This window comes from Actinokineospora baliensis (assembly GCF_016907695.1).
In the GTDB taxonomy this organism is placed as follows: Bacteria; Actinomycetota; Actinomycetes; order Mycobacteriales; family Pseudonocardiaceae; genus Actinokineospora; species Actinokineospora baliensis.
Window position 1 is genome coordinate 6,557,233 of the sequence record NZ_JAFBCK010000001.1, and the last position, 57,317, is coordinate 6,614,549.

Annotated in this window: 52 protein-coding genes and 2 riboswitches (2 of these 54 only partly in view); of the genes, 17 read left to right on the forward strand and 35 right to left on the reverse strand. The window is 71.3% G+C overall.

What is annotated here, in order from left to right:
• The 13 genes from JOD54_RS28980 to JOD54_RS29040 all read right to left on the reverse strand — a co-directional run.
• Positions 1–956 carry the 5' portion of a prenyltransferase/squalene oxidase repeat-containing protein gene (locus JOD54_RS28980; protein ID WP_204455127.1) on the reverse strand. It extends 58 nt beyond the left edge of the window, so the window shows 956 of its 1,014 coding nt (coding positions 1–956); its start codon is at positions 954–956; its stop codon lies beyond the left edge, outside the window.
• Complete coding sequence (locus tag JOD54_RS28985) at positions 953–1,741, reverse strand: ECF transporter S component (protein WP_204455128.1); 789 nt, start codon at positions 1,739–1,741, stop codon at positions 953–955. Before JOD54_RS28985 ends, JOD54_RS28980 begins: the two co-directional genes overlap by 4 nt.
• Positions 1,738–3,339, reverse strand: a complete 1,602-nt coding sequence (locus tag JOD54_RS28990) for an ABC transporter ATP-binding protein (RefSeq protein WP_204455129.1) — start codon at positions 3,337–3,339, stop codon at positions 1,738–1,740. The genes JOD54_RS28985 and JOD54_RS28990 overlap by 4 nt, the downstream gene beginning before the upstream one ends.
• Positions 3,336–4,397, reverse strand: a complete 1,062-nt coding sequence (locus tag JOD54_RS28995; protein ID WP_204455130.1) for a CbiQ family ECF transporter T component — start codon at positions 4,395–4,397, stop codon at positions 3,336–3,338. The genes JOD54_RS28990 and JOD54_RS28995 overlap by 4 nt, the downstream gene beginning before the upstream one ends.
• Positions 4,397–5,191 (reverse strand): SCO2322-related protein, encoded by a 795-nt coding sequence (locus JOD54_RS29000; RefSeq protein ID WP_204455131.1) that lies wholly within the window; start codon positions 5,189–5,191, stop codon positions 4,397–4,399. The genes JOD54_RS28995 and JOD54_RS29000 overlap by 1 nt, the downstream gene beginning before the upstream one ends.
• The gene (locus JOD54_RS29005) at positions 5,188–5,634 is read right to left on the reverse strand and encodes an SCO2322-related protein (RefSeq protein ID WP_204455132.1); all 447 of its coding nucleotides are present in this window, start codon (positions 5,632–5,634) and stop codon (positions 5,188–5,190) included. Before JOD54_RS29005 ends, JOD54_RS29000 begins: the two co-directional genes overlap by 4 nt.
• A 10-nt stretch (positions 5,635–5,644) precedes the next feature.
• Complete coding sequence (locus tag JOD54_RS29010) at positions 5,645–6,841, reverse strand: prenyltransferase/squalene oxidase repeat-containing protein (RefSeq protein ID WP_204455133.1); 1,197 nt, start codon at positions 6,839–6,841, stop codon at positions 5,645–5,647.
• A 488-nt stretch (positions 6,842–7,329) separates the two neighbouring features.
• Positions 7,330–8,877, reverse strand: a complete 1,548-nt coding sequence (locus JOD54_RS35835; RefSeq protein ID WP_204455134.1) for a fused response regulator/phosphatase — start codon at positions 8,875–8,877, stop codon at positions 7,330–7,332.
• Positions 8,874–10,583, reverse strand: a complete 1,710-nt coding sequence (locus tag JOD54_RS29020; RefSeq protein WP_204455135.1) for an ATP-binding protein — start codon at positions 10,581–10,583, stop codon at positions 8,874–8,876. Before JOD54_RS29020 ends, JOD54_RS35835 begins: the two co-directional genes overlap by 4 nt.
• Positions 10,580–11,620, reverse strand: coding sequence for an ATP-binding SpoIIE family protein phosphatase (locus tag JOD54_RS29025; RefSeq protein WP_204455136.1), 1,041 nt, complete (start codon positions 11,618–11,620; stop codon positions 10,580–10,582). Before JOD54_RS29025 ends, JOD54_RS29020 begins: the two co-directional genes overlap by 4 nt.
• Entirely contained in the window at positions 11,608–12,012 is a 405-nt protein-coding gene (locus JOD54_RS29030; RefSeq protein ID WP_204455137.1) for an anti-sigma regulatory factor, read from the reverse strand. The genes JOD54_RS29025 and JOD54_RS29030 overlap by 13 nt, the downstream gene beginning before the upstream one ends.
• Entirely contained in the window at positions 12,009–12,386 is a 378-nt protein-coding gene (locus tag JOD54_RS29035; protein WP_204455138.1) for an STAS domain-containing protein, read from the reverse strand. Before JOD54_RS29035 ends, JOD54_RS29030 begins: the two co-directional genes overlap by 4 nt.
• Positions 12,383–13,237, reverse strand: a complete 855-nt coding sequence (locus tag JOD54_RS29040; protein WP_204455139.1) for an STAS domain-containing protein — start codon at positions 13,235–13,237, stop codon at positions 12,383–12,385. The genes JOD54_RS29035 and JOD54_RS29040 overlap by 4 nt, the downstream gene beginning before the upstream one ends.
• Positions 13,238–13,444: 207 nt before the next feature.
• Between JOD54_RS29040 and JOD54_RS29045 the strand changes: the two genes are divergently transcribed.
• The 3 genes from JOD54_RS29045 (at position 13,445) to JOD54_RS29055 (ending at position 16,375) form a co-directional block, all read left to right on the forward strand.
• Positions 13,445–13,765, forward strand: coding sequence for a DUF6221 family protein (locus JOD54_RS29045; RefSeq protein ID WP_204455140.1), 321 nt, complete (start codon positions 13,445–13,447; stop codon positions 13,763–13,765).
• Between the two features lie 9 nt (positions 13,766–13,774).
• Positions 13,775–15,352, forward strand: a complete 1,578-nt coding sequence (locus JOD54_RS29050; RefSeq protein ID WP_204455141.1) for a phytoene desaturase family protein — start codon at positions 13,775–13,777, stop codon at positions 15,350–15,352.
• A 111-nt stretch (positions 15,353–15,463) separates the two neighbouring features.
• Positions 15,464–16,375 (forward strand): mechanosensitive ion channel family protein, encoded by a 912-nt coding sequence (locus JOD54_RS29055; RefSeq protein WP_204455142.1) that lies wholly within the window; start codon positions 15,464–15,466, stop codon positions 16,373–16,375.
• Between the two features lie 61 nt (positions 16,376–16,436).
• Here the strand turns inward: JOD54_RS29055 and JOD54_RS29060 are convergent, their stop codons facing one another.
• Together JOD54_RS29060 and recQ are read right to left on the reverse strand one after the other, a co-directional pair.
• Entirely contained in the window at positions 16,437–18,035 is a 1,599-nt protein-coding gene (locus tag JOD54_RS29060; protein ID WP_204455143.1) for a methyl-accepting chemotaxis protein, read from the reverse strand.
• 116 nt (positions 18,036–18,151) lie between these two features.
• Positions 18,152–19,957, reverse strand: a complete 1,806-nt coding sequence (gene recQ / locus JOD54_RS29065; RefSeq protein ID WP_372440418.1) for a DNA helicase RecQ — start codon at positions 19,955–19,957, stop codon at positions 18,152–18,154.
• 158 nt (positions 19,958–20,115) lie between these two features.
• Between recQ and JOD54_RS29070 the strand changes: the two genes are divergently transcribed.
• Positions 20,116–21,084: a pirin family protein gene (locus JOD54_RS29070; RefSeq protein WP_204455145.1), complete on the forward strand. Its 969-nt coding sequence runs from the start codon at positions 20,116–20,118 to the stop codon at positions 21,082–21,084.
• 3 nt (positions 21,085–21,087) lie between these two features.
• Here the strand turns inward: JOD54_RS29070 and JOD54_RS29075 are convergent, their stop codons facing one another.
• The 3 genes from JOD54_RS29075 to JOD54_RS29085 all read right to left on the reverse strand — a co-directional run bounded on the left by JOD54_RS29075 (position 21,088) and on the right by JOD54_RS29085 (position 23,292).
• Positions 21,088–21,819 (reverse strand): ANTAR domain-containing protein, encoded by a 732-nt coding sequence (locus tag JOD54_RS29075; protein WP_204455146.1) that lies wholly within the window; start codon positions 21,817–21,819, stop codon positions 21,088–21,090.
• Entirely contained in the window at positions 21,816–22,283 is a 468-nt protein-coding gene (locus JOD54_RS29080) for a hypothetical protein (protein WP_204455147.1), read from the reverse strand. The genes JOD54_RS29075 and JOD54_RS29080 overlap by 4 nt, the downstream gene beginning before the upstream one ends.
• A gap of 64 nt (positions 22,284–22,347) precedes the next feature.
• Positions 22,348–23,292 carry an anti-sigma factor RsbA family regulatory protein gene (locus JOD54_RS29085; RefSeq protein WP_307860372.1) on the reverse strand — a complete coding sequence of 315 codons (945 nt, stop codon included), beginning with the start codon at positions 23,290–23,292 and terminating at the stop codon, positions 22,348–22,350.
• 199 nt (positions 23,293–23,491) lie between these two features.
• On the opposite strand from JOD54_RS29085, the gene JOD54_RS29090 reads away from it, so the two are divergent.
• On the forward strand, positions 23,492–27,070 hold the full coding sequence (locus tag JOD54_RS29090; protein WP_204455149.1) for a SpoIIE family protein phosphatase: 3,579 nt from the start codon (positions 23,492–23,494) through the stop codon (positions 27,068–27,070).
• On the opposite strand, the gene JOD54_RS29095 is transcribed toward JOD54_RS29090, so the two are convergent.
• Complete coding sequence (locus JOD54_RS29095) at positions 27,071–27,427, reverse strand: STAS domain-containing protein (RefSeq protein ID WP_204455150.1); 357 nt, start codon at positions 27,425–27,427, stop codon at positions 27,071–27,073.
• Positions 27,428–27,594: 167 nt separating this feature from the next.
• Between JOD54_RS29095 and JOD54_RS29100 the strand changes: the two genes are divergently transcribed.
• The 5 genes from JOD54_RS29100 (at position 27,595) to JOD54_RS29120 (ending at position 33,114) form a co-directional block, all read left to right on the forward strand.
• Positions 27,595–27,993: an ATP-binding protein gene (locus tag JOD54_RS29100; protein WP_204455151.1), complete on the forward strand. Its 399-nt coding sequence runs from the start codon at positions 27,595–27,597 to the stop codon at positions 27,991–27,993.
• Between the two features lie 47 nt (positions 27,994–28,040).
• A complete protein-coding gene (locus tag JOD54_RS29105; RefSeq protein ID WP_204456778.1) occupies positions 28,041–28,889 on the forward strand; it encodes a metallophosphoesterase family protein in 849 nt (282 codons plus the stop codon).
• A gap of 226 nt (positions 28,890–29,115) precedes the next feature.
• Entirely contained in the window at positions 29,116–29,592 is a 477-nt protein-coding gene (locus tag JOD54_RS29110; RefSeq protein ID WP_204455152.1) for a hypothetical protein, read from the forward strand.
• Between the two features lie 187 nt (positions 29,593–29,779).
• Positions 29,780–32,278 carry a DEAD/DEAH box helicase gene (locus tag JOD54_RS29115; protein WP_204455153.1) on the forward strand — a complete coding sequence of 833 codons (2,499 nt, stop codon included), beginning with the start codon at positions 29,780–29,782 and terminating at the stop codon, positions 32,276–32,278.
• An 11-nt stretch (positions 32,279–32,289) separates the two neighbouring features.
• On the forward strand, positions 32,290–33,114 hold the full coding sequence (locus JOD54_RS29120) for an NUDIX domain-containing protein (protein ID WP_204455154.1): 825 nt from the start codon (positions 32,290–32,292) through the stop codon (positions 33,112–33,114).
• Between the two features lie 28 nt (positions 33,115–33,142).
• Here JOD54_RS29120 and ku read toward each other — a convergent pair whose 3' ends face one another.
• The 3 genes from ku to JOD54_RS29135 form a co-directional block, all read right to left on the reverse strand.
• Entirely contained in the window at positions 33,143–34,075 is a 933-nt protein-coding gene (gene ku, locus JOD54_RS29125; protein ID WP_204455155.1) for a non-homologous end joining protein Ku, read from the reverse strand.
• Positions 34,076–34,136: 61 nt separating this feature from the next.
• Positions 34,137–34,928, reverse strand: a complete 792-nt coding sequence (locus tag JOD54_RS29130; RefSeq protein ID WP_204455156.1) for a SigB/SigF/SigG family RNA polymerase sigma factor — start codon at positions 34,926–34,928, stop codon at positions 34,137–34,139.
• A gap of 322 nt (positions 34,929–35,250) precedes the next feature.
• Positions 35,251–35,724 carry an ANTAR domain-containing protein gene (locus JOD54_RS29135; protein WP_204455157.1) on the reverse strand — a complete coding sequence of 158 codons (474 nt, stop codon included), beginning with the start codon at positions 35,722–35,724 and terminating at the stop codon, positions 35,251–35,253.
• A 417-nt stretch (positions 35,725–36,141) separates the two neighbouring features.
• On the opposite strand from JOD54_RS29135, the gene JOD54_RS29140 reads away from it, so the two are divergent.
• The 4 genes from JOD54_RS29140 (at position 36,142) to JOD54_RS29155 (ending at position 39,250) form a co-directional block, all read left to right on the forward strand.
• Entirely contained in the window at positions 36,142–36,453 is a 312-nt protein-coding gene (locus tag JOD54_RS29140; protein ID WP_204455158.1) for an iron-sulfur cluster biosynthesis protein, read from the forward strand.
• Between the two features lie 87 nt (positions 36,454–36,540).
• Positions 36,541–37,146, forward strand: coding sequence for a hypothetical protein (locus JOD54_RS29145; protein WP_204455159.1), 606 nt, complete (start codon positions 36,541–36,543; stop codon positions 37,144–37,146).
• Positions 37,147–37,193: 47 nt separating this feature from the next.
• Entirely contained in the window at positions 37,194–38,594 is a 1,401-nt protein-coding gene (gene lpdA / locus JOD54_RS29150) for a dihydrolipoyl dehydrogenase (RefSeq protein ID WP_204455160.1), read from the forward strand.
• A gap of 185 nt (positions 38,595–38,779) precedes the next feature.
• Positions 38,780–39,250 carry a DUF7933 domain-containing protein gene (locus tag JOD54_RS29155; protein WP_204455161.1) on the forward strand — a complete coding sequence of 157 codons (471 nt, stop codon included), beginning with the start codon at positions 38,780–38,782 and terminating at the stop codon, positions 39,248–39,250.
• A gap of 4 nt (positions 39,251–39,254) precedes the next feature.
• On the opposite strand, the gene JOD54_RS29160 is transcribed toward JOD54_RS29155, so the two are convergent.
• Complete coding sequence (locus tag JOD54_RS29160) at positions 39,255–39,422, reverse strand: hypothetical protein (protein WP_204455162.1); 168 nt, start codon at positions 39,420–39,422, stop codon at positions 39,255–39,257.
• Between the two features lie 238 nt (positions 39,423–39,660).
• Here JOD54_RS29160 and JOD54_RS35360 point away from each other — a divergent pair, with 238 nt between their 5' ends.
• Positions 39,661–40,353, forward strand: a complete 693-nt coding sequence (locus tag JOD54_RS35360) for a choice-of-anchor P family protein (RefSeq protein WP_204455163.1) — start codon at positions 39,661–39,663, stop codon at positions 40,351–40,353.
• 88 nt (positions 40,354–40,441) lie between these two features.
• Here JOD54_RS35360 and JOD54_RS29170 read toward each other — a convergent pair whose 3' ends face one another.
• Complete coding sequence (locus JOD54_RS29170) at positions 40,442–41,893, reverse strand: glutamate synthase subunit beta (protein WP_204455164.1); 1,452 nt, start codon at positions 41,891–41,893, stop codon at positions 40,442–40,444.
• Positions 41,886–46,403, reverse strand: a complete 4,518-nt coding sequence (gene gltB, locus JOD54_RS29175) for a glutamate synthase large subunit (RefSeq protein ID WP_204455165.1) — start codon at positions 46,401–46,403, stop codon at positions 41,886–41,888. The genes JOD54_RS29170 and gltB overlap by 8 nt, the downstream gene beginning before the upstream one ends.
• Before the next feature lie 553 nt (positions 46,404–46,956).
• On the opposite strand from gltB, the gene JOD54_RS29180 reads away from it, so the two are divergent.
• Both JOD54_RS29180 and JOD54_RS29185 read left to right on the forward strand, forming a co-directional pair.
• On the forward strand, positions 46,957–47,385 hold the full coding sequence (locus JOD54_RS29180; RefSeq protein WP_307860374.1) for an FxsA family protein: 429 nt from the start codon (positions 46,957–46,959) through the stop codon (positions 47,383–47,385).
• Positions 47,386–47,490: 105 nt separating this feature from the next.
• The gene (locus JOD54_RS29185) at positions 47,491–48,030 is read left to right on the forward strand and encodes a superoxide dismutase (protein WP_204455166.1); all 540 of its coding nucleotides are present in this window, start codon (positions 47,491–47,493) and stop codon (positions 48,028–48,030) included.
• Positions 48,031–48,670: 640 nt separating this feature from the next.
• On the opposite strand, the gene JOD54_RS29190 is transcribed toward JOD54_RS29185, so the two are convergent.
• The 10 genes from JOD54_RS29190 to JOD54_RS29235 all read right to left on the reverse strand — a co-directional run.
• A complete protein-coding gene (locus JOD54_RS29190) occupies positions 48,671–50,044 on the reverse strand; it encodes an L-serine ammonia-lyase (protein ID WP_204455167.1) in 1,374 nt (457 codons plus the stop codon).
• A gap of 66 nt (positions 50,045–50,110) precedes the next feature.
• A complete protein-coding gene (gene glyA / locus JOD54_RS29195) occupies positions 50,111–51,391 on the reverse strand; it encodes a serine hydroxymethyltransferase (RefSeq protein ID WP_204455168.1) in 1,281 nt (426 codons plus the stop codon).
• Entirely contained in the window at positions 51,391–51,768 is a 378-nt protein-coding gene (gcvH, locus tag JOD54_RS29200) for a glycine cleavage system protein GcvH (protein ID WP_204455169.1), read from the reverse strand. Before gcvH ends, glyA begins: the two co-directional genes overlap by 1 nt.
• A gap of 20 nt (positions 51,769–51,788) precedes the next feature.
• On the reverse strand, positions 51,789–52,889 hold the full coding sequence (gene gcvT / locus JOD54_RS29205) for a glycine cleavage system aminomethyltransferase GcvT (RefSeq protein WP_204455170.1): 1,101 nt from the start codon (positions 52,887–52,889) through the stop codon (positions 51,789–51,791).
• Positions 52,890–53,094: 205 nt separating this feature from the next.
• Positions 53,095–53,189, reverse strand: a riboswitch (glycine riboswitch).
• Positions 53,190–53,282, reverse strand: a riboswitch (glycine riboswitch). It abuts the riboswitch before it with no gap.
• Between the two features lie 31 nt (positions 53,283–53,313).
• Entirely contained in the window at positions 53,314–54,102 is a 789-nt protein-coding gene (locus JOD54_RS29210) for an energy-coupling factor ABC transporter ATP-binding protein (RefSeq protein WP_239573548.1), read from the reverse strand.
• Positions 54,042–54,719 carry a cobalt ECF transporter T component CbiQ gene (gene cbiQ, locus JOD54_RS29215; protein ID WP_372440419.1) on the reverse strand — a complete coding sequence of 226 codons (678 nt, stop codon included), beginning with the start codon at positions 54,717–54,719 and terminating at the stop codon, positions 54,042–54,044. Before cbiQ ends, JOD54_RS29210 begins: the two co-directional genes overlap by 61 nt.
• A gap of 71 nt (positions 54,720–54,790) precedes the next feature.
• Positions 54,791–55,138, reverse strand: a complete 348-nt coding sequence (locus JOD54_RS29220) for a PDGLE domain-containing protein (RefSeq protein ID WP_204455173.1) — start codon at positions 55,136–55,138, stop codon at positions 54,791–54,793.
• On the reverse strand, positions 55,135–55,833 hold the full coding sequence (locus JOD54_RS29225) for an energy-coupling factor ABC transporter permease (RefSeq protein WP_204455174.1): 699 nt from the start codon (positions 55,831–55,833) through the stop codon (positions 55,135–55,137). The genes JOD54_RS29220 and JOD54_RS29225 overlap by 4 nt, the downstream gene beginning before the upstream one ends.
• 96 nt (positions 55,834–55,929) lie before the next feature.
• A complete protein-coding gene (locus JOD54_RS35840; RefSeq protein WP_204455175.1) occupies positions 55,930–56,949 on the reverse strand; it encodes a pentapeptide repeat-containing protein in 1,020 nt (339 codons plus the stop codon).
• 13 nt (positions 56,950–56,962) lie between these two features.
• A protein-coding gene (locus JOD54_RS29235) for an alcohol dehydrogenase catalytic domain-containing protein (protein WP_204455176.1) crosses the window boundary here: on the reverse strand, positions 56,963–57,317 show its final stretch. The gene runs 725 nt beyond the window's last position; the window shows 355 of its 1,080 coding nt (coding positions 726–1,080); its start codon lies beyond the right edge, outside the window; the stop codon is at positions 56,963–56,965.

Sequence of the window (57,317 nt, forward strand, 5' to 3'; positions counted from 1 at the left end):
GGACGACCGCGCAACGCGACGACGGCCTCCGGGGTGGCCCGGGCCGCGGTGGCGGTGACGAAGCCGCTCGCGTCGTAGGCGATGGCGCCGCGGTCGGTGACCGGGCCCGCGCAGGTGACGCGCAGGTTCAGCAGAAAGCCGCGGGCGCGCAGCCCCGGCAACGGCCGACCACCCACCTGGAACGCCTGCAGGGCGAGCGCGGTGCTGTTGGCGTTCGGGGTTCCGGTGCCCGGGCCCGCGGCGACGCCGCCGCCGGGCTGCTGGCGCCCGACGAGCCAGTTCACCGCGGTGTGGACGGGGCGGCGGGCCGCGACGAGGGCTTGGACCGCGAACCCAGTGGCGTCGGTGTCGCTGACGCAGGTCGGTTGACCCAGGGCGACCGGGTAGCCACCGTCGGCGCACTGCGCGGCGACGAGGTAGTCGACGGCCTGGGTCGGCGCGCCCGCGGCGGTGCGGCTGAGAGTGACGACGGCCAGTGACTGCGTGATGGTGTTGCTGTAGTCGCCCCAGGCGGAGACGTCGGAGAACCGGCCGCTCGGCGCCTGCAGGGAACGCAGCTGAGCGATGAGGTCCACTCCGCCGAACGCGGCGGGGTTGCCGCCGCGGACCTGGACGGCCAGGGCGGTCTTGGCGGTGGCACCCGCGTAGGCGTCACCGTCAGTGCCGATGTAGCTACCGAGGTTCTCGGGACGGGCGAGCCAGTTGAGCGCGGCGGCACCGTGGCCGTTGCCCGTGCCGCTGGCCGCCAGGGCGAGCACGACGTCGATGGTGAGGCCGTGGTCGGGGTACGAGACACCGTCGAACTCGGTGACCATGTGGTCGCCGTCGACCAGTTGACGAGCGAGCCAGCCCGCGGCTGCCTGGGCCGGGACGACTGTGGGCGCGGCCGCGGCGTTGGGCACCGCGATGACCGAGACGGCGCAAGCGATCGCCAGCGCCAGGGTCCTACGTCTCATGCGAGTTCCTCTCTTGTGGGGTGGAAGCGGGCACGGCGGGCAGCTCGCCGGAACACGCGCAGCAGCACGGGTCCGGTGGCGAGCACGAGGACAACGGTGGTGATGGCACGACCGATGTCCCAGCCGAGTGAGGTGGCCAGGGAGAACAGGAAGAGCCGGGTGAGGTTGTCGGCGATCGGGTCACCGGGCACGAAGGACAGCGTCGTCCCGGACCCCAGCGCGAACGGCCAGAACGACAGGTTCAGCAGCAAGCCGTAGAGCAGTCCGGCGATGGCGCCGTAGCAGGCGAGCATGACCAGTTCGAGGCGCCCGTTCACCTTGGGCAGCAGTCCCGCGCCCAACGCGACCCAGGCGGAGCCGAGCATCTGGTAGGGCAGCCACGGCCCGACGCCACCGGTGAGCAGCGCGGAGGCGAACAGCGTCGTGTTGCCGAGGACGAACCCGAACCCCGGCCCGAAGACCCGGCCTGCCAACACCATCAGGAAGAAGATCGTCTCGATGCCCGCGGTGCCCGCGCCCAGCGGTCGTAGTGCGGCACCTAGCGCGCTTAAGACACCGAGCATCGCGACGGCTTTGGCGTCCATTCCGCCGTCCGCGAGTTCCGCGAGGACTACGGCGAGCGCGACGGGTAGGAGCAGTGCGAACACAAGAGGTGCGTCACGCCCGTGCGCGATGCCCACCCCGGGGTCGACGACTAGTGGCCAACAGAATGCGACCACGCCCATCACCGCGGAGAGCGCTAGCGCCACCGCCGACCGCGGCCCGATTCTTACCGGCGTGTTCATAGAGCCGCCAAAGCGGTCTTAACCGCAGCGACCGTGAGCCATGGCTGTGGGGCGAGAACTTTGGCAACCTGCGGCGCGAAGACCGGCGACGCGGTGACGACCTGTTCCACTGGGCCGTCCGCGACCACCTCACCATCGGCGAGGACAACAACCCGCTCCGCTGCTTCGGCGACGAACTCGACATCGTGGGTGGCAAGGACAATGGCGTGCCCTGCACGGGCGAGCGTGCGTAAGGCGTCTGCCAACCGGCTCTTAGCGGGGTAGTCCAGACCTCGGGTCGGCTCGTCTAGCAGCAAGACAGTAGGGCGTGGGGTCAACGCGATGGCGAGCACCAAGGCAAGGCGCTGTCCCTCGGAGAGATCACGCGGGTGGATGTCGTCGGGGATGCCGGGGGCCAAGTCGTCGAGCAGCACACGGCACGTGCCGTCAGGGCTCCCGGACTCGCTGTCGGCTTGCGCGCACTCCGCGGCGACGGTGTGCAGGTAGAGCAGGTCTGACGGCTGCTGGGGCACTAGGCCGATCTTCGTGCGCCGGGCCGGGGGATTGAGCGCGGCGGGGTCCTGTCCCTCGATGTCGACGGTGCCCGAGGCTCGTTTGCCGCTGCCTTGCAGAGCCCACAACAGGCTCGACTTGCCGGAGCCGTTGCGTCCCATCACCGCCACTCGCTCCCCCGCCGACACGGTCAACGTCACGTCCCGTACGGCGGGCGTCTTGCCGTACCGGACGGAGACGGCCTTCGCCGCCAAGAGCTCCCGGTCGAGCACGGCCTCGGTCACCGGCGGAATCACGTCGCGCAAACGTTCGCGCAAGGGTCCAGCGAGTCGACGAGCGTCTCGAATGGACACTGGCGGCGGGGTCCAGCCCGCGAGTTGACCCAGCCGCACCACGGGTGGCGCGACGGGAGCGTCCGCGAGAACGGGGCCGGGATCGCCGATCACCGGAGCCGCCCCACCGCCGGGTAGCCACACGACGCGGTCGGCGTACTGGGCGACGCGTTCCAGCCGGTGCTCGGCGATGACCACGGTCATGGCCAGGTCGTGCACGAGGCGGTGGACAGCGGCCAGGACGTCTTCGGCGGCTCCGGGGTCCAGGGCCGAGGTGGGTTCGTCGAGCACGAGGATCCGGGGGTGCGCGGTCAGGGCCGCGCCGATCGCCACCCGTTGCTGCTGCCCGCCGGACAGCGACGCCAGCGGCCGGTCCCGGAGGTCGGCCAGCCCCAGCAGGTCGACCGTCTCCTCCACGCGCTTGCGCATGGTGGCGGCGGGGATCGCGAGTGACTCCATCGAGTAGGCGAGTTCCTCTTCAACGGTGTCGGTGACGAAACCCGCGACGGGATCTTGGCCGACCATCCCGACCACGTCCGCCAACTCCCGCGGCGGGTTGGTGGCGGTGTCGCGCCCGTCAACGAGGACGCGGCCGGTGAGCGCGCCACCGGTGAAGTGCGGAACGAGTCCGTTGACGGCACGCAGAAGGGTGGACTTGCCCGCGCCGGTACCGCCGACGATCAGGCACAGCTCCCCTTCTGGGATCTCCAGGTCGACATCGACCAGCACGGGCACATCCGCGTAGGCGATCGTCACGTGCTCGAATCGGATCACGAGCGCGCCTCCTGGCGTGTGAGAAGCACCGGCAGCAGGGCGGCCAAGACACCGATCACGGGCACCAGCGGTACCTCCGGCGCGGACAGTGGAACGGTGGACGGGATCAGCGAGAGATCCCCGAACGCCTCCGCGAGCACTGCTGTCGCACCAGCGATCGCGCCGGAGGCAGCGATGAGAACTGACGGCACCGTCCACCGGTCGGGCCTATAGCGGGTGCGGCTCAGGCGCCGGGAACCCAGCACCAATCCGGCACCAGCGAGCACGACTCCCACTAGGAGAACCGGTACACCTACGAACGCGGGAGCCTGCGCATCTAAGAGGCCGTAAGCGCCTACGCAGAGACCTATAAGGCCGCCGAGTACGAGCACGGCTGTTGTCACGCGAGTCCGTTTCGGTAGGCCCGCGGTGCGGCCGTATCCGCGGGAGTCCATCGCAGCAGCGAGGTGCAGTGACCGGTCCAGCGCGTCTTCCAACACCGGCACGAGCAGAGTCCGCACCGCGTTGCGCCCACGGACAGCGTCACCGCGCAACGCTCTAGCCCGCCGCACCGCCCTAGCCGATACCGCGAGCTGCGGCGCCACGGTCAAAGCGACCACCACTGCCGCACTGACCTCATAGAGAGCGGCCGGGACCGACTTGAGCAGGCGGCGCGGATCAGCAAGCGCGTTGGCAGCGCCCACGCAGCAGAGAAGGGTGGCCAGCTGAAGTCCTTGGTAGAGGGCATAGAGGAGCCCCTCAGCGGTGACGGCGCCGCCCAGCCGGATCCCCTTGGCCCAATCCGGCAAGGGCACCTCGGGCAGCGTGAACAGCACTGTGGGTCCTGTGATGCCTCCGACGAGGATGGAGAACACGAGGCGGATGGCGATGACGAGGAGCCCGAACTTCAGGAACATGCCGTACGCCGAAGACCAAGGCGCGTTCGACCGGCAGTGCACGGCGACAAACCCGGCGACCGCGAGGATCACCGCCAACAGGACCGGATTGGTGGTGCGGCTGGCCGCAACCGCCAATCCGAGCGCCCACAACCACCAGGCGCCGGAGTGGGGTGGGCGCACTACTCGTCCTTGGCCCTGCGACGAGCGGTGACAGCGGCGATACCGGCGAGCAGAACAACAACAGCGCCTACGACGATCAGGGTCATAGAACCACCACCTGCCTCCTTCTGAGCCGCGGCAGGCTCAGGTTGCGGCGGCGATGGCGTCGTAGTGGACTCATGTGCCGAACTCGTCGGCGCAACACCCGCTGTCGTAGTAGTTGGCTGCGCGGTCGTCGTTGGGACAAGCGAAGCCGCCGTAGTGGCTGTGGTCGGCGCAAGCGTTGTCGTGCGAGGCGGTGCCGCTGGTGGAGCGACAGTCGGCACAGGTGCGGGCTGCGGCGGAACTACCGGCGTGTTCGGCGCGGGTTTGGCAGGCGGCGCGACACCCGGCGCCTTGCCCGCACCGTAGGACCACCCTTCGACCGTGCCTGAGGCTGGATCGCGGTTGGCCGCACCGAAAGAACTGTAGTTCCACGAGCCACCACGGTCGGCGTGCCAGTAAGACCAGTAGGCGGTCGCCGGAGGCGTGTTGACACAGGCATCGATGTCCGGCCCCGGCCGGTTGTCGATACGGCAGACGAACCCGGGCTGTCGCGTCGGGAAGGTGTAGCCGAAACCCGCTTGGGCCAACGCGGTGAGCCCGCTGTTGGGGTCGCCGGGCGCGCAGCGGGTCTGAACGCCGCCACCCAGGGAACCGAAGTCGACGACCACGGTCACCCCGGTGCTCTCACACGCCGCCGCGTTCGCGGTCGGGGCACCGACCACGAGCGCGGCGGCCGCTAAGAGGCCCGTGAGGAGGAGCCGAACGATCACGGTGCCTGCGTGGGTGCAGTGCCCGCGCCGAATGCCCATCCCTCCACGGTTCCGGGCGCGGGGTTGTAGCTACCCGCGCCGCTGCTGCTGTAAGACCACGTCCCACCCGGAGTCCCGTGCCAGTAAGACCAGTACGCCGAGACCGGCGCGCCGTTGCACGGGTTGGGCAGGGTGTTGATACGGCAGATGAAGCCCGGCTGCCGGGGGACGAACGCGTAGCTGAAGCCCGCGCCGGTGAGCGCGGTGAGCCCCGACGTCGGGTCCCCGAGCGCGCAGGCGGTCTGGACGGAGCCGCCGAGCGCGGTGAAGTCGACCACGACGGTGACGCCCGAGGTACCGGAGCAGGCGGCGGCCTGGGCCGGGGAAGCTCCCCCGGCCAGGATGGCGGCAGCGGCGAGCCCGACAGCAGAGGCGGCGGCGGTACGACGAATAGCGGTCTTCATGTTCTCCCCTTTAGCGCACGGACGGACGGCGGCGAGCGAGCACGACGAGCGCGCTACCGCTCAACAGCAACAGAACGCCGAGCCACGTAACAGAAGGACGGTAGGTGCCGGTCGCGGCGAGCGCGGGCGAGTTGCCACCCTGCGGAACCGGGTTGGTGCCGTTCCCGCCGGGGTTGACCACCGGGTCGATCGTGCTCGACGTCGTCGTGGTGGTGGTCGGGGTGGTGCAGTCCACAGTGGGCAGGGCGTTGCTCGCGCCGACCGCGCTCACCTTGGCGTAGCTGATCCCCAGGATGCCGGGGATGGCCTGGCTGGTGGCGCGAACCGCGTTCTCGCCCTGGCCCGCCGCGTAGAAGATGGCGCCCCGCACGGCTTCCGCGGCGGCGCAGCCCTGCTGGAGCCCGGTCAGGAACGTGACGGCCTTGTCGGCCTCCGCGGTCTTGGCGCCCACGCGCAGGGCCTGCGCGGCCAACCCGGTGGAGTTGGCGTTGTCCACCGAGCCGGGCAGGTTCGCCTTGAACCCGCCCGCGGCGGACTGCTTGCCCACCAGCCAGGTCACGCCCGCGTTCGCCGCGTCGGTGCTGCCCGCCGCGGCCAGCGCCTGCACCGCCATCGCCGTGGCATCCACATCGGACACGCAGGCCTCGTCGAAGTCGATCGGGAACCCGCCGTCCTGGCAGGCCGTGCCCGCGAGGAACTCGACCGCCTTGGCCGGCGCGCCGCCCGCGCGGTGCGTCGCGAGGATGCCGAGCGCCTGGCTGAAGGCGTTCGACTGGTCCGGCTGGGCGGAAGCGTCGGTGAACCGGCCCGACGGCGCCTGCAGCTCGCCGAGCTCGGTGATCAGGTCGACCTCGCCGAAGGACTTCGGGTCGAGCCCGCGGGACTCGGCGACCAGCGCCAACTTCGCCAACGGGCCCGCGTACGACTCGGCGGCACCGTCCCCCGCGTACTCCAGGACGTTGTCCGGTGTGGCCAGGAAGGCCGTCGCCTTGGCCGAGGCGTCGGTGGCGACACCGGCCGCGTCGAGGGCGAACACGACATCGGCGGTGAGACCGAAGTCGGGGAAGGTCGGGACGCTCTCGACGTGTTCACCGTTGATGAGCTGGCGGGCTAACCACCCGGCGGCGGTGTCATCGGCCGTGGCGCCCGCCTGCGCGGCGGCGCCAACCGGGCTCGTGGCGAGCGCGACGGTGATGACACTGGCCAAGACTGCTGCTCTGGGGCCAAGGCCCATGTCCAACGCCTCTCGCACGAGAGGGCGCGGCGGATCCCGGGTACCGCGCGCGGCGGAGCACCCGGGCCCCGACCCGCGGTCCTCGACGGTTCGGAGCACGCCGCGCCCCACAGGCGTTCGGGCTCGCCGCCACAAGGGCGGCCTACCGTTGCGGGCCAGCGCCGGCGTTCGACCGGACTTCCCCTGCGTGGGCGCGGCTGCTGTATCGCATCGGATCATGCCCAACGGCAACCAAACACCGCAAGATCAGCGCCGGGTAGCCGACATCACCCACCCGGACGGCCCAACGGCCGGATTTCCGGGCCCGGCCAACAAAAGCACCACAACCGGTGCCGGGGGCACGCCTGGCGGTCGACGACCGTTGGACAAATCGTGATCACACCGAGCCCGGCGCCTGCCCCGAACAGCCCAACCGGATCGGGGCCACTCGCAGCAGCCCGACCCGCCGCGCCCGCCCCGGTTCAGTCGCGGCGCAGGACCAGCAGGGCGATGTCGTCGTCCTTGTTCCGCCCGTAGGTGCCCAGCAGCCGCTCGCAGGTGGACTCCGGGTCCTCGTCCGCCCGCATCGAGGCGCGCAGGTGCTCCATGTCGGCGTCCAGGGCGGCGGTGCGGCGCTCGATCAGACCGTCGGTCATCAGCACGATCGTCGTCCCGGCTGGGAAATCGATCTCGGTCGCGGGCGGCCGCGGCGTCCGGACGCCGAGCAGTGCCCCCGGCAGACGGAGGTAGCGGGCACCGTCGGCGTCGATGACCAGCGGCGGGATGTGACCCGCGTTCGCGATAGAGGCTTTACCCGCCAGAGGATCCAGCAGCATCACGCACAACGTGGTCAGCCCCTCCGGGTGGAACCGGCGGAGCATGGCGTTGAGCCGATCAACGATAAGAGCAGGCGGGTGGCCCTCTATGGCGTACGCGCGCAGGGCGTGCCGCACCTCGCCCATGATGGTGGCGGCTTCGATCGAATGACCGGTCACATCGCCAATGGCCACCAGAATCTGGTCGCCCAACTCCGTCACTTCATAGAAGTCGCCACCGACTTGAGCGACCGTAGAGGCGGGGACGTAGCGCGCGGCCATGCGTATCCCACTGCGATGGGGTAGCCGGCTCGGCAACAGGCTTCGCTGCAGGGCCAGAGCGATGTCGTGTTCGTCCGTGAACGCCCGCAGCCCTTCAGCGGCGACCGCGGTCGTGAGTCCGATCTGGACCAGGAGATCGCGGTCCTCCTGCGCGACAACGGCCGACGCGGGCAACGCCACGCAGGTGACGGGGTGGTCAGAGCGGATGCGCGCCAAGACGACACAGGTACGGCCATCGGGCAGCGTGCGCAGCGCGGACGTCGTGTCCTCCGGGAGGGCCTCATCGGCCAAGTCCCGCAGCGGGTGCGTGGTCGACAGCACCACCGGCTCGGCCGTGCCCTCGGTGCTGCCCCACATCTCCCCGCCGTCGCGCAGTCGCACCAGGACTGTCGCCGCGCAGTCGAGGACGGCGGCGGCTCCCTGTGCGGCGGCGGTGACGAGAGCGGGGAAGGTGCGCGCGGCGTTGATCCCCAGGTTCACCGCGGTGAGCCTGCTCAGCCGGGCGGCCAACCGCTCCGCCGCGGCCCTGGCCCGGTAGTAGCGCAGCGCCGCCTTCACCGTGGCCAGCAACTCCCCCGGGTCGACCGGCTCGCTCAGGTACGCATCCGCGCCCCTGGTCAGGCCCGCGGCCCGGTCGCTCGCCTCGATCATGCTCGCCGAGACGTGCACCACCGGCAGCGCCGCGGTCGCCGGGTCGCTCTTGATCGCCTCGCACACCTCGAACCCGCTCATGTCCGGCAGGTTCACGTCCAGGATCACCAGGTCGACCGGGGTGGACCGGACCGAGGCCAACGCGCCAGCCCCGGTGTCGGCCTCGATGACCTCGTGGCCGTTGCGGCGCAGCCAGCCACCGGTGATGTAGCGGCTGGCCTCGGTGTCGTCGACGACGAGGATGCGGGCCGGTGCGTCCTGGTCGTAGCCCGCCCCGGTCACCGCTCGTGGTCCGCGGCCATGGCCCTACGGATGCCGTCGCGCACCGACTCGGTGCTCAGCTGGGACGTGCGCAGCACCACGAGGCCGCTCTGGTCCCGGTACTCGGCCGACTCCAGGGCCAGCACGGGGGTGGCGGCCAGCTTCGGTTCCCGGCGCAGCCCGGCGAGGCAGTCCTCGGCGTGCGGGGCGGCCAGGTCGAGCACCAGCAGGTCCGGCGGCTCGGCGGTCGCCATCAGGACCGCGCCCGCCCCGTCGGCGGTCTGCCGCACGGAACCGACCAGCGGGTCCATCGCGGTGCTCAGCCGGGCGCGCAGCGTGTCGTCGGCGGTGACCAGGAGCACCGACCGGGGTCGGGCGGGGGCCTCGACCGCGTCCACAGGGAGTCGCACGGTGACAAGCGTGCCCTGACCAGGCGTGCTCCGCAGATCGAGTGACCCGCCGAGCACCTCGGCCACGCCGCGCGCGTACGGCAGGCCGAGCCCGGTGCCGACCGCGCGGGCCTGCAGCGGGTTGGGCACCTGGTGGAACTCTTCGAAGACCTTGTCCAGGTGGTCGGCGGGGATGCCGATGCCGGTGTCGGCGACGGTGAAGGTCCACGTGTCGTCGTCGACGGCGGTGGTGACCCTGACCTCCCCGCGCTCGGTGAACTTGAGCCCGTTGGAGACGAGGTTGCGCAGGACGTGCATGAGCAGCATGTCGTCGGTGCGCAGTGGCGGCGCGGCGGGCGGCTCGTCGACCACCAACGCCACCTCCCCCGCCCGGGTGGCCGCGAGGAACCCGTCGCGGAGTTGGGCGAACAGCAGCCTGAGGTCGACGTCGCCGATGCGCGGCTCCAACCGGCCCGACTCGGCTTTCGCCACGTCCAGCAGGTCGTTGACCAGGGTGACCAAGCCGCCGCCAGAGGTGCTGATCAGCTCCAACTGCCTGCGCTGGTCGTCGGTGAGGGGATCGGCGCCAGGACCGAGGAGTAGCCGGGCCAGTCCGACGATCGAGTTGACCGGGGTGCGCACTTCATGGCTGACGTTGGACCAGAACCGGTTCTTGGCTTCGCTGGCCCTCTTGAGCTCGATGCTCTTCTGGTCCAGTTCCGCATAGAGGGCCACAACACCGCGGTTGGTCTCGTCCAACTCCTCGGTCAACTCGCCATAGAGGGCCAGCACGCCGCGGTTGGTCTCCTCGAGCTCAGCGTTCAAGCGCAGCAGTTCTTCTTGCTTGCGTTCCAAGCTGTCGAGCGTAAGGAGCAGTTCCTCGTTCTGGGCTCGGAGTTCATCGGCAGCGTTGCCCGGTTGGAGGCTGCCCAGTTCTTCCCGCAGCCGAGCAGCGGACGCCTTGTCCGGGAACGCAGTGCTGGCCGACAACGCCTTACGCACAAGAACAGCGACGCCGCCCCGATGTTCCTCGACCCGCACCTCGTCGAGCAACCGCTGCGCGGTCGACCACCCGGGCTCGGAAACCGGCGCGGTGGACAGTGCGGTTCGCAGCCGCACCGCGAGCGAGAGCGGCGGTCCTTCGTCGAGTTCGAACGTGACGGTGAGCGGGGCACGCCCGATGAGCAGCAACCGCCCGAGGTCACTCAGGGCCGTGGCCACGCGGATCTGGTCTTGCGCTTCCATGCCTATAGCGCGTGCGACCTCGCGTCCGCGCTGCCGCAGCAAGAACACGCCTTGCTCACCGGAAAGCGTTAGGGCCAGCAGTTCGGCGTTCACCGGCCACCCGCCCTGGCCACCACCACACTCGCGTCATCGCGACGCACCCCCGCCTCGCGCAAGAGGTCCAGGGCCATCACCAACGGCGACGCGCGCCAACGGTCGAGCGGGTCCGCCGTCCAGCGCTCGTTGAGCCCGTCCGAGTGCAGCACGACGACAGCGTCCTCGGGCAGCTCGTAGTCGAACCGGCGGATGGAACGGGCCTGGTATCCCGCGATGCCGGGCAGGGACACCATCCCGCGCTTGCGTTCGGCCACAACGGTGCCCACGATGTTGCCCACCCCCGCGAACCGCACGAGAGCCGCCGCCGGGTCCAGCTCGGCGACGGCGACCGCGCCACCCCTGGTGCCGTTCATCCCGACGTGCAACCGGCGAACCATGTCCTCCGGGGTCGTCAGGTCACCGTCGAGGAACGTTCGCACGGCCGCCTGCGACGCCGAGGCCGCCAGCGGGCCGTGGCCGGAACCGTCGCACAGCATCAGGTGCAGCTTGTCGCCGTGCTCGCGGATGGCGTAGGCGTCGCCGCAGATCTCCTCACCGTCGATCGGCCGGGTCACCCCGGTCGCGATCTCCTCGACCGGGGCGGGGCGGTCACGCCGTGGTCGCGGGTCGAAGCGGGCGGTGAGGATGGTTCCCCGACCGACCGACGAGCGGACCGCGCAGTGGTCCGACAGGCGGGTGACCGCGCCGAGCCCGATCCCCAGCGTGCCCGTGGTGGAGTGCCCGTCGCGGAAGGCCAGCTCGGGGTCGACCATGCCCGGCCCCCGGTCGACCGCGGCGACCTCGACCTGGGCGGTGTCGCCGGTGCGCAGCGCCCTCAGCAGCAGCACACCCTGGTCGGCGTGCTTGGCCAGGTTGGTCGCCAGCTCGGTCACCACCAGCGCCACCTCGGCGGCCCTGTCCGGCGGGAACGCGAGCCGCTCGGCCAGGCCGGTCACCGCGCGCCGCGCCGACCCGACCGCGCTGGTGTCCTCGACCGGCAGCCAGGCGACGTCCTCGGCGGTGGGCAGCGGATCCGCCCCGGTCACCGCGACCACTTGACCACGGTCACCGTCGTGCCGCGACCCACCTCGCTGTCGAGCTCGAACTCGTCGACGAGCCTGCGCGCCCCGCTCAGCCCGAGCCCCATGCCCCGGCCGCTGGTCCAGCCGTCGGTCAGCGCGAGGGTCAGGTCGGGGATGCCGGGGCCCTCGTCCTGGAAGCTGGCCCGCACGCCCTGGCGCCTGCCCTCGCCGAGCAGCTCCACCACCGCCGACCCGCCACCGCCGTAGGTCAGCGTGTTGCGGGCCAGCTCGCTGGTCGCGGTGACCAGCTTGGTCTGGTCCACCAGCGACAACCTGGCCCGCTGCGCGAAGGACCGCACGACCTGGCGCACCCGGACCACGTCCTCGTCGGCGGCGATCGGGATGTCCTCGCGCGCCGCGGTCACCTCGGCGCCCGCTCGCCCAGTTCGGCGAGGATCGCCAGGCCCTTCTCCAGGTCGAGGGCGGTGCGCACCTCACCGAGGGTGAGGCCCAGCTCCACCAGGGTGATGGCCACCGCGGGCCGCATGCCCACGACCACGGTGTGCGCGTCGAACAGCCGCGAGGTCGAGGCGATGGTGGCGAACATCCGGCCGATGAACGAGTCGACGATGTCCACGGCGGAGATGTCGAGGATGACGCCGTGCGCACCGGTCGCGGTGATCTTCTCGGCCAGGTCCTCCTGCAGCGCGAGCACGTCGCGGTCCTGCAGGTCGACCTGGATGGAGGCGAGCAGGACGTCGCCGATCTTGAGGATGGGGATGCGCTCCACCGCGCTCACCGGCTCCGCTGCGCGGCGACCACGTCCACGCCGGAGCGGCGCAGCGCGTGCCGCAGCGCGTCGGCCAGCGAGGCCTTGGTGGTGATGTCGCCGAACTCGATGCCCAGGCCGACGATGGTCTGCGCGATGTGCGGGCGGATGCCGGAGATGGTGCACTCCGCGCCCATCAGCCGCGCGGCCATCACGGTCTTGAGCAGGTGCTGGGCGACCTGGGTGTCGACGGCGAGGACACCGGTGATGTCGATGATGGCGTGCGCGGCGCCGGTGCTGACCAGCGACTCGAGCAGCTTCTCCATCACGACCTGGGTGCGCGCGGAGTCCAGGGTGCCCACCAGCGGCACCGCGAGCACCCCGTCCCACAGCTTGACGACCGGGGTGGTCAGCTCGAGCAGCTGCTCGGCCTGCTCGTCGATGACCTCTTCGCGGGCCTTGGCGTAGGTCTCGAAGGTCCACAGCCCCAGGTCGTCGAGCAGCAGCGAGAACGCGACGACGTCGCGCAGTCCGCCGTCGATCTCCTGGCGGTCGATCAACTCGAACAGGGCCTGCTTGAGCGCGAAGACGCCGATGGCGGTCTCGCTGGGGGTGAACCCGGCCCTGGCGCGGCGGCGGGACATGTCCGACAGCAGTGCCCTGGTCTCGGCGTAAGGGGCGGCCTGCGCGTCGCGGCTGCCGCTCTCCACTCCGGCGAGCACGGCGGTGAACAACTCGCTCAGTTCCCGCTCGAGTTCCGCGGTGCTCAACCGGCCCCGCAGCGGCGCGGCCACCAGCTCGACCCACCGGGCCGACAGCGCGGGTGCACCAGCTCGCAACAGCTCGGCGAGGTTGTCCGGACGGCCCGTCTCGATCGTCATCCTGCCTCCTAGTCGACCCGACCGGCGGAGCTTAGCGCCGGTCGGTAGAGCTTCTTCACGTTCGGGCCGCGCCGGTCTCGGAGGAGCTGCGTGCTTGTCCGGACCCGCCGGGGCCACGAGCGGGCTGTGTGCTCAACCCCGACTCGGATACGGGGAGCAGCCTAACCCGAACGTGTGACGGATCCCGGTACCGGGTAGTCACCCCGCATGGACCTCGACGGGCTGCGCGCCTTCTTGCTCGAACGCCTCACCGAAGACGAGCACCGGGCGGCTTCGGGGCGGGTCACCCAGCTCGACGAGGCCGAGCGGCTGGGCAGGCTGCGCGTGCTGCGCACCGACGACGGCCGCGGCCTGCTGCTGGCCGCTGGGCCCGTGGACACAGGTGAGCTGGTGCCATTCGCCGAGAAGGCGCCTCTTCTACGCGCGGAGATCGTTGTGGCCGATTCGGACACACTGCGCCTCTTGGCCAGCGCCTATGACGCTCACCACGGGTGGCAGGAAGAGTGGCGGGCGAGCCCACCGGCGTAGGTTGGGACGATGACCGACGCTGTCGTGATCGGTAGTGGTCCGAACGGTTTGGTCGCGGCGAACATCCTGGCCGACGCGGGTTGGTCGGTGGTGGTTCTGGAGGCCGCCGCGCAACCGGGTGGGGCCGTGCGGACAGCCGAGCTGGTGGTTCCTGGGTTCAAACACGACCTCTACAGCGCTTTCCACCCCCTAGCGGCTGCCTCTCCCGTGCTGGCGAAGTTGAACCTGGGTTCTTTTGGGTTGCGCTGGCGACATGCACCCGGAGTGCTTGCTCATGTACTGCCGGATGACCGTGCCGTATTGCTGTCGCGTGACGTTGACCGCACTGCGGAGTCAGTGGGTTCCTTCGCCGCTGGCGATGCTGCTGCGTGGCGGGCCGAGTACTCCCGGTATCAAGATGTGCGAGATGACCTCTTGGGGGCACTGCTCACCCCCTTCCCCCCGGTGCGAGCCGGACTGGGGCTGTTGACGACCCTCGGAGTCGGTGAAGCGCTACGAGCCGCGCGGGTCGCGACTATGCCCGTCCGCAGGTATGGCGAAGAGCTCTTCGCGGGTGAGGGCGCACGGGTCTTGTTGGCGGGCAACGCGATGCACACCGACCTCGGCCCCAACCAGGCCGGGAGCGCGGTCTTCGGGTGGCTGCTGGCGATGCTCGGTCAAGACGTCGGTTTCCCGGTGCCGGAAGGTGGAGCCGGTTCGCTCACCGCCGCGCTCGTACGACGCCTGGAGTCGCTCGGCGGAAGGGTGGAGTGCTCGCGGCGCGTGACACAGGTGTTGGTGGTCAAGGGAAAGGCCGTCGGCGTTGTCGCGGGTGGGGATCACATCCGCGCGCACAAGGCCGTCTTGGCCGATGTACCCGCACCCGCCTTGTACCGGGAGCTCCTCGACCCGGGCCTGCTCCCCCCGAGCCTCCGTTCCGACATCGCCAAGTTCGACTGGGACGACGCCACCATCAAGGTGGACTGGGCGCTGTCGAGCCCCATCCCTTGGCGCTCCGCCGAGGCCGCCGCGGCCGGGACCGTCCACTTGGGAGTCGACGCGGACGGCTTGGTCCAGGTCGACGCCGACCTGGGACGGGGTCGAGTGCCCGAGCACCCGTTCTTGCTCCTGGGCCAGATGACGACCGCGGACGCCACCCGCTCCCCCACCGGGACCGAGTCGGCCTGGCTCTACAGCCACGTCCCCCGCGGCGGCGATTGGCCCCGCGAACGCCTCGAGTCGTGGGCCGACGGCGTGGAGGCGATCGTCGCCAAGCACGCCCCGGGCTTCCAGGACCTCGTCCTGGGCCGGGTCGTCTCCGGCCCCGCCGACCTCCAGCGCACCAACCCCAGCGTCGTCGACGGCGCCACCAACTCCGGCACCGCGGGGATCCACCAGCAGCTGGTGTTCCGGCCCACCCCGGGTCTCGCCCGCGCGGACACCGTCGTCGAGCGCCTGTTCCTGGCCAGTGCGTCGGCCCACCCCGGCGGCGGGGTGCACGGCGCGGCCGGGGCGAACGCGGCGCGCGCGGCCCTGGCGAGCCAGTCCTGGTACGGGCCGGTGTACCGGTCGGGTATGCGCGGACTGCACCGGGCGATCCACCACTGAGACTCCCCGCGTCCACACGGGTCACCCGGTCGTGTGGGGTGGCGGGCGTGAGCGGGGTGGGCGGGTCATCATCGGTGACCTGAGTTGCCCACCGAGTGCGAGGAGTAGCCGATGGCCGTGTCCGATGTGGCCGCCGTCGACGTCGGGGCGGGGTTCTCCGACGCATGGCGGATGGTGATCACCTTTGTGCCGAGGCTGGTCGGGTTCGTGCTCGTCCTCGCGATCGGCTACGTGGTGGCGCGGGTCGTCGCCAAAGCCGTGGCGCGGGTGTTGGGGCGGGTCGGGTTCGAGCGGGTCGTGGAGCGCGGGGGCATCCGCCAGGTGCTAGCCCGGTCCCGGTTCGAGGCCTCCGACATCATCGCCAAGCTGGTGTACTACGCGATCCTGCTGGTGACGCTGCAGATCGCGTTCGCGGTGTGGGGGGCCAACCCGGTCTCGGCGCTGCTGAGCGACATCGTGGCGTGGCTGCCCAAGGCCGCGGTGGCGATGCTCATCGTGGTGGTCGCGGCGGCGATCGCGCGCGGTGCGCGGGACTTCATCACCGCGGTGCTCGGCGGGCTGTCCTACGGCCGCACCCTGGCCAACATCGCCTCGGTCTTCATCGTCGCGCTGGGGATCATCGCCGCGCTGAACCAGATCGGGGTGGCGACCACGGTCACCATGCCGGTGCTGATCACGGTGCTGGCGACAGCGGGCGGCATCGCGATCGTCGGCGTCGGCGGTGGACTGGTCCGGCCGATGCAGCGGCGCTGGGAGGGCTGGCTGGACCGGGCCGAGCACGAGATCCCGAAGATGCGCGAGCACATGGAGGCCCACCCGGTCACCAAGGAGCCCGCACACGCCGGTGCCCCGGCCCAGGCATGGGAGAACATGGACCCGCGCCAGTTCCCGCCGATGCCACCGCCCGCAGGCCCCTACGGCGGACCGATGACGGGCACCGGCCAGATGCCCATGCCCCCGCAGCAGGGCTACCACCCCTACGGCCAGATCCCGCCGTACGGGCAGGCACCACCGAATCGCTGAGACTGCAACGCCACGAGGGCGCCATCCACAGATGGCGCCCTCGTGGCGTTTCTACAGACTCTTAGACGCGGAAGCGGGTCACCGCGCTGTTGAGCTCGCCCGCCATGGTGGCCAGGGAGTCGGCGGTCTCGCGGGACGCGCCGACCGTGTCGCTGGTCGAGGACGCGGCGTCGGCGACGTCGGTGACGGTCCTGGCGATGGCGTCGGCGCCCGCGGCGGCCTCGGAGACGCTGCGGCTCATCTCGCTGGTGGTCGCGGTCTGCTCCTCCACCGCCGAGGCGATGGTGTTCTGGTAGTCGCTGATGCGGTGGATGATCTGCGAGATCCGCTCGATCGCCCCGACCGCCGAGGACGTCTCGCCCTGGATGGTCTGCACCCGGGTCGCGATGTTCTCGGTGGCCTTGGCCGTCTCCTGCGCGAGGTCCTTGACCTCGCTGGCGACCACGGCGAAGCCCTTGCCCGCGTCACCGGCGCGGGCGGCCTCGATGGTGGCGTTGAGCGCCAGCAGGTTGGTCTGCTCGGCGATCGAGGTGATCACCTTGACGATGTTGCCGATCTCGGTGGACGACTCGCCCAGCTTGCCGACGATCTCGGTGGTCTCCTGCGCCGAGGCGACCGCGTCCGAGGCGACCCGGGCCGCGTCGGAGGCGTTGGAGGCGATCTCGCGGATCGAGGCGCCCATCTCCTCCGAGGCGGTGGCCAGGGTCTGCACGTGCAGCGACACGTCCTGGGCGGCCTGGCGGACCGCACCGGCGCGGTCGGCGGTCTGCGCGGCACCGTGGGCGAGGATGTCGCTGGCGGCGGCCATGTCGCGCGAGGACCCGGTCAGCGCGGCGGCGTTGGAGTTGATGGTGCGCACGGTGTCGAGCATGCTGTCGGTCGCCCGGTTGAGCGCGGAGGCCATCTGGCCGACCTCGTCGGTGCTGGACACGTCGGCGCGGCGGGTGAGGTCGCCGTCGGCGACGGCCTCCAGCACCGAGGTGACCCGGCGCAGCGGGCGGGTGACGGCGGCGGCGACCCGCCAGGCCAGCAGCAGCCCGAGCAGGAGGCCGAGGCCCGCGCCGCCGAGGATGAGCGCGTTGGTGCGGCTACCGGTGTCGGCGACGTCGGTGGCGGCGTTGGCGGCGGCGGTCGCCTGCGCGGTGGTGAGGGTCTCGAACTGCTTGTCGAGGGTGGTGGTCAGCTCGTCGGCCTTGTTGTAGCCGTCCCAGAAGGCGTCGAGGTTGTTGGTGTCGGCGGCGGGGAGGATCTCCTTGTCGCGGACGTCCAGGTACGACTTCCAGGTGTTCTGCAGGGCGGTGAGGGTGGCCGGGTCGGCGGTCTCGCCCGCGTAGGTCTTGAAGGAGGCCGCGATCTGCGCGTCGAGCTCCTGCATCGAGGCCTTGTTCTTCGGGCGCCACTCGGCGTCGGACATGTAGTAGTTGAGCATGAAGTTGCGGTCGGTGAGGATGTCGGCCCGGATCTTGGCCAGGGTCTGCGTGGCGTGCACACCGCGGTCGTAGACCGTGCGCGCGCCGTCGGTCAGCTGACCCGACCCGTTCAAGCTCAACACCACGACGGCGCCGAAGGCCACCAGGACCACCGCCACCGCACTGAAGATCTTCGCGGCCACCGGGAGGTTGTTGAACCGTCCTAGCCCACCGCTACGCCCTGCCGCCATCAGCCGACCCTCCGTTGGTTGTTTCCCGGCGGGTAATCGGCCGCGGCGGCGCGGACCTGAGCGGCGCGCTCGGCGGTAGCGGACCCGGTGCGACTCGGTTGCGGGGCTGGACCCGGCTAGGGCAGCTCTGCCACGGTGTCGAGGATCTGCTGCCCGTACCGGCCGAGTTTGCTCTCACCGATACCGCTGATGCCCGCCAGGTCCGAGAGTTGCCGCGGGCGCACCGCCGCGATCTGGCGCAGCGTCGCGTCGTGGAAGATGACGTAGGCGGGGACGCCCTGCTCCTTGGCCGAGGCCGCCCGCCACGCGCGCAACGCCTCGAACACCGGCGCCGCCTCCGCCGACATCTCCACCGCGGGCGCCTTGGCCGCGCGGGAGCCACCGGCGGCGCGGGCGACCTTCTCCGGCTCGCGCCGCATCATCACCTTGCGGCCCTGGAACAGCACCTCGTCGCTGCCGCCGGTCAACGACAGCGTGCCGTACTCGCCGCCGACGTCGAGCAGTCCCTGGGCCAGCAACTGCCGGACGACACCGCGCCAGGCGCCTTCGCCGAGCTCGGTCCCCTTGCCGTACACCGACAACTGGTCGTGCCGGTGCTGGGTGATCTTCTCGGTCTGCTTGCCGAGCAGGATGTCGACCACCTGACCGGCGCCGAAGCGCTGGTTGCGCTCCTTGTCCAACCGGTACACCGCCGACAGCAGCTTCTGCGCGGCGACGGTGCCGTCCCAGGACTCCGGCGGGGCGAGGCAGGTGTCGCAGTTCTTGCACGGTTCGCCGGTCTGGCCGAAGTAGTTGAGCAGCTGCACCCGCCTGCACTCGACCGTCTCGCACAGCGCGAGCATCGCGTCGAGGTGCAGGTTGAGCTTGCGGCGGTGCGCGGCGTCGCCCTCGGAGTTGTCGATCAGCTTGCGCTGGGAGATCACGTCGGTGAGGCCGTAGGCCAGCCAGGCGGTCGAGGGCAGCCCGTCGCGGCCCGCGCGGCCGGTCTCCTGGTAGTAGCCCTCGACGGACTTGGGCAGGTCGAGGTGGGCGACGAAGCGCACGTCCGGTTTGTCGATGCCCATGCCGAAGGCGATGGTGGCCACGACGATCAGCCCGTCCTCGCGCAGGAACCGGGACTGGTTGGTCGACCGGGTGCGCGCGTCGAGGCCCGCGTGGTAGGGCACCGCGGCGATCCCGTTGTCGCACAAGAACTGCGCGGTCTTCTCCACACTGGCGCGGGAGAGGCAGTAGACGATGCCGGTCTCACCGGCGTGCTCGGTGCGGATCAGGTCGAGCAACTGCTTGGTGGGGCTGGCCTTGGGCACGATCCGGTACTGGATGTTGGGCCGGTCGAAGCTGGCCACGAAGTGCTTGGCGTCGCCCAGGTTCAGCCGCTGCGCGATCTCGGTGTGCGTCGCCTTGGTCGCGGTGGCGGTCAGCGCGATGCGCGGCACGTCCGGCCACCGCTCGTGCAGCTCGGAGAGCCCGAGGTAGTCCGGCCGGAAGTCGTGGCCCCACTGGGACACGCAGTGCGCCTCGTCGATGGCGAACAGCGCGACCTTGCCCCGGTCGAGCAGGTGCACCGTCGAGTCCAGCCGCAGCCGCTCCGGGGCCAGGTACAGCAGGTCGAGTTCGCCGTCGAGGAAGGCCTTCTCCACCTCGCGGCGGCTGCTCTGGTCCTGCGTCGAGTTGAGGAACCCGGCCCGCACGCCCAGGTTGCGCAGGGCGTCCACCTGGTCCTGCATGAGCGCGATGAGCGGTGAGATCACCACGCCGACACCGGGCCGGACCAGCGCCGGGATCTGGTAGCACAGCGACTTGCCGCCACCGGTCGGCATCAGCACCAGCGCGTCGCCGCCGTCGGCGACGCGGGTGATGATGTCCTCCTGCTCGCCGCGGAAGGAGTCGTAGCCGAACACCCGGCGCAGCACCTCGGTCACCGCGTCGCGCGTGGCCGAACTCGGGACGGGGCTGGTTTCGAGCGGGGCACCGGACACGGCAGCGATAGTACGGGCTCGACGGATTTCGCCACGGCTCGGTGCGGAGTGCCTGTGGACAACTACCCTGGCGCCATGATGACCAGCGGGCCGCTGAGCCGATGAGCAACACCGAGACCGCGCCCGCGACGCTGTCGTGCACGCCGGATCCGGGCGGTCCCGACCTCGAGGTGCTGACCGCGCGCGAGGTGCCGCTCGGCGGACCGCGGGCGATGCGGGTCCGGCGCACGCTCCCGCAGCGGCACCGGTCGCTGATCGGCGCCTGGTGCTTCGTCGACCACTACGGCCCCGACCGGGTCGCCGACGCGGGCGGGATGGACGTCGCGCCGCACCCGCACACCGGGTTGCAGACGGTGAGCTGGCTGTTCTCAGGGGAGATCGAGCACCGCGACAGCCTCGGCACGCACGAGTTCGTCCGGCCGGGAGAGGTCAACCTGATGACCGGCGGCGCCGGGATCTGCCACTCGGAGGTCTCCACCGCCGCCACCGAGGTCCTGCACGGCGTGCAGCTGTGGGTGGCGCTGCCCGACGAGCACCGCCACGCCCCGCGCGCGTTCGAGCACTACGCGCCGGAACCGGTGGAGCTGGAGAACGCGGTGGTCCGGGTGTTCCTCGGGTCGTTGGCGGGCAGCAAGTCCCCGGTTGTCACCTTCACGCCGCTGCTGGGCGCGGAAGTGGTGGTAGCGCCTCGATCCAGGGTCACGCTGGAGGTGGACCCGGGCTTCGAGCACGGGGTTCTGCTCGACACCGGGCGCATCTGCGTGGCGCGGTCCCCGCTCGGCCCCTCGGACCTCGGCTACCTCGGGGTGGGGCGGACGGAGTTGGAGCTGACCAACCTCGGTGACGAACCGTCCCGGGTGCTGCTGCTCGGCGGTCCGCCGTTCGGTGAGCCGATCCTCATGTGGTGGAACTTCGTTGCCCGCACCCACGAGGAGATCGTCGCCTACCGCGAAGCCTGGCAGAACGAGTCCGAGCAGTTCGGCCGCGTGGCGGGTTTCACCGGGACCCCGGCGAGGTTGCCCGCTCCCCCGCTGCCGCCGGTGACCATCAAACCCCGGCGCAATCCCTAGCCGTCACACCAGGTCCGGATCCGGCGCGGACAGCCGCAGCACTCGCACGGCGTCCTCGAACCGGTGCGTCCCGTGCGCTCCCACCAGGGCCTCGGCCACGTCCCGCAACTTCCGGTTGGTCTCCTGCGAAGCCCCTGTCAGCGCGTCGAACGCCGCTTCGGGCCCGTAGCCGAAGTGGTGCATCAGCAACCCCTGCGCCTGCCCGATCGCCGTCCGCGTGGTCAGTGCCGTGCGGAGTTGCTCGACCAAGCGCGTGCTGTCCTCGTAGAGCGAGACGTTGTCGAAGACCACGCCCGCGTTCAAGGTCAGCAGCATGACCAGGTCGTAGGACAGGTCGTCGAAGGCGTTGGCGTCTTGGGAGAACAGGCTCAGCGCCGCCTGCCCGCGCTCGGCGGTCGGCACCGGCAGCGACAGGCAGCCGCGCCAGTCGGCCAGCAGCAGCTGGCTGGAGAACGTCGGCCACCGCTGGTCGACGGCGGCGTCGTCGAGGCGGCGGGGTTCGTGGTGGGTGAGGGTTTCGACGACCGGGCCCGGTTGGAGCAGGTCCACCGGGTGCGTCCCGACGGTCTCGAAGTCGCCGCGGTGCGTGCGGACGGTGAGGGTGGCGCGAGCGCAGCCGGGAACGGTGGCCGTGGCCCGGGCGGTGAAGCGGTCCAGGGCCGAGGTGATGTCGTCCCCGGCCACCAGCCTGGTCATCTCGGCCAATTCCTGGGCCAGGGTGACCGCACCGCTCACGCCAGCCACCCGGGGGTCGGGGCGTCGTGCTGCTCGCACCACTCGATGGACCCCACGGTCCACAGCAGGGCCAGCACCAGCACGTCGACCGGGTCGAACCTGGGGTCGTCCTGCATGGCCAGCGCCAGCTGCGATTCCAGGTCGTCCTGGTTGTCGTTGAGCCGCGCCAGCAGGGCCCTGACCAGCGCGCGCACCGGCGGGTCCAGGGTGTCGACGTCCACCTCGCCGCCGCTGTCGTCGCGCAGGTCGAGCACGAACGCCTTGTCGGGGCCGGACGACTCGGCCCGGCACAGCATCATGTCGGCGGTGGCGACCACCAGTTCGCGCAGCACGGCGACGAGGCGGTCGCGGTGGTCGTCGCCCGCGAGCACGTCGAGCGCGCCGGAACGGGTGCTCGGGTCGAGTTCGCCGCCTCTGGTGACGGCGACGAGCCTGCGGGCCACGCCGCGGGGATGCTCGGTCATCTCCACTGCCTCCTGGTCGCGGTTCGAGCTGTCCTGCCGAGGACTTACCCGGTCCGCCCCGGGATCAAGCGCCCGTCGACCGGGTGAAATGCGCCCGCACGACCGTGCCCTCCCCGGCGGAGTGGATGGTGACCAGGTCAGCGAGGGTCTGCACCAGCAACAACCCCCGACCGTGCGCCTGGTCGACCGGGGCGGGGCGCAGACCGGCCAGCGGGTCGGCGAGCTTGCCGCCGTCGCGCACCTGGAACACCAGTTCCCCGTCGGCGGACCACACGCTGAGGGTGGCTTCGCCGCCGCCGTGCTCGATGCTGTTGGTGACCAGTTCGGTGACCACCAGCGCCGCGTCCCCGACCCGCTGGTCGGACAACCCGTGCGCGCGGGCCTTGGTCGACACCAGCGCTCTCGCCTTGCCCAACTCGTTGACGCCGACCAGCAGGCTCTCCGCGCGCGGCGGTTCGACCACCACCTCACCGAGGCCCGCGAGCGCGGCGTCGGGGGCGTAGTCGGCGCTGGTCCGGAAACCACCGCGGTCGAGCACGCCGGGGTGGGTCGCCAAAGCGTCCGCGACCACCGCGTCATCGAGGACCGCCGCGTCGAACGGGCACAGCATCCGCAGCTCACGCCCGTCGAGCAGCCGGTTGGCCAGCGCCTCGTGCCGAAGGCAGGACGCGTACCGCGCCGACGACCGCCGCGGCCACACCACCTCGGTGACCACCCTGGCGGAGCGGTCGAGCACCGGGTGCAGCACGGCGGGCACGATCCGGCCGGGGTTGCCACCGACCTGGGCCATGTCCAGCCACCGGACCTCGGCGGCGAAACCCTCGGCGGCGCACTCGTCGCGCAGCAAGGCCAGGTTCGCCGCGGGCGCGGCGACGACCACCGCGTCACCAGCGGCGACACCGTCGCGCACGAACGGCAGGACGCCAGCCAGGTACTCCACGGCACCGCGGTAGAGCAGGGCGGTGTGCGCGGCGCCGATGGCCACGGGGCCCGCCCCCAGGCCCGTCACGCCATCCACCGTCGGGCCCCTTCCCACGTTCGTCACCACACGCGGGCGCCCTCGGGCACCGCGGTCGACCCGGTGGGTCAGTCTGGTGGTCATCAATCTACGCGTGCGCGGGACACCCGGCCCAACGCCCGAATCGCCGTCGGCGCGGCCGCCGGTCTGCGGCTACTGTCGTGGACCGACACGGAGAAAGGGCGCGGGAGTGGTCGAGCGGGCGGGTGGGCTGCGCGAGCTGATGACCGCGGTGGACTGGGCCACCACGCCGCTGGGGCCGCGGGACGGGTGGGACCCGCAACTGCGCGCGGTGGTGCGCACCATGTTGTCCTCGAGCCAGCAGATGGTGACCTTCTGGGGGCCGGACCGGGTCGCGCTCTACAACGACGCCTACGCCCCGACGATCGGCGACAAGCACCCGCGCGCGCTGGGCCGACCGGCGCGGGAGAACTGGGGCGAGCTGTGGGAGGTGCTCGACCCGCTGCTGGAGCAGGTGACGCGCACCGGTGAGTCGTTCTGGGCCAAGGACCACCCGTTCCCCATCGCGCGGCGGGGTTTCCTGGAGCAGACCTACTTCGACCTGTCCTACGACCCGGTGCTCACCGACGCGGACGGGACCGTCGGCGGCGTGCTGTGCCTGGTGACCGAGACGACCGGGCGGGTGCTGGGCGAGCGGCGGATGCGGACGCTGGGCGAGCTGGGCACGGCACTGGCCGGGGTGACCGACGTCGAGCGGATCAGTGAGGTCGCGGCGCGGGTGCTGGCGGGCAACCGCGAGGACCTGCCCGAGGTGTCGATCCTGGCGTTCGGCCACGACGACGGCGACCCGGTGCTGCGCGAGGTCGCCGAGACCGGTACCGCGGCCTGGCTGGCGCCGGAGCGGTTGGCGCTGCCGTTGTTGTGGGCCAGTTCCACCGCCGCGGTCATGGTGGTGCGGGTCAACCCGATGCTGGAGGTCGAAGGCGGATACCGGGATTTCCTGGACCTGGTGGCGGCGACCACTTCAGCGGTGCTGACCCGCGCGGTGGCCCAGGAGCAGGAGCGGCTGCGGGCCAGGGCGCTGGCGGAGCTGGACCGGGCGCGCACGGAGTTGTTCGCCAACATCAGCCACGAGTTGCGCACCCCGTTGACGTTGATCTCCGGACCGGCCGAGGACGCCTTGGCCGATGTGGACGACCCACCGCCGCCCCGGCAGCGCGACCGGCTGGAGCTGATCCGGCGCAACGCCGCCCGGTTGCGCCGGATGGTCGACAACATCCTCGACTTCACCCGCATCGAGAGCGGCGCGCTGCGGGCGGAGCGGGTCGGCACGGACCTGAGCGCGTTCACCAAGGCCATCGCCCGGTCCTTCGAGCCAGCGGTGGAGCGAGCCGGGTTGGAACTGCGGCTGGACTGCCCGCCGGTGTCGCGCGAGGTCTTCCTCGACCGGGAGATGTGGCAGCGGATCCTGCTGAACCTGCTGTCGAACGCGGTGAAGTACACCCTGTCCGGCCGCATCACCGTGGCGATCACCGCGACCCCCGAGCGGGTCGAGATCTCGGTGTCCGACACCGGGTTGGGCATCCCGGCAGACCAACTCCCGCTGGTGTTCCGCCGGTTCCACCGCGTGCGCGGCGCGGGCGGGCGCAGCCACGAGGGCACCGGGATCGGCTTGGCGCTGGTGCGGCAGCTGGTCACCCTGCACGACGGTGCCATCACCGCCGACAGCACACCGGGCGAGGGCACGACCTTCACCGTCACCCTCCCCTACGGCACGGGTGCCCCCGGCACCGGCGCGCCACCTCCGGAGTCCACTGTGGACGACTACCTGGAGGAGGCGTACCGCTGGACCGAGCGCACCGGGGTCGAGCAGGACACCGCGACCCGGGTACCGGCGGGCCGGACCGCGGGCGCGACCGTGCTGGTGGTGGAGGACAACGCGGACCTGCGCGGGTTCCTCGCCCGGCTGCTCGGCGCGCACTGGTCGGTCGTCGTGGCGGCCTCCGGCGAGGAGGCGCTGGCCGCGATCGGCGACCAGCGGCCGGATCTGGTGCTCAGCGATGTCGCGATGCCCGGCATGGACGGGTTCGGACTGCTCGCCGCGCTGCGCGAAGACCCGGCGACCGAGCAGATCCCGGTCATCCTGCTCTCCGCCCGCGCCGGTGAGGAGGCCGCGATCGAGGGCCTGGCGGCAGGGGCGGACGACTACCTGGTCAAACCGTTCTCCTCGCCGGAACTGCTCGCCAGGGTCCGCTCGACACTGGAACTGGCCAGGGTGCGCACCCAGCAGGCGGCGTGGCGGGCCGCGCTGGTCGACGCGCTCGACGACGGGTTCTTCACCGTCGACGCGGACGGCACGCTGCTGGAGATGAACGCCGCGTGCGGGACCATCCTCGGCTGGGGCGCCGAGGGGCTGCCCTACCGGCCGCCGTACCCGTGGTGGCCGACCGATCCCCGGCAGCGGGGAGACCGGGAACGGGTGCTCGCGCAGACGCTGTCCGGTGAGGGCGGCCGCTACGTGCAGCCCGCGCGCCGCCCCGACGGCCGCGAGATCTGGATCGCCTTGGCGTTGAGCCGGGTGCCCGCACCCGCGGGCGACGGCCGGATCTACGTCGGCACGGTCCGGGAAGTCACCGAGGACGTGCGCGCCGCGGAACGGGACCAGGCACAGGCCGGGCTGGCCACCGCGCTCGCCAACGCGACCGGGGTGGGCCAGGTGATCGACGTGGCCAGCAGGATGGTGGGCTCCGCGTGGCAGGCCGGTCCCGCGGTGGTGGTCGAGTGGCCGGGAGATCCGTTCGGCGCGGGCGCGCCGGAGGTGCGCAGCGAGGGCGGAACGGCCTGGACGGCGCTGCCGGAGCCCGTGCGCTCGGCGCTCGAACGGGCGCGGCAGAGCAGGCTTGTGCAGGTGGTCACCGACGAGCGCGGTGCGGCCACCGGGATCGCGGGACCTTTGGACACCGCGGCACCACCGACCGCCGTGTGGCTGGCTTTCACCGAGCCGAGGCCGTTGACGGAGGTCGACCGGTACCTGTTCGGCGCGCTGTGCGGGCAACTCGGCGTGGCGTTGAGCCGGGCCCGCTCGTACGACACGCTGCGCACGGTCGCCGAGACGTTGCAGCGCTCCACGCTGGGCCCGACGAACCTGCCGGACGGGTTCGCCGTGCGCTACGAGCCCGCTGTCAGCCCGCTCGAGGTGGGTGGCGACTGGTACGACGTGGTCACCCTCGACGAGCACCGGGTCGCCGTGGTGGTGGGCGACTGCGTGGGCCGGGGTTTGGCCGCGGCGTCGGTGATGGGCCAGTTGCGCAGTGCCTGCCGCGCCTTGCTACTGCGCGCGATCGGCCCTGCCGACATGCTCACCGCGTTGGACGACTTCGCCGACCTGCTGCCCGGCGCCGTGTGCACGACCCTGTTCTGCGCGGTCATCGATGACCGCGGCGAGCTGATCTACAGCAGCGCGGGCCACCCGCCCGCGCTCATCGTCGACCCCAGCGGTGCGACGACGGCGCTGGACAAGGGGACATCGGTGCCGTTGGCCGTGCCGAGCCCGACGCCGCGCACCCAGGCCCGCACCCGCATCACCCCCGGCAGCACACTCCTGCTCTACACCGACGGCCTGGTCGAACGGCGCGGGGAGTCACTGGACGACGGGATGGCGCGGGCCGAGCAGGCCCTGCGCGTCAACCGGGACCAGTCCCCCACCGACCTCGCCGACAAGCTCTTGGCGGAACTGCTGCCCACCGGCGGTCACGACGACGACGTGGCGGTGTTGCTCTACCGGCACCCCGGCGGGGAGAACGGGTGATCAGCCCGCGGCGAGGGCGTCGGCGACCGACCTGTGCACCTCGAGCACGTTGTCCAGCGAGCTGACCTGGATCGCGCGCAGCACGGCGCCGCCGTCGGTGAGGATCCGCAGTGGGCGTGCCGCGTCGCGGCAGCGGGTGTGGTACTCGACCAGCAGGGCCAGTCCCGCGGAGGCGAGGAACCCGACCTTGGTCAGGTCGAGCAGGACCGGGGTGTCGATCTCGCCCTTGGCGACCGCGGCTTCCAGGTGCTCGCGCAGCACCGGCGCGGTGCCCATGTCGATCTCGCCGCGGACGTGCAGCAGCACGGCGTCCTCGCGGTCGGCGAACTCGGCGGTCAGCAGGTCCGACGTACTCATGGCAGCCCTTCCGGGTGTGGACACGGCAGTGGGACGGCTGGCTGCTCAACCGCCACGGCGGCCAGCCTAGTAGGTTCTGCTCCGCCGGATCGAGCCGTCCCAGGTCGAGCGGGAAGCCGAGCCCCGACCGGACGCGTCCGACCGGCGTGCGACCCGAGGAGCAGCAGGTGAGCCAACCCAGCGGGGCCCCGGCGGCCGATGTCGAACTGCGGCTGCGCGCGGACCTGGCGAACCTGCCGATCGTGCGCGCGGTGGCCGCGGCGGTGGCGATGGCGGCGGACTTCACCGTCGACGAGATCGCCGACCTGCGGCTGGCGGTGGACGAGGTGTGCTCGCAGCTGATCGTGCTGGCCACGCCGGGGGCGGACCTGGACTGCCGGTTCACCCGGGAACCCGACGGGGTGTCCTTCGGCGCGAGCACCCGGTCGCACACGGGCACGGCCCCGGCCACCGACACCTTCGGCTGGCACGTGCTGCGCACGTTGGCGGACTCGGTGGAGACCGGGCTCGGCGAGGGCGTGCGGCCCCCGGTGCACATCACCGTCCGCAAGGCGCGCGGGCGCTGAGCCCCGAGACGCTCGTCTCCCCCACCCGGCGCCGCGATGGTGGGAAGATCGACCGCGTGGGCACCCTCCTGGCGATCAGCGACCTGCACATCTCCTACGCGGAGAACCGCGAGATCGTGCGCGACCTGCACCCCGAGTCCGCCGACGACTGGCTGATCGTCGCGGGCGACGTGGCCGAGCAGGTCGCCGACGTCGAGTGGGCGCTGGAGCTGCTCGCGGGCCGGTTCGCGAAGGTCGTCTGGACGCCGGGCAACCACGAGCTGTGGACGATGCCCGCCGACGCGGTGCAGGCCAGGGGCGTGGAGCGGTACCAGGCGTTCGTGGACACGTGCCGCCGGATCGGCGTGCTCAGCCCGGAGGACGAGTACCCACTGTGGGAGGGCGCGGACGGCCCGGTGCGGGTGGCGCCGCTGTTCCTCGGCTACGACTACACGTTCCGGCCGGAGGGCGCCGCGACCAAGGACGAGGCGCTCAAGATCGCGCACGCCAGCGGCGTCGTGTGCACCGACGAGTACTACCTGCACCCCGACCCGTACCCCAGCCGCGACGACTGGTGCCGGGCGCGGGTCGCCGAGACCGAGGCCCGGCTGGCCGCCGCAGCGGACCCGGCGGCACCGTTCGTGCTGGTCAACCACTACCCGCTGGTGCGCGAACCGACCAGGGTGCTGCGCTACCCCGAGTTCGCCCAGTGGTGCGGCACCGAGCTGACCGCGGACTGGCACACCCGCTTCCCGACGGCGGTGATGGTCTACGGCCACCTGCACATCCCGCGGATCACGCACTACGACGGGGTGCGCTTCCAGGAGGTGTCGCTGGGCTATCCGCGCGAGTGGCGCAGGCACGGGCACCCGCACGGGTTGCTCCGAAAGGTCCTGACCGCGCACGAGCGCGTCTAGGGTCGAACGTTCCCAATTCCCTCAGTAGTCACCGCCCCTGACGTCGAAACGGGCCCTGACCTGCGGCTGAGCGCATTCTATGTGGCCGGTATCACCCTGGGGTTATGCCTGGTTGGGATGAGTGTCGCCGGAATCGGTCACCCATATTGGTGAACGACAGTCGACGGCCGGGCAACCAGGCCAGGAAAAGGGCACTCCGGACGCCGACGGCGAAAGGTGGCTCGCCATGACCGCGGCGGAATTGTCCGACCTGCGCGCGCTGGACGGGGGCGTCGACACGGCGCCCGCGTTCGACGTGCCGGACTACCGGACGAGACTCGGGTGGCCGGTGGACGGGGACGCGGTCAACGCGTACCTCGACCTGGGCTCGGACCAGGTCGGTGGCCTGCGCATGCGCGCGGGCCTCGGTGCCGAGGTGCAGTGGTGGTTGCGCCTGCGGATGCTGGCGGGCCCGGTGCTCGCGGTGCCCGGCAAGCGGACCGAGTGGACCTTCCTGACCCAGCCCATCCCCGACGAGCACCACCGCAGGCCGCTGCCGCCCGGTGTGGAGCCGGTCAGCGCGCGCGTGCTGGTCCCGACCGCGCTCACCGACCGCTCCCTCGTGTTCTGGGCCACCGCCCCGGACGTCGAGCACCCCAGCCTCCCCCTGTTCACCTCCGTGGTCGGCGCCGTCCGAAGCGTCCTCTACGGGCATCGGTTCTGAACAACCCTGACCACCGGCGGGTGGCCGCGCACCCCCTGCGACGCGTGAGCGTCGCGCGGCGACCCGCCCACCTCCGCGCCGCGAAACCCGCACCGTCCCCTGCCGGTGTGGGTTTCGCGGCGCGCTCCACCCCGGACAACACCCGCTCGACGCCGCCACCGGGGTGAACTGGCACGATCGACACACCATGACGCTCACCGCGCGGCTGCCCGCCTCCCCCGACCCGGACACCCTGTTCGACGCGTTCGCCTCCTGGGCGGCCGACCAGGGCCTGGCCCTGTACCCGGCCCAGGAGGAGGCGTTGATGGAGATCGTGTCCGGCGCCAACGTCATCCTCAGCACGCCGACCGGTTCGGGCAAGAGCCTGGTGGCGACGGGCGCGCACTTCACCGCCATGGCCCACGGCAAGCGCACCTTCTACACCGCGCCGATCAAGGCGCTGGTGTCGGAGAAGTTCTTCGCGCTGTGCGACACCTTCGGCGCCGAGAACGTCGGCATGATGACCGGCGACTCCAGCGTCAACGGCGGCGCGCCGATCATCTGCTGCACCGCGGAGATCCTGGCCAACATCGCGCTGCGCGACGGCGCGGACGCCGACGTCGGCCAGGTCGTGATGGACGAGTTCCACTTCTACGCCGAGCCCGACCGCGGCTGGGCGTGGCAGATCCCGCTGATCGAACTGCCCAAGGCGCAGTTCGTGCTGATGTCGGCGACCCTGGGCGACGTCACCCGGTTCAAGGACGACCTGACCAGGCGCACCGGCCGCGACACCGCGGTGGTCACCTCGGCGCAGCGGCCCGTCCCGCTGCTCTACACCTTCGGCATGACCCCGTTGACCGAGGCGCTGGAGGAGTTGCTCAGCACCAACCAGGCACCGGTGTACGTCGTGCACTTCACCCAGGCCGCGGCCCTGGAGCGGGCGCAGGCGCTGATGAGCATCAACGTGTGCACCCGCGAGGAGAAGGACCGGATCGCGGCGCTGATCGGCGACTTCCGGTTCTCCTCCGGGTTCGGCAAGACGCTCTCGCGGCTGGTGCGCCACGGCATAGGCGTGCACCACGCGGGCATGCTGCCCAAGTACCGCCGGTTGGTGGAGCGGCTGGCGCAAGCGGGCCTGATGAAGATCGTCTGCGGCACCGACACGCTGGGCGTGGGGATCAACGTGCCGATCCGCACGGTCGTGTTCACGGCGCTGTCGAAGTACGACGGGGTGCGCACCCGGATCCTCAAGGCGCGCGAGTTCCACCAGATCGCGGGCCGGGCGGGCCGCGCGGGCTACGACACGCTGGGCACGGTGCTGGTGCAGGCGCCGGAGCACGTGATCGAGAACGAGAAGTCGCTGGCGAAGCTGGGCGACGACCCGAAGAAGCGGCGCAAGTTCGTCCGCAAGAAGCCGCCGGAGGGGATGGTGTCGTGGGGGCAGCCGACCTTCGAGCGGCTGCGCGACGCCGAGCCGGAGCCGCTGACCTCCAGCTTCCAGGTCAGCCACTCGATGCTGCTCAACGTGATCGGCCGCCCCGGTGACGCGTTCGCCGCGATGCGCCACCTGCTGGAGGACAACCACGAGGACCGGCCAGCGCAGCGCCGCCACATCCGCCGGGCGATCGCGATCTACCGCGGCCTGCTCGAGTCGGGCGTGGTGGAGAAGCTCGACGAGCCCGACGAGCAGGGCCGCCGGGTGCGCCTGACCGTCGACCTGCAGTTCGACTTCGCGCTCAACCAGCCGCTGTCGCCGTTCGCGCTGGCCGCCGTCGAACTGCTCGACCGGGAGTCGCCGTCCTACCCGCTGGACCTGCTGTCCATCGTCGAGTCCACTTTGGACGACCCGAGGCAGGTGCTCTCGGCGCAGGCGCACAAGGCGCGCGGCGAGGCGGTGCAGGCGATGAAGGCCGAGGGCATCGAGTACGACCAGCGGATGGAGCTGCTGGAGGCGGTCACCCACCCGAAGCCGCTGGCGGAGCTGCTCGGCCCGATGTTCGAGACCTACCGCCGCGGCCACCCGTGGGTCGGCGACCACCAGCTGTCGCCGAAGTCGGTCGTGCGCGACATGTACGAGCGGGCGATGACCTTCACCGAGTACGTGTCGTTCTACGCGTTGGCCCGCTCGGAGGGCTTGGTGCTGCGCTACCTCGCCGACGCTTTCCGCGCGGTCCGCCAGACCGTGCCGGACGAGGCCAAGACCGAAGAGGTGTCGGACCTGATCGAGTGGCTCGGCGAGGTCGTGCGCCAGGTCGACTCCAGCCTGATCGACGAGTGGGAGAAGCTCACCAACCCCACCGACGGCGAGGAGGAACCGGTCGACAAGGCGCCGCCCGCGGTCACCACGAACCCGCGCGCGTTCCGGGTGCTCGTGCGCAACGCCCTGTTCCAGCGCGTCCAACTGGCCGCCCGCCGCGACTACACCGCCCTCGGCGCCCTGGACTCCGACAGCGGCTGGGACGCCGAAGCCTGGGCCGACGCCCTGGAGCCGTACTTCGACCTGCACAGCCGGATCGGCGTCGGCCCGGACGCCAGGGGCCCGGCGCTGCTGATCATCGAACAGGAACCGGAGCGCTGGCTGGTCCGCCAGATCTTCGAAGACCCCGCCGCCGACCACGACTGGGGCTTCACCGCCGAGATCGACCTCACCGCCTCCGACGAAGCGGGCACAGCGGTCGTCCACATCACCGCGGTCGGCGAGCTGTAGGGAGGAGCCAGATGACCAGGGGCGATGGGGACCGGGTGGTCCTGTGCGGGCTCGGGCACGAGCACTGGGGGCACTACGGCGCGGCGGGGTTGTTGCCGGTGGCCGACGGGTACGTGCTGTTGCAGCAGCGGGGTGCGGGGACCAGCGGGAGCGGGACCTGGGGGATGTTCGGCGGTGCTCGCGACAGCCACGAGGACACGGTGACCGCGGCGCTGCGCGAGGCGGGCGAGGAGAGCACGCTCGACCCGGAGCTCGTCGACCCGTTCGGGGTGGTGGTCGAGGACCACGGCGGGTGGACGTACGAGACGGTGATCGCGTGGGCCGATGAGCGGTTCGCGGTGGAGCCGGTGTCCGCGGAGACGGCGGGGGCGGCCTGGGTGCCGGTGGACGCGGTCACCGACCTGGAGCTGTTCGCGCCGTTCGCGGCCAACTGGACGCGGCTGCGGGAGTGCCTGGAACCACCGGTGCTGGTGGTGGACTGCGCCAACGTGATGGGGTCGCGGCCGGACGGCTGGTGGCGGGACCGGGCGGGGGCGGCCGCGCGGCTGCGGGACCGGTTGGCGGCCGCGGACGGTTTCCCCGGGTTGCCGCCGTTCGACGTCGCCTACCCGGAGATCGTGCTGGTGGTCGAGGGGCAGGCGAGGCGGACCGCGGCGGTGCCGGGGGTGGAGGTCGTCTCGGCGCAGCACAACGGGGACGACAAGATCGTCGAGGTCGCGCGGGAGAACCCGGGGTGCGTGGTGGTCACCGCGGACCGGGAGCTGCGGGCGCGGTGCGTGGCCGTCGGCGCCCAGTACATCGGGCCGGGGTGGCTGCAGGACCTGTTGCCGGACTGACCCACGTCCGTCCACACGGGACGGGAGCTCAGGAGGCCTTGGAACTGGAGGCCGCGGTGACGGCCTTCTCCAGTTCCTCGCGGGTCATCTTGGAGCGGCCCTTGATGTCCAGTTCCCTGGCGAGCTTGTCCAGGTCCGCCTTGCTGAGGGAGTCCAGGTCCGCCTCGGGTGCCCGGCGCTTCTTGCGGCCCTCGACGCTCTTGCTGAGGGCCTCGAACAGGTCGACCACCTTGGTGGGGGTGCTGGGCTCATCGCCCGCGACGACTTCGCGGCCCTCCTTCTTGTCCTCGATGAGCTGCTCCACGCGCCGGGTGTAGGTGTCGTGGTAGTCCTCGGGGTTCCACTGCTCGGTCATCGAGTCGACCAGGCTGATGGCCATGTCGAGTTCCTTGCCGCGGGCGGGGGTGATCTCGGGGAGGGCCTTGAGCTCCTTGGCCGGGTCGCGCAGGTCTTCGGCGAACAGCAGGGTCGTGAGCACGAGCAGGTCGTCGTCGCCCGCGCGGACGGCGGTCAGGTATTCCTTGCCCCGCATGACGAAGGTGGCGATGCCCGCGCGGTTGGTCTTGCGCATGGCCTGCAGGAGCAGCCCGTAGGCCTTGGTGTACTCCTCCTTCGACGGCGCCAGCCAGTAGGTCTTCTGGAAGTGGATCGGGTCGATCTCCTCCAGGTCGACGAACGCGGAGATGTCGAGGGTGCGGGAGCGGCCGGGGGCGATCTGGTCGAGTTCCTCCGGCTCGACGATCACGTACTCCCCCGCCCCGACCTCGGCGCCCTTGACGATGTCGGCGAAGGCGACCTCCTCGCCGGTGCGCTCGTTGACCCGCTTGTAGCGGATCCGGTCGGTGGTGCCCCGCTCGAACTGCCGGAAGCTGATCGTGTGGTCGTCGGTGGCCGAGTAGAGGTCGACCGGCACCGTCACCAGCCCGAAGTTGATCGCCCCGTGCCAAATCGGTCGCGCCACGTCCGCCTCCCGCCGTGTCCTTGGCCTCCAGTGTGGACCAGGAACACCGGAAAAGTCCTGTTCAGCGCTCGTCGGTGACCAAGCCCGCACGCAGCGTCTCCAGCGTGCGGGTCAGCAGCCGGGACACGTGCATCTGCGAGACGCCGATCTTCTCCGCGATCTGGGTCTGGGTCATGTTCCGGAAGAAGCGCAGCATCAGGATCCGCCGCTCCCGCTCGGGCAGCCGCTCGATCAGCGGGCGCAGCGACTCGTGGTCCTCGATGCCCAGCAGCGCGGCGTCGTCCTCGCCGAGGGTGTCGGCGAGCGGGTCGGAGTCGGGGTCGCCGGAGGACAGCGCCTCGTCGAGCGACACCGACTGGTAGACCTGCCCCGCCTCCAGGCCTTCGTACACCTCTTCGCGGCTCATCCCCAGGTGGGTGGCGATCTCGCTGGGCGTCGGCGCCCGGCCCAGGCGCTGGGACAGCTCGTTGCCCGCCGCGGTGATGGTCAGGTGCAGTTCCTTGAGCCTGCGCGGCACCCGGACCGACCACGCGGTGTCGCGGAAGTAGCGGCGGACCTCGCCCATGATGGTCGGCACCGCGAAGGACAGGAAGTCGATGCCCCTGGTGGGGTCGAACCGGTCGACCGCATGGATCAGCCCGACGGTGGCCACCTGGGTCAGGTCGTCGCGGGCGACGCCGCGGTGGGCGAAGCGCATCGCGATGTGCTCCGCGAGCGCCAGGTGCCCGGTGACCAGCTTGTCGCGCACCGCTTCGCGCCGGTCGTCGCCCTCGGGCAGCTCGCCGAGCTCGGTGAACAGCGGCGCCAGGTGGCTGTACTCGTGCGTGGAACCGGTGGGGGTCTCCGCGCTCACCCGACCTCCCGCGTCCCGATCCGGGCGGGCGCACCGGCCCGCGCACCCGCGTGCGTCCTCGGTCGCCCACCCGATCCCGGTTTCACGCCACCGACACTAACCGCGCCCACCGGGCGCGCTCGCCACCCGGACCGGGTGGCCCCCGCCTGGACCCACCGACCGTGTCGCCACACCCGATCGGGTCCCACTGTCGGGGTGCTCACCAGCACGCCGACGCCGCTGCCCTCGCCGGTCATCGCCGCGAACTCCCCGTCATGTGCTCCACGTACCCACAAACGCGCACAAGGACACCTGCGCGTTCGGGTGGCCACCCGCGCCGGACCTACGCGCGCGACCCGTCGGCGATCGGCCCCAGCACGTCGTAGGGCGGCACCCAGCCGCGTTCCACCAGCACCCGGTGCAGGTCGCGCACCGCCCGCTCCAGTTCGACCTGCCCGTCGCCCGCCTCGGCCAACGCGCGGGCCGCGGCCAGCAACTCGGCGTCGAACCGGTCGGGCTCACCCGCGTCGTCCTCCGGGTCGTCCACACCGATGTTGCGGCGCAGGTAGCTGTCCATCGGTTCGACCGACGGCTCGGCGAACATCCCCACCACCAGGTGCGCCACCCGGTGCAGCTTGGTGTTGTACTGCTGGGAAAGCCGCACCAGGGCGTCGAACGCCTCCTTGGGCGAGCACCGCCGCAGCACCACCAGCACGCCCATGGCCTGCTCGATGGTGGCCCTGGTGCGCAGCGCGCGCCGCAGACCGTCCAACTCGGACTGCAGCTGGGCCACCCGCGAACCCGGGTCCGGGCTCACCGGCTGCCCCCCGCTCGCTCCTGCGGTCTTCGCACCGCGGTGCCCATGACGGTCTTCCTCCCGGTCCACGTCCACTCGGTCGATCCCCGGCGTCGGTGGGGGTCGACGCACGGGGTCGCGTCGGGCGGGGGTACGAGCGGGCAGCGACCACCGCCGGTGACGGGCGGGGTCGGGCAGCACGCAGCCCCTCGCTCAACGCGAGTGCCGGGGCGGCGATCGAGCGACCCGCTCTCGGGGTGGGCCCGGGTGTCGCCCCCCGGCGTGCTGCGGCTGCTTGCTCAACCGCTACCGGAGCACTCTAAAGATCACGCCGAAGCGGGCACAAGGCGGGTCGGCTGTCGTCCGGCAGGCGGACCGGGCCACCCCTACGGTGGGTACGCGAGCCGCACGACAAGGTGACACGGAAAGGAGCCAGACATGCTGGCGGTGACAGAAGCGGCGGCGGACGCCATCAACGCGCTGACGGCGCAGGACGGCATCCCGGACAGCGGTGGGCTGCGGTTCACCCTGGTGACCCCGGAGGTGGAGGGCACGCCGCTGGCGGTGGCGCTGGCCCAGGAGCCCGCCGAGGGCGATCAGGTGGTGACGGCGGCGACCGGGGCGCACGTGTTCCTGGAGCCGGGCGCGGCGGAACTGTTGTCCGACAAGGTGCTCGACGTGCAGGCCGACGCCCAGGGGCAGCTCAACTTCGCGGTGCTGCACCAGGGCCAGGGCGGGCAACCGGTCTGAGCGGGACTGTGATCTGCGCTATCGGGTGATTGAAAGCACCCCACCCGGGTAGTCCCGAAAGGGGCGGATCGGACTCGGGAGGCAGGGATGGCACGAGGCAGCCGGTTGACGATGCTCGCGGCGGCGCGGGCGCCACTGTGGCGCGGGCTGGACTACGGCCCGGCGGTGGTGGTGCTGAGCCCGTCGGCGACGCGTCCGGCCGAGTTGCCCGATGCCTGGAGACCGCTGGAGCAGGCGTACCAGATCGCGTGGTGCGCGGTGCCGCCGCAGGCCGGTGGCGCGGGCTCCCTGGAGCGGGTCGAGGACGTGCTGGAAACCCTCGCCGACCGCACCACCCGGACCCAGGTCGTGGCGCACACCGCGCTGCTGGAGGTGGCCTGCCTGGTCGTGGCCGAGTTCCCGGAGATCGTGCGCGGACTCGTGCTCGTGGGCCACGACCGCGCGGTGGCGCCGACCGGGGTACCCACCACCCGGGTGCCGGTTCTGGGTGATCCCGTCGGGCCGGGCGCGCTGTCGCGGCGTGATCCTGTAGGGCCGGGCGCGCTGTCGCGGCCTGACGTGGTCGCCGAGGTGGCCGAGGCGCTGGCCGCCCGCGAGCGCCACGTCCGGTTGCTCTCGGCGCGGCCGCTGCCGATCTCGGTGACGGGTGTCACCGGTGTGGACACCGTGGGTGGCGTCGCCGTCGGGGGCTGAACCCCGCGCGCGGCGCCGCCCGCGCGCGGGCGAATATCGTGAGCCCCATGAGCACACACTTCGACGTCGTGGTCCTCGGTGCGGGGCCTGGCGGGTACGTCGCGGCGATCCGGGCGACCCAGCTCGGACTCAAGACCGCGATCATCGAGGAGCGCTACTGGGGCGGTGTCTGCCTCAACGTCGGCTGCATCCCCTCGAAGGCCCTCCTGCGCAACGCCGAGCTGGCGCACATCCTCCAGCACGAGACCAAGACGTTCGGCATCCAGGTCGACGGCTCGATCAGCCTCGACTACGGCGCCGCCTTCCAGCGCTCCCGCACCGTGGCCGAGGGCCGGGTCAAGGGGGTGCACTACCTGATGAAGAAGAACTCGATCACGCAGTTCGCCGGGTGGGGCACCTTCCGCGACGCGAGCACCATCGACGTGGCCCTGGCCGACGGCGGGACCGAGACGATCACCTTCGGCAACGCGATCATCGCCGCGGGCGCGACCACCCGGTTGCTGCCCGGCACGTCGCTGTCGGACCGGGTGGTGACCTACGAGGAGCAGATCCTCTCGGACACGCTGCCGGAGAGCATCGTCATCGCGGGCGCGGGCGCCATCGGCGTCGAGTTCGCTTACGTGCTGCACAACTACGGCGTGAAGGTCACCATCGTCGAGTTCCTGGACCGGATGGTGCCGCTGGAGGACGAAGAGGTCTCCAAGGAGCTGCTGCGCCGGTACAAGAAGCTCGGCATCGACGTGCGGGTGGGCACCAAGGTCGAGTCGATCGACGACTCCGGCGCGAAGGTGAAGGTCACGGTGTCCAAGGGCGACACCCGCGACGTCATCGAGGCGGACAAGGTGCTGCAGGCCATCGGCTTCGCACCCAGGGTGGACGGCTACGGCCTGGAGAACACCGGCGTCAAGCTCACCGACCGCAAGGCCATCGAGATCGACGGCTTCTGCCGCACCTCGGTCCCCAACATCTACGCCATCGGTGACGTCACCGCGAAGCTGATGCTCGCCCACGCCGCCGAGTCCATGGGTGTCATCGCCGCGGAGACCATCGCGGGCGCGGAGACCATGGAGCTGGACTACGTGATGATCCCGCGCGCGACCTACTGCCAGCCGCAGATCGCCAGCTTCGGCTACACCGAGGCCCAGGCGCGCGAGAAGGGCTACGACGTCCAGGTCGCCAAGTTCCCGTTCACCGCCAACGCCAAGGCGCACGGCCTCGGCGAAGCGGTCGGTTTCGTCAAGCTGATCAGCGACAAGACCCACGGCGAACTGCTCGGCGGGCACCTGATCGGCCCCGAGGTCACCGAGCTGCTGCCGGAGCTGACCCTGGCCCAGCAGTGGGACCTGACCGTGCACGAGGTGGCCCGCAACGTGCACGCCCACCCCACCCTCGGCGAGGCGGTCAAGGAGGCCATCCACGGCCTGGCCGGACACATGATCAACATGTGATGGCCCGGCCCGGGGCGGGTACCACCCGCTCCGGGCCGACCTCCGGGGCGCACCGGGGAACTGACCACGCAGGGGTGAAAACGTCCACCTGTCCGGATGGGACGGCCGGTGTGGACGGTCGGGAGCGGGTGAGGCTGGGTACCTCCACCGGGAACAACCCAGACGCCCTTCGAGAGGTGAGTTGGATGTTGAACCAGCGCCGCGCCCTGTCGGCCCTGCTCGCCGTGGTCACCGCGGGCACGCTCGTCACGACCGCCCAGCCAGCGCAGGCGGCTCCGCAGCCGGGCCTGAGCGCGGCCTACAGCGCGCGGATCGCGGCGGTCGGTAGCAGGTGGGCATTGGTGTTCACCGTGACCAACGCCGATGCCCCGCTCGTGGTCGCGTTCTCGTTCGGCGTGTCGCTGCCGAACGGCGTCACCAGCCCGGCCGCGGCGACCAGCACGTGCGCGGCGACGACCGTGCAGGTCACCTCACCGGGCGACTACAGCATCTCCGGCGCGCTGACCGGGGCGACACCGTGCACCATCACCGTGCCGGTGACCTCGGCCGCCGAAGGCAACTACGCGACCTGCGCCGACGACATCACCGGCCTGACGGGCCTGACCGCGCCGCTGCGGTGCGCGTCGATCGCCTTCGTCGCACCGTACGCGTCGTGACGGGTCAGCCCTCGGCGCGGTCGCGGACCTCGTAGGCGAGGTCGGCGTAGTCGGGGGCGGGCTCGGTCTCCTTCAGCGCGACCAGGTCCTCCGGGGCCACCCTGGCGGGCAGTTCACCGAACCGGACGTGGCGCAGGAAGGCGAACTCCTCTTCGGTGAACCGCTCGGTCATGGCGCCATTATGCCGCTCGGTGTCCGGCTATGACTCCGTCCGCGTGCACCGAACTCCGTTCGGCCCAGGCGCGCAATTGCAAACGCAGGCGCGGATGGCGGTGCGTCGGATCTGGATCGGATTCGGGTGAATCCGCACGGCGTTCGGCTGGAACGTGCGCTGTACGGCTGCCGCTCCGGCATCCGGCGGACGATGATCCTCGTGGCCCAACTCCGGGCCTGACATCGAGGAGTCAGCAATGCGCAGTGTCTCCCGACGCTGGATGATGCCTGCCGCGCTCGCCCTGGTGAGCGTGGTCGCGGTGGGGACGGCCCAACCCGCAGCGGCCGCGCCCCCCGCCTACTACGGATCCGCCACCGCCACCGGTGCCGAGGCCACGGTGGTCCCGCTGCTGTTCCCGCCCCTGCCGCCCACGGCGCGGGCCAACGTCAACACCACCAACGTGACCCCGACGACCCAGACCACCGGCCTGCCGAACCTGACCACCCCGGTCCTGGGCAGCCTGGGCGCGATCAACACCTCGGCCTCGCTGACCGACACCGCCACCACCCGCACCGCTGCGGGCACGGCGGGCATCAGCGACGTGTCCCTGGTCAACGCCCTCGGTTCGCCGGTGGTCGCGGCCGACTCGATCAGCTCCTCGGCGACCGCCTCGATCAGCCAGGGCTCCACGACGGTCGTGCGGACCGGCACCGTCAGCGTGCAGAACCTGACCGTCGCGGGCCAGACCTTCAACGGCGCGCTGCCGTCCCAGACGATCCCGATCAGCGCAGGCCCCATCTCGGTGACCGTCTACCTCAACCAGCAGGTCGTCACGGCCAACGAGATCGTCGTCATCCCCGTGCGCGTGGTCTCGACCGCGCCGCTGGTGGGGGTGGTCGCCGACGTGCGGATCGGCGAGACCCGGGCGCGCCTGAGCGCCACCCCGTAGTGCTCCCCCGCTGTGCCGACCTGCGGACGGCGCAGTGAGAACGGCCCCGCGAGCGCCTTTGCCCGCGGGGCCGTTGTCCTGGGGCCGGTCAGACCAGGGGGCGGTCGGTCGGCTCGATCGGGCGGGGCAGGACGGTGCGCTGGGTCAGGTAGGCGTCCACCCCGGCGGCCGCGGACCGGCCCTCGGCGATGGCCCACACGATCAGCGACTGGCCGCGGCCCATGTCGCCCGCGGTGAACACGCCGCCGACCGAGGTCTGGAAGTCCCGGCCGCGGGCGACGTTGCCCCGGTCGTCGAGGTCGACGCCCAGGTCGGTGAGCAGTGCGCCCTTCTCCGGGCCGACGAACCCCATGGCCAGGGTGACCAGGTCGGCCGGGATCTCCCGCTCGGAGCCCGCGACCGGGGTGAACCGGCCGTCGACCAGTTCGACCTCGGCGAGCCGCAGCGCGCGGACGTTGCCGTCGGCGTCGCCGACGAACTCGGTGGTGGACACCGAGTACACGCGCTCGCCGCCCTCCTCGTGGGCCGAGGTCACCCGGTACAGCAGCGGGTAGGTCGGCCACGGGGTGACCGCGGCCCTGGCCTCCGGCGGCCGCGGCATGATCTCCAGCTGGGTCACCGACGCCGCGCCTTGGCGGTGCGCCGTGCCGACGCAGTCCGCGCCGGTGTCGCCGCCGCCGATGACCACCACGTGCTTGCCCGCGGCGTGGATGGGCGAGCGGTCAAGCTGACCGGCCGCGACCTTGTTGGCGGGTGGCAGGTACTCCATCGCCTGGTGCACCCCGGCCAGCTCGCGCCCGGGGATGGGCAGGTCGCGCCACGCGGTGGCCCCACCGGCGAGCACCACGGCGTCGAACTCGGCCCGCAGCCGGGCGGCGGTGATGTCCACGCCGACGTCGACGCCGGTGCGGAACTCGGTGCCCTCCGCGCGCATCTGCTCCAGCCGCCGGTCCAGCCGGGCCTTCTCCATCTTGAACTCGGGGATGCCGTAGCGCAGCAACCCGCCGATGGCGTCCGCCCGCTCGAAGACCACCACGTCGTGGCCCGCGCGGCTGAGCTGCTGCGCCGCGGCCAGGCCCGCCGGGCCGGACCCGACGACGGCGACCTTCTTGCCGGTGCGGGTCGCGGGCAGCTGCGGGGTGATCCAGCCCTCGTCCCAGGCGCGGTCGACGATCGACACCTCGACCCGCTTGATCGACACCGGGTCGTCGTTGATGCCCAGCACGCAGGCCGACTCGCACGGCGCCGGGCACAGCGTGCCGGTGAACTCGGGGAAGTTGTTGGTCGCGTGCAGCCGCTCGGCCGCCCGCTGCCAGTCCTGCCGCCACACCAGGGTGTTCCACTCCGGGATCAGGTTCCCCAGCGGACAACCCTGGTGGCAGAACGGGATCCCGCAGTCCATGCAGCGCCCGGCCTGCTTCTGGACGCGCTCGTTGCCGAACTCGTCGTAGACCTCGCGCCAGTCCTTCAAGCGGAGGAAAACCGGCCGGTGCTGGGCGTTCTCGCGCTTGGTGGTCAGAAAGCCCTTGGGGTCAGCCATGTGCGGCCTCCATGATCGCCTGGTCGATGTCGCGGCCCTCGGCCTCGGCGGCCGCGCGCGCGGCGAGCACCCGCTTGTAGTCGGTCGGCATGACCTTGGTGAACCGGCTGACCTCGTTGTCCCAGTCCGCCAGCAGCGCCCGGCCCACCGCCGAGTCGGTCTCGGCGACGTGCCTGGCCACGACCTCCCGCAGGAAGTCGCTGTCCTCCACGGTGAGCGGGTCGAGGTCAACCATCTCCGGGTTGACCCGCGCCGGGTTCAGGTCCAGCGCGTAGGCGATGCCGCCGGACATGCCCGCCGCGAAGTTGCGCCCGGTCGGACCGAGCACGACAACGCGGCCACCGGTCATGTACTCGCAGCCGTGGTCGCCGACGCCCTCCACGACCGCCAGCGCGCCGGAGTTGCGCACCGCGAACCGCTCGCCGACCTTGCCGCGCAGGAACACCTCACCGGAGGTGGCGCCGTAGGCGATCACGTTGCCCGCGATCACGTGCTGCTCGGCGGCGAACTGCGCGTCCGGGTGCGGCCGCACGGTGATCCGCCCGCCCGAGAGGCCCTTGCCGACGTAGTCGTTGCCGTCGCCGACCAGCCGCAGCGTCACGCCGCGGGGCAGGAACGCGCCGAACGACTGGCCCGCGGTACCGGTGAAGGTCACGTCGATGGTGTCGTCGGGCAGCCCTTCGCCGCCCCAGCGCTTGGTCACCTCGGAGCCGAGCATGGTGCCGACGGTCCGGTTGACGTTGCGCACGGGCAGTTCCAGCCGCACCTTGTCGCCCGAGGACAGCGCGCCCTCGGCCAACTGGATCAGCGTGTTGTCCAGCGCCCGCGCCAGGCCGTGGTCCTGCGCGACGGCCTGGTGGCGCACCGCGCGCGGCTCCAGCGGCGGCACGAAGAAGATCGGCGTCAGGTCGAGCCCAGCCGCCTTCCAGTGGTCCACCGCGGCCCGGGTGTCGAGCAGCTCGGCGTGCCCCACGGCCTCCTGGATCGACCGGAAGCCCAACGCCGCCAGGTACTCGCGCACCTCCTGGGCGATGAACTCGAAGAAGTTCACCACGTACTCGGCCTTGCCGGAGAACCGCGCCCGCAGCACCGGGTTCTGCGTCGCGACGCCCACCGGGCAGGTGTCGAGGTGGCACACGCGCATCATCACGCAGCCCGACACCACCAGCGGCGCCGTCGCGAACCCGAACTCCTCGGCGCCCAGCAGCATCGCGACCATCACGTCGCGGCCAGTCTTGAGCTGGCCGTCGGTCTGCACCACGATCCGGTCGCGCAGCCGGTTGGCCAGCAGCGTCTGCTGCGTCTCGGCCAGGCCGAGCTCCCACGGACCGCCCGCGTGCTTGATCGACGACAGCGGGGAGGCCCCGGTGCCGCCGTCGTGCCCGGAGATCAGCACGACGTCCGCGTGCGCCTTGGACACCCCCGCGGCCACCGTGCCGACACCGACCTCGGACACCAGCTTCACGTGGATGCGGGCCGCCGGGTTGGCGTTCTTCAGGTCGTGGATCAGCTGCGCGAGGTCCTCGATGGAGTAGATGTCGTGGTGCGGCGGCGGCGAGATCAGCCCGACGCCCGGGGTGGAGTGCCTGGTCCGCGCGATCCACGGGTACACCTTGGTGCCCGGGAGCTGACCGCCCTCCCCCGGCTTGGCGCCCTGGGCCATCTTGATCTGGATGTCGTCGGCGTTCACCAGGTACTCGCTGGTCACCCCGAACCGACCGGACGCCACCTGCTTGATCGCCGAACGCCTGGCCGGGTCGTAGAGCCGCTCCGGGTCCTCGCCGCCCTCACCGGTGTTGGACTTGGCGCCCAACCGGTTCATGGCGATCGCCAGCGTCTCGTGCATCTCCTGGGAGATCGAACCGTAGGAGATGGCCCCGGTGCCGAACCGCTTGACGATCTCGCTGACCGGCTCGACCTCCTCGATCGGCACCGGCGGCCGCACGCCCTCCTTGAACGAGAACAGCCCGCGCAGCGTCTTGAGCGCCGCGGACTGGTCGTCGACCGTGCGGGTGTACTGCTTGAAGACGTCGTAGCGGCCCGCGCGGGTCGAGTGCTGCAGCCGGAACACCGTCTCCGGGTTGAACAGGTGCGGCTCGCCCTCGCGCCGCCACTGGTAGTCACCGCCCACCGCCAGCTCGCGGTGGTCGGCGTGCACGCCGTCGGTCGGGTAGGCCACCGCGTGCCGCTGCCGCACCTCCTCGGCCAGCACGTCGAACCCGATGCCGCCCAGCCGCGAGGTGGTCCCGGTGAAGCACGCGTCCACCACCTCGGCGCCGAGGCCGAGCGCCTCGAAGATCTGCGCACCGTGGTAGGAGGCCACAGTGGACACACCCATCTTGGACATGGTCTTGCGCACGCCCTTGCCCAGCGCCTTGATCAGGTTCCGGGTGGCCGCACCGGCGTCGGTGCCCGCGACGAGGCCGCGCTTGGCCATGTCCTCCACGGTCGCCATGGCCAAGTACGGGTTCACCGCGGACGCGCCGTAACCGATCAGCAGCGCCACGTGGTGCACCTCGCGCGCGTCACCGGACTCCACCACCAGGCTCACCTGGCTGCGCGTCTTCTCCCGCACCAGGTGCTGGTGCACCGCGCCGACCAGCAGCAGCGACGGGATCGGCGCCAGGCTCGCGTCCACGCCGCGGTCCGAGAGCACCACGACCCTGGCGCCCGCCCTGATCACCGCCGACACCTCGGCCCGGATCTCGTCGAGCTGCTCGCGCAGCGCGTCACCGCCGCCGCGCACGTCGAAGCGGCCGTGCACCGTCGCCGAGCGGTACTCCGGCAGGTCGCCGTCGTCGTCGGCGTGCACGATCTTGGCGAGTTCGTCGTTGTCGAGCACCGGGAACGGCAGCGTGATCCGGCGGCACGAGTCCGCGGTGCCCGCCAGCAGGTTCGGCTCGGCGCCGAGCTGGGTGCCCAGCGAGGTCACCAGCTCCTCGCGGATCGCGTCCAGCGGCGGGTTGGTCACCTGGGCGAAGAGCTGGCTGAAGTAGTCGAACAGCGGCCGCTGCGCGCGCGAGAGCGGGGCGAGCGGGGCGTCGTTGCCCATCGAGCCGATCGGCTCGGCACCGGTGCGCGCCATCGGTTCCAACAGGACCGACAGCTCCTCCTCGGTGTAGCCGAACGCCTGCTGGCCGCGCACCAGCGACGAGTGCGACGGGATCTCCCTGGTCCGCGCCGGGAGCTGCGCCAGCGGCAGCAGCCCCTTGGCGACCCACTCCCGGTACGGGTGCTCGGCGGCCAACTGGCCCTTGATCTCGTCGTCGTCGACCACCCGACCGGTTGCGGTGTCGACCAAGAACATCCGGCCCGGCTCAAGGCGGCCCTTGCGCACGATCGTCGTCGGGTCGATGTCGAGCACGCCGACCTCGCTGGCCAGCACGACCAGGCCGTCCTCGGTCACCCAGTAACGAGCCGGGCGCAGGCCGTTGCGGTCGAGCACGGCACCGATCTGGGTGCCGTCGGTGAAGGCGACCAGCGCGGGCCCGTCCCACGGCTCCATCAGCGTCGAGTGGAACTCGTAGAACGCCCGGCGCGCCGGGTCCATCTCGGTGTGGTTCTCCCACGCCTCCGGGATCATCATCAGCACCGCGTGCGGCAGGCTCCGACCACCCAGGTGCAGCAGCTCCAGCACCTCGTCGAAGGACGCGGAGTCGCTGGCGCCCCTGGTGATGACCGGGAAGATCCGCTTGAGGTCACCGGGGATCAGGTCGCTGGCCAGCGTCGACTCGCGCGCGTCCATCCAGTTCCGGTTGCCGCGCAGGGTGTTGATCTCGCCGTTGTGCGCGACGTAGCGGTACGGGTGCGCCAGCGGCCACGACGGGAAGGTGTTGGTGGAGAACCGGGAGTGCACCAGGCCGATCGAGCTGGTCACCCGCTCGTCGGACAGGTCGGGGAAGAACAGCTCGACCTGCGGCTCGGTGAGCATCCCCTTGTAGACGATCGTCCGCGACGACAGCGAGGCGAAGTACACGTCCGAGCCGTGCTCGGCCCGCTTGCGCACGCAGAACGCCAGCCGCTCCAGGGCCAGCCCGTCCACGCCGTCGGCCGCGGCCAGGAACAGCTGGGCGAAGTGCGGCATGACCGCGGCGGCCGAGGCACCGGCGTGCTCGCGGTTGACCGGGAGTTCGCGCCACCCCAGCACGACGGCGCCCTCTTCGGCGGCGATGGCCTCGATGGCAGCGACGACCTCGGCCCGCTCGGCCTCGTCGGTGGGCAGGAACGCGGTGCCCACCGCGTACGCACCGGGGTCGGGCAGGGCGAATCCGGTGACGGCGCGGTAGAACGCGTCGGGCACCTGGATCAGGATCCCGGCGCCGTCGCCGGTGTCGGGCTCGGCGCCGCGGGCGCCGCGGTGTTCGAGGTTGCGCAGGGCGACGAGTGCTTTGGCGACGATGCCATGGTCTCGGCGGCCCGCGAGGTCGGCCACGAAGGCGACCCCGCAAGCGTCGTGCTCGTACTGCTCGTCGTAGAGACCACCCCTGAGGTGGTCTTGGCGGGTCGACATGACTAGCGGCCCTCCCAGTGCTCTGGATGCGCGCACACGGGCGTGCTTCGCGAGCGGCTGGGCGGGCACGGGTGCGCGGCACCAGCCGCGCGTTGGGCCCGGTGCCGCGCCTCGAAACGGTGCGGCGTCGTTGCTGTGGTGCCCGGGCTCGGGCGGTGGGCGCACTTCATCGTGCGGAATGTGTGGCGGCGCTGGGCGCCGCGGCGGTCCGGCGCTGTCGCCAGTGGCAGCGCGGGACCGAGAGGGGTGGCAGCGCACCTCGTCGTGCGGCCGGTCGTGGGTTCTCGGTCGTTTCTCCGGTGCGGAGTCGACCGTCACCCACGCGTGGTGCATTCCCGGGGTCATCCGGGGGTTCTCATGACAATAGTGTGAACTCGGCGTATCCGGGATAGGCCAAGCGGACCTCGTGGTGAACACCACGTGGTCTTGACCGGGTCAGCGGGCTCGACACGCGCGCTGACCTGGGCGGACGCGGCTCGGGAGCATTCCGGGCCGGTGGTGCGTTAAGAGGGTTATCCAGTGAAATACCCCGCCCGGTCGAGGAGTCGCCGCCGTGCCCGTCCTGTTGATCGTCCTGCTGGCAGTGGCCGCCGAGATCACCGTGATGGTCTCGGTCGGCAGCCTCATCGGCGTGCTGCCGACCATCGGTCTGCTCATCGCCGCCACCGTGCTCGGTGGTGTCCTGCTGCGCCGGGAGGGCACCCGCACCCTCGCCGCCCTGCGCGAGGCGGTGTTCCTGCGCCGCACCCCCGAGCGCGAGGTCGTCGACGGCATGCTCATCGCCGGGGCGGGCGTGCTGGTGGTGCTGCCCGGGTTCATCAGCGACGTGCTGGCCCTGCTGTTGCTGCTGCCGCCGACCAGGGCGCTGCTGCGCAACCGGATCATCCGCCGCGCGGAGCGGTCGCGGTCGGTGATCGTGGTGGACTCGGTGGTCGTCGACCCGGAGCCGCCGACTGTGATCCAGGGCACCGTGGAGCGCTGAGCACCGCCGGAGTCGTCGGAGGTTTAGACCAATCCTTCACCCTATGAGGTGATCCCCTTGCCGGCTGGCGCGAGGTGGGTGCCGGCAACGACCAGGATCGGCCCCATGCGATTCCTCCTGAGCACGGCCACCGCCTTGGTCCTGACGACCGCCGCCGTGACCCCCGCCGCCGCCACCGGCCACGGCGTCTTCGAAACCTGGCGCGACGGCGCCAAGGCGGTCACCTACGACACGCAGAAGGTCCCCGTCGGCGCCCGCGTGGCGGTCGTGCCGATCGCCTCCGGCCGCAAGACCAGCGTGGTGCTGTGGGTGCACGGCCTGCTCCCCTACCGCCACTACGGCGCCCACGTCCACGTCAAACCGTGCGGCCCCACCCCCGCCGACGCCGGACCCCACTTCCAGGACGTCCCCGACCCCGTCCAACCGTCCGTGGACCCCGCCTACGCCAACCCCCGCAACGAAATCTGGCTCGACTTCGCCACCGACGGCAAGGGCTCCGCCATAGCCGTCGCCAACGTCCTCTGGCGCTTCGGCCCCCGCCCCGCCGCCGCCGTGGTGATCCACAACGAACACACCCACACCGCCCCCGGCGAAGCAGGCACAGCAGGCCCCCGCTTGGCCTGCGTCAACACCCGCTTCCCCTAACCCCGGATGACGGAGCGAGTCAACCCCGCCAGCCCAACCACCGCTCCCAGAAACCGCTGGTGCCAAGCCAGCCCACCGACCCAGCCCCGCCAGCCCGGCCACCGCTCCTCGGAGGCCGCCCGCATGCTCTGCTCGATGGGGTGGACCTGTTTTGTGTGGGGGAGCGACACCCGTAGCCTGACCGGCGGCTGGCTGGGCCGTCCCTTTGGCCCCCAGCTTTTCAGGCCCAGCACGGGTGTCGCAGGGGCCCAGCACAAAACAGGTCCACCCCATCGAGCCCACCGCACCACCACGGCCACCGCTCCCAGAAGCAACCCACCCAACCCAGCCCACCGAGCCAACCCCGCCAGCCCAACCACTGGACACTCGGAGCTTCGGTGCCATCCCAGCCGCCCTACCCCGACGCCAGAAGCAACCACTGGACACTCGGAAGTCGCTGGTGCCAACTGCTCGATGAGGTGGACCTGTTTTGTGTGGGGAAGCGGCAGTCGTAGCGTTCCTGCGCGGACAGGGCCACGCTCTTCGGCCCCAGCTTTGCGGTCCTGCCACGGCTGTCGTAGGGGCCCCACGCAAAACAGGTCCACCACATCGAGCCTGCACTCAAATCGCGACCGGGCCCGATGCCGAAGGCGAGGCGACCTCAGCACTCGATGACGTTGAGCGCCAACCCGCCCCGCGCCGTCTCCTTGTACTTCGTGTGCATGTCCGCGCCCGTCTCCCGCATCGTCTTGATGACCTTGTCCAGGTGCACCACATGCGTTCCATCACCGCGCAACGCCATCCGCGAAGCGTTGATCGCCTTCGTCGACCCGACAGCGTTGCGCTCGATGCACGGGATCTGCACCAGACCACCCACCGGGTCGCAGGTCAGGCCCAGGTGGTGTTCCAGGCCGATCTCGGCGGCGTTCTCCACCTGCGCGACCGTCCCGCCCAGGACCGCGGTGAGGCCCGCAGCGGCCATGGCGCAGGCGGAGCCCACTTCGCCCTGGCAGCCCACTTCGGCGCCGGAGATGGAGCCGGTTTCCTTGAGCACCACGCCGATCGCGGCGGCGGTGAGCAGGAAGTCGATCACGCCGTTGTCGTTGGCGGCGGAGAGGAAGCGGGTGTAGTAGTGCAGGACGGCGGGGATGATGCCCGCGGCGCCGTTGGTGGGGGCGGTGACGACCCGGCCGCCGGAGGCGTTCTCCTCGTTGACGGCCAGGGCGAACAGGCTCACCCAGTCCATGACGTAGAGCGGGTCGCCTTCGCCGCTCTCGGAGACGAGCTTGTCGTGCAGGGCCTTGGCGCGGCGCGGGACCTTGAGGCCGCCGGGCAGCACACCGTCCTGCTCGCAGCCGCGGGTGACGCAGTCCTGCATGACCTGCCAGATGTGCATCAGGCCTGCGCGAACCTCGTCCTCGGTGCGCCACACCAGCTCGTTGGCCATCATGACCTGGGCGATGGACTTGCCGGTGACCTCGCAGTGGGTCAGCAGGTCGGCCGCGGTGCGGAACGGGTACGGGACCGGCGTGGTGTCCGCGGAGATGACCGGGCCGTCGGCCGCGGACTCGTCGAGGACGAAACCGCCGCCCACGGAGTAGTAGGTGCGGCTGGCCAGTTCGCCGCCGTCGGCGTCCCAGGCGGCGAAGGTCATGCCGTTGGGGTGCAGCGGCAGGGACTTGCGCCGGTGCATGACGAGGTCGTCGTCTTCGGCGAAGGGGATCTCGTGGGTGCCCAGCAGGCGGATGCGGCCGGACTCGCGGATCGCGGCCACCCGGCCGGGCACCGACTCGGTGTCGACCTCCTCCGGGCGCTCGCCCTCCAGGCCGAGCAGCACGGCCTTGTCGCTGCCGTGGCCGTGGCCGGTGGCCCCCAGCGAGCCGAACAGCTCCGCGCGGACCCTGGCCACCCCGGGCAGCTGCCCGGCTTCGCGCAAGCCCTCGACGAACATCACCGCGGCCCGCATCGGGCCGACGGTGTGCGAGCTCGACGGGCCAATGCCCACGCTGAACATGTCGAAGACGCTGACCGCCACCACTAACCTCCTTGTTCGGCCCCGGGGTCGCGCCGGGTCTCGGCGCGACCCCGGGACGGGCGATCCCTAGCCCAGCTCCGGGTAGAGCGGGCGGCGGCGCACCAGGGTGGCCACGCGCTCGCGCAGCTCGGCCCCGGTCGCCTCGTCGAGCTGCGGCCGCAGCGCGACCGCGATCACGTCGGCGACCTCGGCGAAGTCCTCGGCGTCGAAGCCGCGGGTGGCCAGCGCCGGGGTGCCGATGCGCAGCCCCGAGGTGACCATCGGCGGCCGCGGGTCGAACGGGACCGCGTTGCGGTTGACCGTGATCCCGATCGAGTGCAGCCGGTCCTCGGCCTGCTGGCCGTCGAGCTCGGACTCGACCAGGTCGACCAGCACCAGGTGCACGTCGGTGCCGCCGCTGAGCACCTTGACGCCCGCCGCGGCGCAGTCGGCCGCGGTGAGGCGGTCGGCCAGGATCCGCGCGCCCTCGAGCACCCGGCGCTGCCGCTCGGCGAACTCCTCGGTCGCGGCGACCTTGAACGCCACCGCCTTGGCGGCGATCACGTGCTCGAGCGGGCCGCCCTGCTGGCCGGGGAACACCGCCGAGTTGACCTTCTTGGCCAGCTCCTTGGTGCACAGCACCACCCCGCCGCGCGGACCGCCGAGGGTCTTGTGCGTGGTGGTGGTGACCAGCTGCGCGTGCGGCACCGGGTTCGGGTGCAGCCCGGCGGCGACCAGACCGGCGAAGTGCGCCATGTCGACCATGAGCAGCGCGCCGACCGAGTCGGCGATGCGGCGGAACTCGGCGAAGTCGAGGTGCCGCGGGTAGGCCGACCAGCCTGCCACGATCAGCTTCGGGTTGTGCTCCTTGGCCAGCCGCTCGACCTCGCCCATGTCGACGCGGCCGGTCTCGCGGTCGCTGTGGTAGGCGACCACGTTGTAGAGCTTGCCGGAGAAGTTGATCTTCATCCCGTGCGTCAGGTGCCCGCCGTGCGCCAGGTCCAGGCCGAGGATCGTGTCGCCGGGCTTGAGCACGGCGAACATCGCCGCGGCGTTGGCCGAGGCGCCCGAGTGCGGCTGGACGTTGGCGTGCTCGGCGCCGAAGAGCGCCTTGACCCGGTCGATGGCCAGCTGCTCGACCACGTCGACGTGCTCGCAGCCGCCGTAGTAGCGCTTGCCGGGGTAGCCCTCGGCGTACTTGTTGGTCAGCACCGAGCCCTGCGCCTCGAGCACGCCCACCGGGGCGAAGTTCTCCGAGGCGATCATCTCCAGGGTCGACTGCTGGCGGTGCAGCTCGTCGGCGACCGCGGCGGCGATCTCCGGGTCGACCTCGGCCAGGTGCTGGTTGAACGTGGGTGTGCCCGCCATCAGCCCTCCTTGGTGTGCTCGGCGTACGCGGCGGCGGTGAGCAGCTCCGGCTCGCCGTCGACGCGGAAGCGGAAGAGCCAGCCGTCGCCGAACGGGTCGGTGTTGACCAGCTCGGGGGTGTCCACGACCGCCTCGTTGATCTCCACGACCACCCCGTCGCCCGGGGCGAACAGGTCGGAGACGGACTTGGTCGACTCGATCTCCCCGCACGCCTCGCCGGTGGTCAGGGTGGCGCCCACCTCGGGCAGCTGCACGTACACCACGTCACCGAGGGCGTCGGCGGCGTACTTGGTGACGCCGACGGTGGCCGAGGCCGGATCGGCGAGGTCGACCCACTCGTGGTCGGTGGTGTAGCCGAGGTTCTCCGGGTTGCTCATGGGTTCTCGATCTCCTGGGTTCAGGCTTGACGCTGGTAGAAGGGCAGCTTGACGACCTCGACCGGCGCGCCGGTGCCGCGGATGTCCACGGTGAGCGCGGTACCCGGCTCGCTGACCGCGACCGGCACGTAGGCCATCGCGATCGGGTGGCCGAGCGTCGGCGAGAGCGCGCCGCTGGTGACCGTACCGACCTGGGCGCCGTCCCCGTCGAGCACGGCGTACCCGTGTCGGGGGGCGCGCTTGCCGGACCCGATCAGCCCCACCAGCACCTTGGTCTCGACGTCGGCGTCGCGGCGGCGCTCCAGCGCCTCCTTGCCGACGAACCCGCCGGGCTTGTCGAACTTCACGACCCGGCCGAGACCGGCGTCGAACGGGGTGAACGAGGCGCTGAGCTCGTTGCCGTAGAGCGGCATCCCGGCCTCCAGCCGCAGCGTGTCGCGGCAGGCGAGCCCGGCGGGCAGCAGGCCGTGCTCCTGGCCCACCTCGGTGAGCAGCCGCCACACCTCGGGGGCCTTGGCACCGTCCACATAGACCTCGAAGCCGTCCTCGCCGGTGTAGCCGGTGCGGGCGAGCAGGATGTCGATGCCCGCGATGGCCGACGGGACGCTGGCGTAGTAGGCGAGCGCGTCGAGGTCGGCGTCGGTCACCGAGCCGATGATCGCCGTCGAGGTGGGGCCCTGGACGGCGATCAGCGCCAGCGAGGCGGAGCGGTCGTCGACCTCGACGGCGAACCCGTCGGCGCGCTCGCGCAGCGCGGCGGCCACGGTCGCGGCGTTGGAGGCGTTGGCGACGACCATGTACTTGTCGGCGGCCAGCCGGTAGACGACCAGGTCGTCGAGGACACCGCCCTCGTCGTCGCAGATCATCGTGTAGCGGGCCTTGCCCGGCTTCACCGCCGAGAGCTTGCCGACCAGGGCGAAGTCCAGCGCCTGGGCCGCCTCGGGGCCGGTCAGCTCGATCTCGCCCATGTGGCTGAGGTCGAACAGGCCCGACGCGGTGCGGACCGCCTTGTGCTCAGCCAGCTCGCTGCCGTAGCGCAGGGGCATCGACCAGCCCGCGAAGTCGGTGAACGAGGCACTCAGGGCCTCATGCACCGCGTGCAGCGGGGAGGGTGTGCTCATGGAAGTCGGTTCTCCTTCGGCGCGCCGGGAACAGTGCTGTCCGCAGCGTGGCACGCCGGGCGCGCGTGGTGCAGCGCGACCGGTCGAGCTGTGGATGAGTGTGATGGTTGTGGACAACCCGTGGGCTGTTCGCTGTATTGGGTGCGGGGGACGAGGGTCATGGGAGCTCCTGGGCAGCGCGCCGGGTGGACGATCCCGGCGCTGGAACTCCCCCTCTGTCATGGCACCTGAGAGCTTCGCCGCGAACGCGGCTTGCACCGTGGGTGAGGCGCCGAGATCGCGCCTGCTTTCCAGAGTGGCCTGGTGGGAACGGTAGCTTTACCTGAGAGATTGACGGGGAGTTTGCTCCTTCGGTGCCTCGACCAAGGTCGAGGGCTCTCCCGGTCCCACTCGTGCGGCCCGATATGTGGTTGTGGTCGCGAGACTAGTCGAGGCGGAACCCGAAAGGAAGTTCGAGCCGGTGCTGGGCCAGCAGGGCGGCGTCGGCGAGCAGGTCGCGGGTGCGGCCGTCGGCCACGATCACACCGTCATCGATGAGCACCGCGCGCGGGCACAGCTGCGCGGCGTAGGGCAGGTCGTGGGTGACCATGAGCATCGTGCGGCCCAGGCTGAGCAGCACCTCGGCGAGTTCGCGGCGGGCCCGCGGTTCCAGGTTGGCCGAGGGTTCGTCGAGCACGAGGATGTCCGGGTCGCAGGCCAGCACGGTGGCCAGCGCCACCCGGCGGCGTTGCCCGCCGGACAGGTGCATGGGTGAGCGCTCGGCGTGCTCGGCCATGCCGACGTCGTCGAGGGCGCGCTTGACCCGGGCGTCGAGTTCGGCCCCGCGCAACCCGAAGTTCGCGGGGCCGAAAGCGACGTCTTCACCGACCGTGGGCATGAACAGCTGGTCGTCTGGATCCTGAAAGACGATGCCGACCCGGCGGCGGACCTCTTTCGCATTCTGTTTATTGACCGGCAGTCCGGCGACCTCGACCTTGCCCTGTCCGGTCAGCACGCCATTGAGGTGCAGCACCAAGGTGGTCTTGCCGGCGCCGTTGGGGCCCAGGACCGCGACCCTCTCCCCCGGCTCCACCCGGAGGTTCACGCCGAAGAGGGCTTGGTGGCCGTCGGGGTAGGCGTAGGCGAGGCGTTCGACCAAGAGCGCGGGCGGTGTCACAGGGCCATGCCTAGCACGACGGCGGCCAGAGCCGTCGGCATGAGTCCCACGAGCCATGCCGTGCGCCCAGCGGGCCGTCCCTGGTCGGGCATGGAGCCGTTCCAGCCGCGCGACACCATGGCGAGGTGCACGCGCTCCCCGCGCTCGTAACTACGGATGAACAAGGTGCCGATGCCGCGCGCTGTCGCCCCCACCTGCCACAGGAAGCGGGGATCGTGGCCCCGGCAGATGCGCGCGATCCGCATGCGACGGGCTTCGGCGGCGATGACGTCCAAGTAGCGCAACATAAGAGTGGCGATGGTGACGACCATCTTCGGTACCCGCAGCCGCTGCAGACCGACGATCAGCTCCCCCGGCATCGTGGTGGCAGCCAGCGTAAGAGAGATCAGAACGCCGAGGGTTCCCTTGACGAGGATGTTCCAGCCGGACAGTAGGCCGTGCTCGGACAGCGTTAGGCCCAACACGTAGACCGTAGGACCACCTGCGACGAACGGAAACACGAGCGCGAGAACCACGAAAGGCAACTCGATCAGTGCGCGCTTGGCCAGCCACCCGGGTGGGATCCGCGCGAACACCCAAACTCCGGCCAAGAGGGCCAAGTAGAGCCCGAACGCCCAGAATCTGTCCCTAGGAGTCGTGACGACACACAACGCCCCCGCAACCGCCGCGACCATCTTGACCTGCGGTGGAAGTCGGTGCACCGGTGAGTCACCAGGCCGGTACAGCGGGTGCGAGTGCCCCCCGCTCACTTGGTGGGGCGCCTGCGCAGCACCCAGAACAGCCCACCGGCGACAACAACGGTCAGCACGACGCCGATCACACCCGCCAGTCCGGTGGTGCCTTCACCACCGTCGACGGCGTAGTCAGCCAGCGGGCTCCCCGCGAGCTGGTGGTCCTTTGCGTTCTGCGCGATGCAGCTGCCCTGCAACTGCTCGCCCTCCGCGGTCTCCACGACCTCGCAGCCCTTGAGTGTGGCGTGGTCGAGCCCGTCCGGGTTCGAATCGGCCAGGTAGGACACAGCGCCCGCCAGGACGAGGGCCACGAGGAGGAACCCGAGCAGGAACGACAGGTTGCGGGTCTTCGTGCTCGTCATGCCGAGGTCCCTTCACGCACTTCCAGGGGGCGGCTGGTGCCGCGCAGCAGGTACACCAGGTCCGGCCGGACGGCGGCGACCGCGCCCACGGTGAGCGCGGTGATGACGCCCTCGCCGATGCCGATGAGGCAGTGCACGCCCACCACCGTCGCGGTGACCCCACCGAGGCTGAACGCCGGGTCTCCCCCGATGGCGAACTCGAGCACGAAGCCGAGCGAGGCGATCACGGTGTTCAGCAACGCCGCGACGAACGCGACGACGACCAGCCCGACCTTGCCGCTGGTGAACCGCTTGAGCAGGGTCGCGACCGCGAACCCGGCGGCCGTGCCGATCAGGGCCATGTTGGTGATGTTCGCGCCCAGCGCGGTCACCCCGCCGTCGGCGAACACCAGCGCCTGCACCACCAGCACGATCGACACGCACAGCGCCCCGACCCACGGTCCAACCAGGATCGCCGCCAGCGCACCGCCGAGCAGGTGCCCGGAGACCCCGGGCAGCACCGGGAAGTTCAGCATCTGCGTCGCGAAGACGAACGCGGCCACCAACCCGGCCAACGGCGCGGTCCGGTCGTCGAGGTCGTTGCGCGCCCGCGCCGCCGCGACCGCCAACCCGACCACGGCGACCCCGACGAACAACAGCGAGGTCGTCGTGTTGAGCAACCCGTCACTCATGTGCATGGCGACCGAACGGGTCATCAGCGCACCTCCGGGACATCGGGCCAGCGGGGACTGGAGCGGATCGAGCCTAATAGCGAGCGGGACGCTACCGCCAGGTCCTGGCAACAACCCTCTTCATGCGGTTGTGACGTCGGCTACCCCGCCCGCGACCTCGGTGACCTCGGCGGGCACCCCGCGGGAGAAGGAAGCGTCCCGCCAGGTGGACGTGTGCCGGAAGGACGCGTCGCGGAAGCGGGCCTCGTCCTGGAAGGTGACTTCGTTGAAGTTGGCGTGCCCGCCGAACTCCGCGCCCTGGAACCACGCCTGACCGGTGAAGGTGGTGCCGCGGAACCAGGCGTAGCCGTCGAACCGCGTCCCGCTGAAGTTGGCCCGGTACTGGAAGCTCGCCATGGCGAAGGTCGAGGAGCGGATCCGGCAGCGGGACAGGTCGAAGTCGATCAGCACGGCGCCGGTGAGGCCGAGGTCCATGTCCGGCCAGAACTCCGCGAGCTCGGGGCGCAGGTGCAGCAGCAGGATCCGCTGCACCGCGCGCCGGACCTCCCGCTCCTGCAGCCGCGAGCGGTGCTCGGGCAGGGCCGCCGGGTCGGCCGGGGTGGTGTCCTCGGGCGGGTCGAACGGCATCCGCAGGTACGCGCAGTAGACGTTGACCACGGTCTGGCGGTGGCCGGGGTTGTCCTGGGCGAGCCGTTCCAGCGCGTACAGCCCGGCCATGCGCACCGGCGCCTTGTCGGAGCCGAGCTGGTCGGCGGCCTTGGTGTAGAGGTCGGTGATCCGCCGCTCGACGCCGTCCTTCTCGGTGATCGCCGCCATCCGGTCCTGGTGCGCCTTGGCGTCGGCGGCCACGTCGCGCTGGTGGGCCAGCGCCCGTTCGCGGTTGTCGAGGTCCTGCTCGGTGGTCCGCTGCCTGCGCCACGACAGGTACAGCGCGAAGACGCCGCCACCACCGATGCCGATGCTCAGCCCGATCCGCAGGGCCTCGAACCGGGCGGTGACCAGCTTCTCGCCGGTGAGGCCGCTGGTCGCGGGCCACCACAGCAGCCCGACGGCCAGCACCGTGAGCGCGACGATGCCCACCGCGACCAGGGCGATGGCCTTGCCGGAGATCGGCTTGGCCCGGGGCTCGGGGGAGTTCACCGCCGCTGCCCGGTCACGGGCGGACGAGCGTGCGGCCGCCCCGGCCCGCGCGCATGTCGGCGAAGGCGGTCTCGATCCCGTCCAGCCCGACCTCGGCGGTCACCAGCCCGGCGACGTCGAGCTGGCCCGCGGCGACCAGGTCGAGCAGGCGGGGGATGTCGACGTCCGGGTCGGCGGAGCCGAAGAGGCAGCCGGTGAGGGTGCGGCCGAAGAAGTAGAGCTCGAGGGCGCTGAACTCCACGATCGCTTTGGCGGAGCCAACTCCCACCACCACGACGTGCCCACCGCGGCGGGACGAGGCCCACGCCGTGCGGATGGAGGCCGGGACCCCCGCGCACTCGAAGGCGACGTCCGCGCCCCGCCCGTCA

Bases quoted from the DNA above. Each gene is read 5' to 3' on its own strand.
- JOD54_RS28985 (WP_204455128.1), bottom strand. From the start codon at position 1,741: ATGAACACGCCGGTAAGAATCGGGCCGCGGTCGGCGGTGGCGCTAGCG.
- JOD54_RS29005 (WP_204455132.1), bottom strand. From the start codon at position 5,634: ATGAAGACCGCTATTCGTCGTACCGCCGCCGCCTCTGCTGTCGGGCTC.
- JOD54_RS29040 (WP_204455139.1), bottom strand. From the start codon at position 13,237: ATGACGATCGAGACGGGCCGTCCGGACAACCTCGCCGAGCTGTTGCGA.
- JOD54_RS29045 (WP_204455140.1), top strand. From the start codon at position 13,445: ATGGACCTCGACGGGCTGCGCGCCTTCTTGCTCGAACGCCTCACCGAA.
- JOD54_RS29050 (WP_204455141.1), top strand. From the start codon at position 13,775: ATGACCGACGCTGTCGTGATCGGTAGTGGTCCGAACGGTTTGGTCGCG.
- JOD54_RS29055 (WP_204455142.1), top strand. From the start codon at position 15,464: ATGGCCGTGTCCGATGTGGCCGCCGTCGACGTCGGGGCGGGGTTCTCC.
- JOD54_RS29060 (WP_204455143.1), bottom strand. From the start codon at position 18,035: ATGGCGGCAGGGCGTAGCGGTGGGCTAGGACGGTTCAACAACCTCCCG.
- JOD54_RS29070 (WP_204455145.1), top strand. From the start codon at position 20,116: ATGAGCAACACCGAGACCGCGCCCGCGACGCTGTCGTGCACGCCGGAT.
- JOD54_RS29080 (WP_204455147.1), bottom strand. From the start codon at position 22,283: ATGACCGAGCATCCCCGCGGCGTGGCCCGCAGGCTCGTCGCCGTCACC.
- JOD54_RS29095 (WP_204455150.1), bottom strand. From the start codon at position 27,427: ATGAGTACGTCGGACCTGCTGACCGCCGAGTTCGCCGACCGCGAGGAC.
- JOD54_RS29110 (WP_204455152.1), top strand. From the start codon at position 29,116: ATGACCGCGGCGGAATTGTCCGACCTGCGCGCGCTGGACGGGGGCGTC.
- JOD54_RS29115 (WP_204455153.1), top strand. From the start codon at position 29,780: ATGACGCTCACCGCGCGGCTGCCCGCCTCCCCCGACCCGGACACCCTG.
- JOD54_RS29120 (WP_204455154.1), top strand. From the start codon at position 32,290: ATGACCAGGGGCGATGGGGACCGGGTGGTCCTGTGCGGGCTCGGGCAC.
- JOD54_RS29140 (WP_204455158.1), top strand. From the start codon at position 36,142: ATGCTGGCGGTGACAGAAGCGGCGGCGGACGCCATCAACGCGCTGACG.
- JOD54_RS29145 (WP_204455159.1), top strand. From the start codon at position 36,541: ATGGCACGAGGCAGCCGGTTGACGATGCTCGCGGCGGCGCGGGCGCCA.
- lpdA (WP_204455160.1), top strand. From the start codon at position 37,194: ATGAGCACACACTTCGACGTCGTGGTCCTCGGTGCGGGGCCTGGCGGG.
- JOD54_RS29155 (WP_204455161.1), top strand. From the start codon at position 38,780: ATGTTGAACCAGCGCCGCGCCCTGTCGGCCCTGCTCGCCGTGGTCACC.
- JOD54_RS29160 (WP_204455162.1), bottom strand. From the start codon at position 39,422: ATGACCGAGCGGTTCACCGAAGAGGAGTTCGCCTTCCTGCGCCACGTC.
- JOD54_RS35360 (WP_204455163.1), top strand. From the start codon at position 39,661: ATGCGCAGTGTCTCCCGACGCTGGATGATGCCTGCCGCGCTCGCCCTG.
- JOD54_RS29170 (WP_204455164.1), bottom strand. From the start codon at position 41,893: ATGGCTGACCCCAAGGGCTTTCTGACCACCAAGCGCGAGAACGCCCAG.
- gltB (WP_204455165.1), bottom strand. From the start codon at position 46,403: ATGTCGACCCGCCAAGACCACCTCAGGGGTGGTCTCTACGACGAGCAG.
- JOD54_RS29185 (WP_204455166.1), top strand. From the start codon at position 47,491: ATGCGATTCCTCCTGAGCACGGCCACCGCCTTGGTCCTGACGACCGCC.
- glyA (WP_204455168.1), bottom strand. From the start codon at position 51,391: ATGGCGGGCACACCCACGTTCAACCAGCACCTGGCCGAGGTCGACCCG.
- gcvH (WP_204455169.1), bottom strand. From the start codon at position 51,768: ATGAGCAACCCGGAGAACCTCGGCTACACCACCGACCACGAGTGGGTC.
- gcvT (WP_204455170.1), bottom strand. From the start codon at position 52,889: ATGAGCACACCCTCCCCGCTGCACGCGGTGCATGAGGCCCTGAGTGCC.
- JOD54_RS29210 (WP_239573548.1), bottom strand. From the start codon at position 54,102: ATGGCTCGTGGGACTCATGCCGACGGCTCTGGCCGCCGTCGTGCTAGG.
- cbiQ (WP_372440419.1), bottom strand. From the start codon at position 54,719: ATGGTCGCGGCGGTTGCGGGGGCGTTGTGTGTCGTCACGACTCCTAGG.
- JOD54_RS29220 (WP_204455173.1), bottom strand. From the start codon at position 55,138: ATGACGAGCACGAAGACCCGCAACCTGTCGTTCCTGCTCGGGTTCCTC.
- JOD54_RS29225 (WP_204455174.1), bottom strand. From the start codon at position 55,833: ATGACCCGTTCGGTCGCCATGCACATGAGTGACGGGTTGCTCAACACG.